The organism is Pseudomonas sp. zfem002 (assembly GCF_032621685.1).
Classification (GTDB): Bacteria; Pseudomonadota; Gammaproteobacteria; order Pseudomonadales; family Pseudomonadaceae; genus Aquipseudomonas; species Aquipseudomonas japonica.
This window is the reverse complement of the sequence record NZ_JAVYJH010000037.1, coordinates 1-46,839: the sequence shown is the minus strand read 5'-3', so window position 1 is coordinate 46,839 and position 46,839 is coordinate 1. Positions and strand designations below refer to the sequence as shown.

The window sequence follows — 46,839 nt, the reverse complement described above, 5'->3', positions numbered from 1 at the left end:
AGGCGCCCGCTGCCTGAAAAAGCACCAGGACTGAAATATTGAGCGGGGTTTTCGCCAGCAACACCGGAGAGCTGTGTTGCTGGCGAAGCTATGTCTGGAGGAATCGTTTTTAAAAAAGTCCTCGAAGACAGTTGCTCCCACAAAGATCACTGCCAGACGCAGCATCCCGGCTCGCCACGATCACCCAGCTCAAAGCCACACCGCATCCCAGTGCGGATAATCCCCAACCCGCGACACCAGTCCGGCCCTCAAGGGATTGGCAACGATATACCGAGCCACGGCCACCACATCCTCATCCCGACGCAACGCCCGGTCATGAAATCCTGCCTGCCACAAAGGTCCGTTTCGGCCATGGCGCTTGTTGATCAGACAAGTGCTCCGACATTTCACCCGCCGCATCAGGGTCGCCAGTGAAACCGCTTTCAGCTCGACCAACCAGTGCACATGATCCGGCATCACCACCCAGGCCAAGGACCTGACCAGCTCGCAATCTTCGGCATAGCGCAACTGCTCGACCATCAACCTGGCCAAGGCAAAATCCGCGAATACCGGGTCGCGCCCCGCCACCGTGGTGGTCAACAGATACAACTGGCCCGGTATCGAAACCCGACCCCGGCGCAGCCGGTGGGAAGCGGGACTGTCCATGTCATGCTCCTGGCGAATGAACCCTCAAGGTAGAAAGCACAACCCGACAACGCCGCATTGCATTGAAACCGGACATGTCCCGACTGCAGGGCTTCGTGGGAGCGGGCGTTGCCCGCGATGAGGCCGAAAGGGGCACAGGATGATTCCGGGTCTAGACTCAACCCTTCCCACCCCGGAGCCCGCCATCATGACCCCGAAGAACACCATCTGCCTCTGGTTCGCCGGCGACGCCCTCGATGCCGCCACCTTCTACGCCGCCACCTTCCCCGACAGCCGGGTCATCGCCGCCCACCCCGCCCCCGGCGATTACCCCTCCGGCAAGCAGGGCGACATCATCACCGTCGAGTTCAACGTAATGGGCCTGCCCTGCCTGGGCCTCAACGGCGGCCCGATGTTCCAGCACAACGAAGCCTTCTCTTTCCAGGTCGCCACCGACGACCAGGCCGAGACCGACCGCTACTGGAACGCGATCATCGACAACGGTGGCGAGGCCAATGTCTGCGGCTGGTGCAAGGACCGCTGGGGCATTTCCTGGCAGATCACCCCGCGCCTGCTCACCGAGGCCATCACCCACCCCGACCCGGCCAAGGCCAGGCGTGCCTTCGAAGCAATGATGCAGATGGGCAAGATCGATATCGCCGGGATCGAGGCGGCGCTTGCGGATTAGGCAGGAACCGGTGGGAGCGCGCGTTGCCCGCGATGAGACCATGGGATCCGATAGAACCCCTGGCCTCGTACGCAGTCCCAAGACCACCCTCCCCGAAGAAAGGTGCCGGTCATGACCCCGATCAAAGGCGGCTGCCTGTGCGGCAACGTGCGTTTCCAGGCCAACGGCGAACCCTACCGGGTCGGTCTCTGCCACTGCATGGACTGCCGCAAGCACGTCGGCTCGGTGTTCAACGGCTCGGCGATTTTCCCGCAGGCTGCGGTGGAACTCAGCGGCCGCACCGCCGACTACAAGGGCCGGGTCTTCTGCCCCACCTGCGGTTCGCCGGTGCTGTCGCGCAGCGGCGACGAGATCGAGATCAACCTCGGCGCCCTGGACGAGCCTGACCGTTTCAAGCCCACCTATGAACTCTGGACGATCCGCCGGGAAAGCTGGCTGCCGGACTTCGGCCTGAAACGCTTCGAGCGTGACCGGCCGGGCAGCAGCCGCACCGAGGATTGATCCGCAACGCCCTAACCGGCAAGGCGCTTGCGCTCCACCGCGAAGCGCCGCACCAGCAGCGCCCCCAGCAACAACAGCCCGGCACACACCGCCATCACCACCAGGAAAGCCCCGTCGAACGCGCCTTTGGCCGCCTGCACCAGCGCTTGCGCCTGCTCGGGTTGCAGGTGCCGGGCCGCCAGCAGCGCTTCGTCCAGGCTGTCCAGCACCGTGGCCTCCACGGCCAGGCGCTGCATCGTCATGGCCGCCGTGTACACCACCGACAGCACGCTGCCGAGCAGCGCCACGCCCACCGCGCCACCGAACTCGTAGCAGACCTCCTCGATGGACGCCGCCATCCCCGCCTGCTCGGCCGGCACGCTGCTCATGATGGTGCTCGACGCCGCGGTAAAGGTGGCACCCAGGCCGACGCCCAGCAGCGCAAGAACCACCATCTGCAGCACGTTGCCGGCATCGTGGACCACCAGGTACAGCCCCATGCCGATCGCCGACAGCAGCATCCCCACCGACAGCACGGTCTTCGCCCCCAGGCGCGGCAGCATATGACCGGCCAGCGGCCCGGCGACGAAGGCGGCCAGGGGCAACGGCAGGATGAACAGCGCGGCCTCGAGCGGCGACAGGCCCAGCACCAGTTGCAGGCGCTGGGTGAACACCAGCTCCATGCCGATCAGCGTGGCGGCGGCGATCACCGCCGCGGCGACCGCGCAGGAGAAGCTGCGGTTGCGGAAGATCGCGAAGTCGATCAGCGGGTCGGCGCGCTTGCGCTGGCGGCGCACGAACAGCACGGCGAACACGCCGCCGATCAGCAGCGCGGCCAGCGCCGCCTCGAACGAGGGCTCGCGCTTGCCCGCTTCCTTGATCGCATAGGCAAAGCCGATCAGGCAGACCATCACCTGCAGCGAGCCGAACAAGTCCCATTGCCGCGCGGAGCGCACCACCGATTCCGGCACATAGCGCAGGGTCAGGAGCAGCGCCAGCAGCACTACCGGCACGTTGATCAGGAACACCGAGCCCCACCAGAAATGCTCCAGCAACACCCCGCCCACCACCGGGCCCAACGCCGCGCCGCCGGAGGCCACCGCCGCCCAGACGCCGATGGCGAAGGCCTGCTCGCGCTCGTCGTCGAAGGTCAGGCGAATGATCGACAGGGTCGCCGGCATCATCATCGCCGCGCCGATGGCCAGCACCGCGCGGGCCGCGATCAGCATCGCCGAGCTGGTGGAACAGGCCGCCGCCAGCGAAGCCAGGCCGAACACCAGCAGGCCCCAGATGAACAGGCGACGATGCCCGACGCGATCGCCCAGGGTGCCCATGCCCAGCAGCAGGCCGGCGCAGACCAGCGAGTAGATATTGATGATCCAGAGTTTTTCCGAGGCGCTCGCCGCCAGGGCTTCGGTCAGCAGCGGCAACGCCGTGTACAGCACGGTCATGTCGATCACGATCAACAGCAGCGCACTGGACACCACCGCCAGCACCAGCCAGCGCCGATAGCCGGCCATTCCCGTCGAGAGATTCATCGCTTCCTGTCCTTTGCCGCCTGAAAAAAGATCGGCACATTTTCCATCGGTGATAAGGTTGAATAAAGATAGGAACCATCGGAGATCCCGATATGAGCTTTTCACCCGATTCCCTCGAAGCCTTCGTCCAGGCCGCCAGCCTCGGCACCTTCAGCGCCGCCGCGCGGCGGCTGGGCAAAAGCCAGTCGACCATCAGCGAAGCCATCGCGCGGCTGGAGATCGACCTGGGCGTGGAGCTGTTCGACCGCAGCGCCAAGCTGCCGGTGCTCACCGACGCCGGGCACTCCTTGCTGCAGCGCGCCGATGACGTGCTGTCGGCCAGCGAACGCCTGCGCCAGGCCGCCGGCCTGCTCACCGCCGGGGTGGAATCGCGGCTGACCCTGGTCATCTCCGATGCCTACGACTCGCCGGATTTCCAGACGCACATGGTCAGCCTCGGCGAGCGCTATCCAGAGCTTGAATTCGAATGCGTGTTCGCCGAGTACAGCGATGCCCTGAACCTGGTCCGCACCGGTCGCGCGGCCCTCGGCATCGTCCCCTCGGAGCCCGACTACCCGCCGGAAATCGGCCATGTGACCTTGAGCGAGCAGGCCGAATTCGCCCTCTTCGTGGCTCACGACCACGCGCTGGCCAAGGCCGGTGCGCTGACCCGGGAAGTGCTCGCCGGCTACCGCGCCCTGCGCCTCAACACCCTCGACGACTCGCCGCAGCGCGGCCTGTTCCAGCTCGCCCGGCAACGCAGCTGGTCGGCGCCGAGCTACCTGATCCTCATGGAACTGGCCACCCAGGGCTTCGGCTGGGCGATCCTGCCGCGCTGGATGGTGCGCACCTACGCCGCGCAGATGCTGGTGGAGCTGGACATGCCGGGCTGGCCGCGGCGTTATCCGCTCGACCTGGTGTGGTCCAAGCAGCGCTCGCTGGGACCGGCGGGGGCGTGGTTGAAGGAGGCGTTGAGGGTGAGGTCGAGTTAACGAGAATTGCTGAGCCCTGGATAATCCGATCGGCTGTTTTTGCGGTTGCGTTTTTCAACAGAAAGATCGAATCTTGCCGAGGATGGCAATGAGCCATTTAGTACTGTGGTTGCGGTTGGCAGATTCATGATGTCGGAGGACATGCCATAACACTGGCGAGCACTGTACCGGTGAAAAATGGACTTTCAGCCTATGGAGGCTCGATGAACAGAATAATCTTGACCTTGATCTTTCTCGGCTCGGCGACAGGATGTTCAACCTATCAAGGGCCCGGTAAAGCACTCGATTGGAACGACCTCAACCCACCTCAAAGCGGAGCCTTGGGGCGAGCCATCATGGATGGAAACGGCGTGCTCGGCGAACAGGTGGTCTCTCTGACATCGAACTCGATCCTGATCAGTGACTCAGCGGTAAAATACGAAACGAAAAACTATTCGCAACTCGGCAGTAGCGCTGAACTACAAATCAAAGCAGTAGCCGCAAACCTCGGTTATGAATATCAGGGCTCGAACTCTTCACTTTCTCGCGAACTGAAAGTCGCCAGCATCCAGACCATAAAGGATGTCGAGGAAGTCAATAAAATCTTCGTTTACCAGTGCCTGGTGGCGGGGAGTTATGAATTCGTCGCCAAGAGTCTCAACACCGCAAACGCATCACTCGATGCGGCGAAGAGCCAATGGGCAAAAGGGTTGGGAATCGCCTCGGCCAATATCAATCTATCGTCGAAGCCGGACGACCACGACTCGATCACTGTCAGTGTCGCCAGTCCCAACGTTTGCCTGAGTTACAAGTCCGCGGAATACAAGGAACAGCGCGGACTGTTCGGCTGGTTCGGCCCCGAGGTACGAAACATTCCTGGCCCGAATCAGGCCTCCAGTTTCACGCTGTCCAATGGATCCTACTCAAACCGTGCCTACCCGGATATCAAAGACCTGCATGGCGGAAATCAACCTGCCCTGCGCTTGAAGTACGCTGTCGCGGAAAATGCTGCTGCGAATCTCTATGTCTGTACTCAACTCGCATCGAGTTCAGGCGCCGAAAAATGTCTACCGCTGCGCAAAGGAGACGATGGCCTCTGGCAAGGCGCGCATTCGGTAGGCCGGTTCTGGACGACCAACAACGACTTGTTCGTCGTCTACTTGAACCTCGACTCCCGCCTCACCGAACAAGGTATCGCCGTGATCAACCCGCGGCTTGAGGTCAGCCAGTACAAGTTGACGATTCGCTGAAAATCGGAAAATCGAAGCGTCCTCGAGTGCATCGCGTGTTGAGGCGAACCCGCGCTACGACTTCTGAGCCCCTCCTGTTCGCGCAGCCGGTCGAGCACCCGCTGCGCGCTCCCCACGCAAAGCAAAGTGCTTGACCTTAAAGTTCACTTTAAGGCTACGGTTGGCCCATCACCAACCGAGGCACCGTCAATGAACCTGTTCGATCCCCTGTCCCTGCCCAATGGCTCGATCATCCCCAACCGTCTGGCCAAGGCCGCCATGGAAGAAAACCTGGCCGACGCCGAACACGCGCCTTCCGCAGCGCTGCTCCGCCTCTACCAGGCCTGGGCCGAAGGCGGCACCGGCCTGCTGATCAGCGGCAACGTGATGATCGATGGCCGCGCCATGACCGGTCCCGGCGGCGTGGTGCTGGAGGATGCGCGGCAGCTGCAGCGCTTTCGCGACTGGGCGCGAACCGGACAGGCCCGGGGCGCGCAGTTCTGGCTGCAGCTCAATCATCCCGGGCGGCAGATGCCGGCCAATCTCGGCCAGCCAACCTGGGCGCCGTCGGCAGTACCGTTGGCGCTGGGCAACCTGTCCAGGCACTTCGCCCTGCCGCGGGCCATGGACGAAGACATGATCGCCGAGGTGATCGAGCGCTTCGCCAACAGTGCCCGCCTGGCCGAACAGGCCGGTTTCGACGGTGTGCAGATCCACGCCGCCCATGGCTACCTGCTCAGCCAGTTCCTCTCGCCGCTGAGCAACCAGCGCAGCGATCGCTGGGGTGGCTCGCTGGACAATCGCGCGCGCCTGCTGCTGGAGGTGGTCAAGGCGGTGCGCGCCGTGGTCTCGCCGCGCTTCGCCGTGGCGGTAAAACTCAACTCCGCGGACTTCCAGCGCGGCGGCTTCAGCGCCGAGGATGCCCGCGCCGTGCTGCAGCGCCTCAATGGCCTGGCGGTGGACCTGGTCGAGCTGTCCGGCGGCAGCTACGAAGCGCCCGCCATGCAGGGCGATGCCCGCGACGGCCGGACCCTGGCCCGCGAGGCCTACTTCATCGAATTCGCCCGGGACCTGAAGGAGGTGGCGACGATGCCGCTGATGGTCACCGGCGGCATCCGCCGCAAGCCGGTCGCGGAACAGGTGATCGCCTCCGGCGTGGCCATGGCCGGCATCGGCACCGCCCTGGCCCTGGAGCCCGAGTTGCCCAGGCACTGGCGCGAAGGCCACGACAGCGCCCCGGTGCTGCGCCCGATCACCTGGAAGAACAAGGTCCTGGCCTCGATGGGCAATATGGCCGCGGTGAAATTCCAGCTGCACCGCCTGAGCCGCGGGCGCAGCGCCAAGGCGGACGTTTCGCCGGCCTGGGCGCTGCTGCTGCAGCAACTGTGCGCGGCACGGCGTGCGCGTCGTTATCGGCGCTGGGTGGCGGACGCCAGGTGATTCACGCCGAGACGGTGAAGGTCTGCTCGAAGAACTGCCGGCTCTGCTCCAGGGGGACCCGTGCACGGCTTGCCAGCATCTCTTCCCAGCGCTGACACATCTGCGCATTGCGCGGATCGTTCAGGGTGCTGCCATCGACGCGCAAGGTGGCCTTGCGGTAAGTGAAGGCGAACGGGAAGATCTCCGCCGACCGGCAGTTGCGGTACAGCATCCTGTCGTGAGTCGGGAAGCCGAGCAGGTAGATATCGGCACTGCTGGACAGTTGCCAGCCACCGGCGGCGTCACGTACCGGGCGGTAGCTGAGCGCAACATGGTAGGTCTCGACGCTGCCCCAGTCTGTGTCGGCCTGGCGATGGATCTGCTCGCCGATCGCCGCGCTGAAGTCGGCGAAGACCGCGCCCGACGGACCGCGCGAGGCCCCCTCGACGAGAATCTCCTGCAGCGCCCGGCTCAGCTCGTAGCCATGCAGGGTCTGTTCGAAGCCGAACGTCTGGAACATCGCCTGCTGGTAGAACGGCGCCGGCAGGTATCGCAGCGGCTCCCACCAGTTCTCGGCCCTCGTCCATTCCCTTGGCTCGCGGGAATAACGGCGTTCGAGCCAGGCGCAGGCCATTTCCACCGCGCCTTCCAGGAACGGGCGCTGACGCTGGTACTGCTCGCGAATCAGCTGCTTCTGCGCGTCGCTGGCCTGATCCGGCAGTTGCCCGACAAAGCGCATCGCCGTACCCACGGTGCCGTCCTGCGGTTCGAAGAACCCGGCGGACTGTGCCTTGCCGGTCAGTTTCACAGTGGGGCCGGGGAAAAACTCCGCCTGCCCGCTCAACAGTTCATCACTAACGCGCTCGTTCATGTGCTCTCTCCCTGAGTCCGGGAAATCGTCGATGGGGCGTTCACTATAGCCGGGGGATTGCAATATGCCATCACTCCGTCCTGACCATCGTCGAGCGCTTCAACGGTCAGCCCTGAAACACCTGCTCGCGGTGATACTTCAACTGCTCCGCCACACCGTCCGGCACCAACCGCAAGGGCTGCGGCAACCCCAGCGCCTGGCGGTGGGCCGGGCTGAGCCAGCGTGACAGGAGCATCCCACCGCGCTCGTCGAAACTGATCAGGCCGCGGTAGAACAGCACATCCAGATTCGCCGCCAGCAACAGGCCATTGCTGCTGTCCAGGCGCTCAGCCGCCGTCGCCTCGGCCCAGGGCTTGATATGCGAGGCGCGCAGCACCTCGGTGCAGGCCAGCCCGGTCACCGCGCAGGCCCCGCCCCAGACCTGCAGCAGGTCCTCGCGGAACTTGCCGCGACCGCGGCGTGCCTGGATGTTGGTCAGCAGGTCGGTGACCGGTTCGCCGCCTTCGAGCAACGCATCGCGATCCGAGGCCGCCAGCGGCTCGGTCGGCGCGCAGTGGATGGCGTCGATCAGCCGCGTCCACTTCTCGCCACGCTGGGCTTCGGGAACGGCGTCCATGATCCGGCCGACCAGGGCCAGGTCGAGTTCGGTATGGCTGGCCGAGGTGCTCAGCAGCTTCTGCGCGCCGTCCAGGGTGCGTGGATCGAGGGTCACCGGCTCGTCGAACCAGCAGAAGTAGTCCTCGGGGCAGATCCAGCTGGGGATGCGGTGCAACTGCTGCTTCCAGTTGCGCATGAAGTAGTGACGATCGTCCTCATGCAGGCGCCGTACCTTGGTGACCGCCCAGGCCTCTTCCCACAGGTCCTGGAGCGACAGCTTGTCGGCAATCTCCTGGCGCTGGGCTTGCAGGCGTTCGTCGAACAGGCCCACGGCATTGCCGGCGATACCCACCAGCTGGACGATGCCATTGTGCGCGGCGGTCATGAACACGAAGGTCTGCCCGGCATGCTCGACCAGCGGCGCGGCGCCCAGCCCTTCGGTATGGAACACCCGGTAGCGCTGGTTGCCGCGACGCAGCAGGAGCCGCGGGGAGTTGTTCCATTCTTCGTGACCGTAGCCGTTTTCCCGGGGATAACCGCTGGTGGCGAAGCCGCCGGAGGGCGCGGTGTAGTGCTTGGTGTTCCAGAAAACCGGTTTTTGTACGAATAACGCCATTAACCTTTTATCCCTGTATCAGCCGCCTGTGGGGGTGCGGGTTCTCGTTGTGGGCGGATGATATCAAAAAGACTGCAGGCAGATAGCAACGCTGCGGGGCATTTGTGCTGGGCACAAATCCTTGCGGGGACTGGCTTGCCGGCAGCGGGCTCATCGCTGGCAAGGCATTCCCACAGGGCAAGCGCAAGGCATCAGAAAATGAACGAAAGTAATTTTACAGAACATAAAAATACACAAATCACATAATTAGCTTAGAACCAAAAAGCCTTTCCCTCGCCCCGTTACCCCGGCATATCGTCTGCTTCAGACCCGACCCCACTCCCGGCGGAGGCTGTCCCCCACGACTGTCTCCAAGGAGAGTGCGCATCCATGATTCCTCTGTTTCACAATGCCCCCGCCCCGCTGCGGCTGCAGGCCGACGTACTGGTGATCGGCGGCGGCCTGGCCGGCACCTGGGCGGCGGTGGCCGCGGCGCGCAAGGGCGCGAAGGTGGTGCTGGCGGAAAAAGGCTTCTGCGGCACCAGCGGCGTGACCGCCACTGCCGGCCCCGGCCACTGGTGGGTACCACCGCAGCAACGCGCCGCCGCCATCGACAAGCGCGTGGCCAGCGCCGCCGGCCTGGGCGATGAACGCTGGATGGCACGAATCCTCGACACCACCTGGCAATCGCTGCCGCAACTCGACCGCCTCTATCACTTCCCTCTCGACGACCAGGGCAGCAAGCAGTATCGCGCCCTGCGCGGCCCGGAATACATGCGCGCCATGCGCCAACTGGCGCTGGAACACCAGGTCACCCTGCTGGACCAGAGCCCGGCCTTGGAACTGCTGCAGAGCGAAGCCGGTGACCTCGCCGGCGCCCGTGGCTGGCAACGCCAGGCCAAACGGGAGTGGCGGGTCGACGCCGCGGCGGTGGTACTCGCCACCGGCGGCTGCGGTTTTCTCTCGCGCCTGCTGGGCAGCCAGACCAACACCGGCGACGGTTACCTGATGGGCGCGGAGCTCGGCGCCGAACTGTCGGGCATGGAGTTCTCCAGCTACTACTGCATCGCCCCGGCCGGCAGCACCATGACCCGCTCGATGGTCTACACCTTCGGCCGCTATTTCGATGCCGCCGGCCGCGAGCTGGATATCGCCCAGGGTCCGACCTTCAATGACGAACTGGCCCGGGCCCTGCTGCAAGGCCCGGTGTTCTGCCGCCTCGACCGGATCCCGCAGCACATCCGCGAGCGCCTGCCCTATGTCCAGCCGAACCTGATGCTGCCGTTCGACCGCCAGGGCATCGATCCCTATCGCGACAAGTTCCAGGTCACTCTGCATGGCGAAGGCACCATCCGCGGCATCGGCGGCCTGCGGGTACTCGACGACGACTGCCAGACCAGCGTGCCCGGGCTGTTCAGCGCCGGCGACGCGGCCAGTCGCGAAGCCGTGACCGGGGCGATCTCCGGCGGTGGCGCGGTGAATTCCTCCTGGGCCCTGTCCAGTGGGCAGTGGGCCGGCGCCGGGGCTGCGCGGCACGCCCTGGCGAAACGGCGCAACCGTACCGTGATACGTACCGTAGCACGGTACGGCGTTCTGCCGGTTGGCCGTGCCGGCCACGATTACCGCGAGACGATCCGCGCCGTGCAGGACGAGCTGCACCCCTACGACAAGAACCTGTTCCGCAACGGCACCCAGCTACAGCGTTCGCTGGCGGTCCTGGATGACCACTGGGACCGTCTGCGCGCTCAACGCAGCGTCGCCGATCCCACCGCGCTGCTGCGCTGGCGCGAGACCGCGGCGCTGCTGGCCAGTGCCCGCTGGTGCTATGCCAGCGCCTTGGCGCGCAAGGAGAGCCGCGGCATCCACCAGCGCGAGGACGCGCCGGTGCAGTCCAGCCGCTTCGACGCCCACCTGCGCAGCGGCGGCTTCGACAGTCCCTGGGTGCGCCACGACCCGGTGCGCGCGGAGGTGCCGGCATGATCGAACTGATCTTCAGCGAGCGCTGCACCGGCTGCACGCGCTGCGTCGCGGTATGCCCGAGCAACGTCCTCGCCCTTGGCGACGACGGCAAGCCGCGCATCGCCGACCAGGCCGCCTGCCAGACCTGCTTCATGTGCGAGCTGTACTGCCACAGCGACGCGCTCTACGTACACCCGGACTGCGAGCAGGCGGTCAGCCTCGACCCGGCACAGATTCTCGCCAGCGGCCTGCCCGGCCAGTACCGCCGCGACTCCGGCTGGGACGAATGGGCCGCCGAGCCGCGCTACAGCAACCAGCACTGGCGCATGGAGAGCATCTTCGCCCTCGCCCGGGAACTCGCGCCCCCTTCCCCTCCCACCGACACAGGAGCTCGCCATGAGTGAATCCCTCAACCACCTGCTGGCCGAACTGCACGCCGAACGCCAGCGCACCTGGGCCCCGCAGGCCCTGCAAGTGAACATCGAGCAGCGCCAGCGCCTGGTGGCCGAAGCCGATCCGCAGCGTTTCATCAAGGCCGGCGATATCGTCGAGCCGTTCGAGCTGCTCAAGGTCGAAGGCGGCAGCCTCGATCTCGATCAGTTGCTGAGCAAGGGCCCGGCGGTGCTGGTGTTCTTCCGCTTCGCCGGCTGCCCCGCCTGCAACATCGCCATCCCTTATTACGAGCGCAATCTGCAACCGGCCCTGCGCCGGCGTGGCGTGCCGCTGGTGGCGATCAGTCCGCAGGTGCCGGAGCGCCTGGTGGAAATCAAGGACAAGCACCAACTGACCCTGCAGGTCGCCAGCGACAAGGACAACGCCCTCGGCCAGCGCTTCGGCGTGCTCTACAGCTTCGACGAAGCCTCGCGCCAGGCCGCGCAGGCCAAAGGCAGCAGCATCGGCGAGATCACCGGCACCGGCACCTGGGAGCTGCCGCAGCCCACGGTGGTGGTGATCGGCCGCGACCGCCGCGTGCAGTTCGCCGAGGTCAGCCCGGACTGGCTGGTGCGCAGCGAGGCGCAGCCGATCATCGACGCGGTGGACGCCGCGCTGGATGCCGACAGCCTGCTGGTGCGTCACGCCTGGGCCTGATTTCCCCTTCTTCTTCTCTCGACAGGACGCGAACCATGAGCACACGACAACTGCACCTCGGCGCCATCCTCACCGGCGTCGGCACCGATCAGCAGGAATGGCTGGACCCGCAGATTCCCGGCAATGCCAGCATCGATATCGACTGGTACAGGCAACAGGCCCGCGCGGCGGAAGCGGCGAAGTTCGACTTCGTCTTCATCGTCGACAGCCCCTACATCACCCCCGATTCGGCGCCGCACTTCCTCAATCGCCTGGAGCCGCTGACCCTGCTCTCGGCACTGGCCGGGGCCACGGAGAAGATCGGCCTGGTGGCGACCCTGACCACCTCCTACACCGAACCCTTCAACGTCGCCCGCCAGTTCGCCTCGCTGGACCAGATCAGCCATGGCCGCGCCGGCTGGAACGTGGTCACCACCGGACTGGAAGGCGCCGCCGGCAACTTCGGGCGCGAGCAGCACATCGACCACGGCGAACGCTACCGCCGCGCCCACGAGCATGTGGCAGTGGTCCAGGGGCTGTGGGATTCCTACGAGGACGATGCCTTCCCGCGGGACCGCGCCAACCGGCGCTTCCTCGACCCGGCCAAGCAGCATCGCCTGGACCATCGCGGCGAATTCTTCTCGGTGACCGGACCGCTGAACATTTCCCGTTCGGCGCAGGGTCAGCCGGTGCTCTTCCAGGCTGGCGTGTCGGAGTCGGGGCGCGGGCTGGCGGCGCAGATCGCCGAGGGTATCTTCGCCGGCGTCGACAATTTCGAGGACGCCCGCGAGTACTACGCCGATATCAAGCGCCGCGCCGCCGAGGCCGGGCGTGATCCGGAGCGGGTCCTGGTGTTTCCGGGGATCTCGCCGATCATTGCCGACACCGACGAAGAAGCGCAGGCGATCCTCGCCCGGCGCAGCGGCGAGCTGGATCTGCACAAGGCCCTGGTGCAACTGGGGCGGCCGTTCAACTACCACGATTTCAGCCAGTACGACCTGGATGCGCCCTTCCCTGAGCTGGGCGACCTGGGCAGCAACGGCTACCGCGGGCATGCCGAGAAGATCAAGCGGGTGGCCAGGGAACAGGGCCTGACCCTGCGCGAGACCGCACTGCGCTTCGCCCGGCCGTTCACCGGCTTCGCCGGTTCGGCGCTGAGCGTGGCCAACGAGATCGAGCGCTGGTTCCGCGACGGCGCGGTGGATGGCTTCAACGTGCACGTCGGCGCGCCGGCGGCGTTTGCCCGGTTCACCGATGAGGTGTTGCCGATCCTGCGCGAGCGGGGGTTGTTCCGTGGGGAGTATGCTGGGGCGACCTTGCGCGATCACCTGGGGCTGGAGGTGCCGGTGAATCGGCATAGTGTGAAGGCGGCTGAGGTGGCCTGAGTTCGATATTTGCTGGGGCCTTTCGGGCCCCATCGCTGCGTGGGTATCAACACATTTTTGAAGGTTTGCCGGGGAGCCGCGTCAAGGCCGCCAGGTGCCTGCCTTGAGTCTTGCAGCGCCCTCCAGATCGAGCGCCGCCCGCGCGGCGCATCGCGGATGAATCCGCTCCCACATTTGTTGCAACGTACCTATGCCTGACAGGCCATAGTTGACCGCCTTTTGGGTTCGACTCGATATCGAGTCGAACCTGACAGCCTCCCCGCGATACATCGCCGAAAAAACAAAGGCTGACAACCCAAATCCCACAGGCCATGGCACGTTGCAACAAATGTGGGAGCGGATTCATCCGCGATGCGCCGCGCGGGCGGCGCTCGATCTGAAGGGCGCTGCAAGGCGAAAGGCAGGCACCCACCACCGAAAATCGCCCACAAAAAATGCAATATTTAAATATCCACAAGATTTTTTATTCTTAAAAATAATAATAAAAATAGATCGAAACGGTATTTCTTCCCGCCCCTCCCCCCTTGCTACAGTCCCTCCAGACCCGACCCCTCGCACGGTGGAGGCGCACTTTTCGACCCACCTGCGAGTACCCGTGATGAGCCATAGCATCGCCAGCCTGCCGAACCACAACAACCGCCTGAAACTGAGCGCCCCACCCGTTCTCGAAGACCTCCACGCCGAACGCCTGCAGCGCAAGCAGCGCCTCGCCGCGTCCTATCGCCTGTTCGCCGAACTGGGTTTCGAAGTGGGTCTGGCCGGGCACTTCACCGCCCGCGATCCAATCGACACCGACCACTACTGGATCAACCCGCTGGGCGTGCCGTTCTCGCGCATCCGCAGCAGCGACCTGCTGCGGGTCAACGGCCAGGGCCAGGTGGTGGAAGGCGACGGCCTGCTCAACACCAGCGCCCTGGAGCTGCACTACGAACTGCAACGGGCCCGCCCGGAGGTGGTCGGCATCGCCCACCTGCACGGCTTCCATGGCCGCGTCTGGTCGTCCCTGGGCCAGCTGTTCCAGCCGATCACCGCCGAGTCCTCCGCCTTCGTCGGCGAGCAGGTGCTGTTCGACCGCCACGCCCTGCGCGACGCCAACGGCAGCCTGCTGCAGGACCGCGACGCGGTGGCCCAGGCATTCGTGGAGACCTTCGCGCAGAACAACCTGCTGGTCTGGCAGAACCATGGCCTGTGGGTCACCGGGCAGACCGTGGAAAGCGCCGCCTGGCGCTTCATCCTCGCGGACGACACCGCCCGCGCTCACCTGCTCGCCTTCGCCGCCGGCCAGCCACGCATCCCCGACCTCGGCGAGGACAGCTTCAGCCCGGCCCAGCGCGAGCTGTTCGGCTGGCTGAACTTCCTGCCCTTATGGGACCGCATCGTCGCGCAACAGCCCGACCTGCTGGATTGAGGGGTGATGGCTATGGGGCTTGCCTTGAGATTTGCAGCGTTCATGAAATCGCGCGCCGTCCGCACGGCGCTTCGCGACGGTTCGGCGCCCCGACAAGCTCGCTCTCACAGTTTGTTGCAACGAACCTATGTCTGATAGACCGCCATTGACCGTCTTGTGCGTTCGACTCGATACCGAGTCGAACCCAACAGCTTACCCCCGATGCATCGCAGTAAGACAAAGGCTGACAACCCCAATCCCACAGGCCATGGCGCGTTGCAACAGACTGTGGGAGCGAGCTTGTCGGGGCGCCGAACCGTCGCGAAGCGCCGCGCGGGCGGCGCTCGATCTCAAGGACACCACAAAACTATCGCCGAGCCCGGCCGCGCCCGCACACGCTGAACACCACCACCAATGAGAGCCCGTTCGACCACACATCCAGGGCCTGACTGCCAATCGCTCACCCAGGAACCGTCATGAAGTCCGTATCTACCCCGCTGTCCATGGCCCCGGCGCTGCTCGCCGGCTTTCTCTTCACCCCGCTGGCGCTGGCCGCCGACGATACCGCGCTGGGCACGGTGATCGTCACCGGTTCGCGCGGCAGCGAAGTGCGTACCGTCACCACCAGCCCGGCACCGATCGACGTGATCGACAGCAAGCAACTGGAACAGACCGGCGCCTCCAGCCTGCGCGGCGCCCTGCAGAAGACCCTGCCGTCGTTCTCCCAGCGTCCCTCCGGCACCTCCAACGACAGCATCGCCCGTCCCTACAGCCTGCGTGGCCTCAACGGCTCCAACGTGCTGGTACTGGTCAACGGCAAGCGCCGGCACAACAGCGCAGTGATCAACCTCGACACCACCGCCGCCTACGGCACCAACCCGGTGGACCTGGACCTGATCCCGATCAGCGCCATCGACCATATCGAGGTGCTGCGCGACGGTGCGTCGGCGCAGTACGGCTCCGACGCCATCGCCGGGGTCATCAACATCATCCTCAAGCAGCACGACAACGGCGGCTCGGTCAGCACCCAGTACGGCGAATACTACGAGGACGGCGACGGCGGCAACCTGCGTCAGACCCTCAACCAGGGCCTGGCCCTGGGCGACAGCGGCGGCTTCTTCAACTATGCGCTGGACGCCAAGTCGGTACAGACCGCCACCCGCGCGCGAGACGCCACCGGCAACCTGTACTTCGCCGGCGATCCACGCAACGCCACGGCCGACCGCCATGTGCAGAAGAACGGCCTGCCGAAGATCAAGGCGCTGAACCTGTCGTACAACGCCGAACTGCCGGTCAGCGACGACCTGACCCTGTATTCCTTCTCCACCTTCAGCAAGCGCGATGCCCGCGGCGGGCAGAACTACCGGCGGCCCAACTCGACCAACATCATTCCCGAGATCTACCCGGACGGCACCGCGCCGTTCTACACCCTCGAAGAAACCGACTACCAGGCGGCCGCCGGCGGCAAGGGCGAAATCGCCGAATGGCACTGGGACCTGAGCTCGACCTTCGGCCGCGACAAGGGCCAGGCCGGTGCCGACGAGACCCTCAACGCCTCCCTCGGCCCGTCCAGCCCGACCCGTTTCGACACCTACACCAACTACTTCGACCAGTGGACCAACAACCTCGACCTGACCCGTGCCTTCGAGGTCGGCCTGAGCAAGCCGCTGCAAGTGTCCTGGGGCCTGGAACACCGCCACGAGCGCTACAAGACCGAGTCGGACGATCCGCTGTCGTGGATCAACGGTGGCTATATCTACCCCCGCGGGCCGCTGGCCGGACAACCCGGTTCGGTGGGCGCCCAGGGCGCGATCACCCTGACCCCGGAAGACGCCGGCCAGGCCAGCCGCAACAGCTACGCCAGCTACCTCGACGTCGGCCTCAACCCCACGGAAAAACTCTACCTGGGCGCCGCCGCGCGCTTCGAAAAATACGACGACAGCAGCGGCAACACGCGCAGCGGCAAGCTCACCGCGCGCTACGACTTCACCCCGGCCTTCGCCTTGCGCGGCACCATCAGCAATGGCTTCCGCGCACCGTCGCTGTCGCAGTCGGTGTATGCCCAGACCGCCAACCAGTACACCACCGTCAACGGCGTCTCGCAGTTCGTCGAAGCCAAGACCGCGCGGGTCGACTCGGCCCTGGCCCGGGCCCTCGGCGCCGAGGACCTGACCCCGGAGAAATCGCGCAACATCAGCCTCGGCCTGACCTGGCAGCCGCTGCCCCAGGCCAGCGTGACCCTCGATGCCTACCAGATCGAGATCCGCGACCGCATCGCCCTCACCGGCTTCCTCTACGGCAACGGCGTCGACCAGGCCCTGGTCGCCAACGGCTACAAGCCCGGCTACCGCATCAAGTACTTCACCAATGCCGCCGACACCACCACCCGCGGCATCGACCTGGTGGCCGACTACCGGGTCGACTACGGCCGCTTCGGCCAGGTCAAGTACGGCATCGGCGCCAACTACAACAAGACCGAGATCGACGACATCAAGGAAACCCCGGCCGCGCTCAAGGCCGCCGGCAACAGGCTGGAACTGTTCGACCGCGTCGCCCAGAGCTACCTCACCGTCGCCAACCCGAAGACCAAGCTGATCCTCAGCGCCAACTGGCAGATCGAGCGCTTCACCATCAATGCCGCGCTGACCCGCTACGACAAGGTCACCTGGGTCGACGCCAACCCCAACTACGACGTGACCTTCGGCGCCAAGTGGCTGACCGACCTGGAAGTGGCCTATGCCCTGACCGACAACTTCGACATCGCCGTGGGCGCCAACAACCTGTTCGACGTGCGTGCCGACAACGCCGGCTACCCGGCCGGCGACGTCAACGGCTTCCCGAAATTCGGCTCGATCTCGCCGTTCGACCCCTATGGCGGCTTCTGGTACACGCGCATCGCCTACAACTTCTGACCCCACCGACCACCGCGCCCGCCGTCAGCGGCGGGCGCCAGGAGCAGCATCATGAGTCAAGGCCAGCTCATTCTCGGCGCCTTCATCCCCGGGACCCTCAGCGGCAGCGCCTGGCGCCTGCCGGAAGCCCCGCTGGACACCTTCAGGAGCCTGGAGCACTACCAGTACATCGCGCGCAAGCTGGAAGCCGGGCGCTTCCACTCGCTGTTCTTCAACGACACCCTCGACGTCAAGCTCGACCTGGCCCTGCAGCGCGGCCCCAACAGCGTGCGCTGGGACCCGCTGATCCTGGCCCCGGCGCTGGCCACCAGCACCCGCCATATCGGCCTGATCGCCACCGCCAGCACCACCTACAACGAGCCCTACAACGTGGCGCGCAAGTACGCCTCGCTGGACCAGCTCACCGGGGGCCGCGCCGGCTGGAACCTGGTCACCTCCCTGGGCGGCGGCGAGAACTTCAACCGCCAGGACCACGTCGAGCACGATGACCGCTACGCCCGCGCCGAGGAGTTCTACGACGTGGTCAGCGGCCTGTGGGACAGCTGGGCCGACGACGCCTTCGTCCAGGACAAGGCCAGCGGCACCTGGCTGGATATCGACAAGCTGCATGTGCTCGCGCACCAGGGCGAGCACTTCCAGGTACGCGGCCCGCTCAACGTGGCGCGCTCGCCCCAGGGCCATCCGGTAGTGGCCCAGGCCGGGGCCTCGGTGGCCGGCAAGCGCCTGGCGGCGCGGGTCGGCGAGCTGATCTTCACCGCCCAGCACACCCTCGCGCAGGGCCTGGCCTTCTATGAGGAAACCAAGCAGGCCGCCGCCGGTTTCGGCCGCGGGGCCAACGAGCTGAAGATCCTCCCCGGCGTATCCCCGGTGGTGGGCAAGACCCTCGCCGAAGCCCAGGCCAAGTACGACCGCCAGCAGGAGCTGCTGGAACCCAAGGCCTTCCTCAGCTCGATCTCGAAGTTCGTCAGCCTCGGCTACGACCTCTCCGAACTGCCCTTCGACGACGTGGTGCCGCTGCCCCCGGACACCTTCACCACCAACACCCACCAGAGCCGGCAGCAACTGGTGTTCGACCTGATCCGCCGCGAGCGCCCGACGGTGCGCCAGTTGTTCAACCAGCTCACCTCCGGCGGCCACCGCATCCTCATCGGTACGCCGCAGAGCATCGCCGACGACCTCCAGGCCTGGTTCGAGGCCGGTGCCGCCGATGGCTTCAACATCATGTTCAGCGGCCTGCATTCGGCCATCGACGACTTCGTCGACGGGGTGGTCCCGGAGCTGCAGCGCCGCGGCCTGTTCCAGCGCGAGTACGCCGGTACCACGCTGCGGGAAAACCTCGGCCTGCCCTACCGCGCCAACCGGTTTTTCTAGGCTCTGTACGAAATGTATTCGAGCGAAGGCCAGGCAAGGCGAAAACGGGCGAGGAAGCGGAGTTTACTGGAGTAAATGAGCATTCCGAGCCCGTTTTCAACGCAGCATGGGCGAGCTCGGATGCATTTCGTACAGAGCCTAAGGAGTATTCATGATTCGACCCCTTGCAATCCTGGCCCTGAGCGTGGCGCTCGCTGGCTGCGACGGCACCCCCGAGCAGCAGAACACCGCCGGCACCCCGGCCCAGCCACGGCACGGCGGCGTGCTGCGGGTGGCCTTCGACGGCGACCCGAACTGCATCGACCCGCAACAGGCCGGCAACAACACCGCACTGAACGTCGGCCGGCAACTGGTGGACTCACTCACCGACCAGGACCCGCAGAGCGCCGAAATCGTGCCCTGGCTGGCCGAACGCTGGGAAATCAGCGACGACTCGCGGCAGTTCACCTTCCACCTGCGCGAAGGCGTGACCTTCAGCGATGGCAGCGTGCTGGACGCGGCGGCGGTCAAGGCCAACTTCGAGGCCATCGTCGCCCTCGGCGCCCTGGCCCAACTGGCCGGCACCTACCTGGCCGGCCTGGAATCGGTGCAGGTGACCGGCCCGCTCAGCGTGCGCATCACCTTCAAACAGGCCAACGCCCAGTTTCTCCAGGCCAGTTCGACCATGAGCCTGGGCCTGCTGGCACCGGCCACCCTCGCGCGCTCCGCGGAAGAACGCTGCCAGGGTGCGCTGGTCGGCTCCGGACCGTTCACCGTGGACAGCTTCACCCACAACAAGCAGGTCAGGCTGCAGGCGCGCAGCGACTACGCCTGGCCGTCGTCCCTCGCCGGACACCAGGGCCGCGCCTGGCTGGATGCGATCGAATTCCACATCCTGCCGGAGTCGGGCGTGCGCCTGGGCAGCCTGCTGTCCGGGCAGATCGAGGTGAACACCAGCGTGCCGGTGCAGGACGAAGCCGTGCTCGACGCCCAGGGTGTGCCGGCGATCAACCGGCCCAATCCCGGGATCGTCTTCAACCTCACGCCGAATGTCTCGCGGCCGCCGCTGGACGAACTGGCGGTGCGTCAGGCACTGAACAAGGCCATCGATCGCCAGCAACTCCAGGGGGTGATCTCGCGCTACCAGAAACCCGCCTCCTCGGTGCTGGCCAGCAGCACGCCGTATTACCAGGACCTGAGCGCGCGCCTGGCCTACGACCCGCAAGGCGCCGCGCGCCTGCTCGACCAGGCCGGCTGGCACAGCGGCGCCGATGGCTGGCGCCAGCGCGACGGCAAGCGCCTGAGCTTCACCCTCGACTACTGGCAGGCCACCACCCCGGTGCTGGAGCTGGTGCAGCAGCAGTTGCGCCAGGTCGGCATCGAACTGCGCCTGAACAAATCCACCATCGGCCAGGTCATCCTGCAGCAGACCTCGCTGGACTACGGCCTGTGGTTCTTCAACCTGACCCGCGCCGACCCGGATGTACTGCGCACGGTGTTCCTCTCCACGGGACGCAACGTCAACGTGCGCGGCCCGGCGGCGCTGGACCAGGTGCTGGTGGATTCCGCGGCGAGTCTCGACGGGCAGAAACGCGGCGCGCTGATCGCCCAGGCCAGCGCCGAACTGCTCGATCAGGGCTACGTGATCCCGCTGGTGGAGGCCGCCACGGTCACCGCCATGCGCGATGTGGTGCGCGGCCTGCACTACGAAGCCTCGACCCGCCTGCAGTTCTACGACACCTGGCTGGCGCAGCCCGGGAGCCTTTGAGCCATGACCACTTTCTCCCGTACCTTGCTCTGGCGCCCGGCCCAGGCCGCGCTGGTCCTGTGGGCGGCGTTCAGCCTGTCGTTCGCCATTCTCTACGCGCTGCCGGGCGATCCGGTGGCGATCCTCCTGGCCCAGAGCGGCGAACCCGGCGCGGTCGACCCGGCCAAGGTCGCCGAGCTGCGTGCTCGCTATCACCTCGACGGCAGCCTCTGGCAGCAGTACGGCGGTGCCTTGTGGCGGGCGCTGCAGCTCGACCTCGGCATCTCGCTGCAGACCGGCAAGCCGGTGACCCAGGCCCTGGCCGCTGCCCTGCCGGCGACCCTGGCCCTGGCCCTGGCTGCGCTGCTGGTCGCCCTGCCGCTGGGCATCGCGGTGGCGCTGCTGGCTCATCACTGGCGCTCGCCGCTGCTGCACAACGCCCCGGCCGTGGTGGTGTCGCTGCCGACCTTCTGGGTTGGGCTGCTCCTGCTGCAGTTGTTCAGCTTTCGCCTGCACTGGCTGCCGGCGATGGGCGAGCACGGCCTGGCCAGCCTGGTCCTGCCGGCGCTGACCCTGGCCCTGCCCTGCGCGGCGATGATCGCCCAGGTGCTCGGCCGATCGATCGCCAGCGTCAGCCAGCAGCCGTTCGTCCAGGCCCTGCGCAGCAAGGGTGTGGGGCCCTGGCGCCTGCTGTGCCGGCATATCCTGCACAACGCAGCGATCCCGGTCCTGAGCCTGACCGGCAGCCTGCTCGGCAACCTGCTGGCCGGTGCGGTGGTCACCGAGACCGTGTTCTCCCGCGACGGCGTCGGCCGCCTGGCCCAGGCCGCCGTGGCCAGCCAGGACATCGCCGTGGTCCAGGGCGTGGTGCTGCTGGCCGCGGCGCTGTATGTGCTGAGTAACCTGCTGGTGGATCTGATCTATCCACGCCTCGATCCACGCATGCGCCAGGGAGGTCAGGCATGACCCTGCAGTCGATTACCGCGCTGGCCCGTCCCGCGCGGCTCTGGCCCGGGTTTCCCGTGGCGCTGAGCCTGACCCTGTTCCTCGTTCTGCTGGGCTGGGCCTTGTGGCCCGGGCTGTTCAGCCACGTCGATCCGCTGCTGGCCGACCCGACCCAGACCTTGCAGGCGCCGTCGGCGCGGCACTGGTTCGGCACCGATCACCTCGGTCGCGACCTGTACAGCCGCTGCGTGCATGGCGCGGCGCTGTCGTTGCAGGCCACCGGGCTTGCCGTGCTCATCGCCCTGGTGGTCGGCAGCCTGCTCGGCGGTATCGCCGGCTGGTTCGGCGGCGTCGCCGACCGCGTGCTGGCGGTGCTGGTGGAAGTGCTGATGGCGATCCCCGCGCTGCTGCTGGCCATGGCCATCGTCACCGCCCTGGGCTTCGGCACCGTGGAGATTGCCCTGGCGGTGGGCCTGTCGTCGGTGGCGATATTCGCCCGCCTGGCCCGTGGCGAGGTGCTGCGCTGGCGCAGCCGGGTCTTCGTCGAAGCGGCGCGGGTGGTGGGGGTCGGCTCGTGGAGCAACCTCTGCCGGCATGTCCTGCCCCACGCCAGCGGGCCGCTGCTGGCCCTGGCCGCGCTGGAATTCGCCAGCGCCGTGCTGGCGGTGTCGGCGCTGAGCTTTCTCGGCTTCGGCGCACCGCCGCCGCAACCGGAATGGGGCCTGCTGATCGCCGAAGGGCGCAATTACCTGGTGGTCGCCTGGTGGTACACCACCCTGCCGGGCCTGGTGGTGGCCGGCCTGGTCCTCGCCACCCAGCAACTGGCCCGTGGCCTGCAACGCCTTCAGGGAGAACAGCCATGAGTGAGCCTCTGGTACGCATCCGCCAGTTCGGCGTGCACTACCCGGGTGCGGCGCAGCCTGCCGTGCAGGCGCTGGACCTGGACATCGCTGCCGGCGAAATCGTCTGCCTGGTCGGCGAGTCCGGCTCGGGCAAGTCCACCACCGCCGCCGCCCTGGCCGGGCTACTGCCCGCCAGCGCGCGCCAGCAAGGCCAGCTGTGGCTCGACGGCCAGGCCCTGGAGCAGCTCGACGAGCGCCAGTGGCGCCAGCGCCGGGGTCGCCTGGTGGGCTTCGTGCCGCAGGATCCGGGCACCTCGCTGGACCCGGTGAAGACCATCGGCGAGCAGGTCGTCGAAGCCATGCGCGTGCATGGCATCGCCCTGGCCGACGCCCGTGCGCGGACCCTGGCGCTGCTGCGCGAGGTGGGGCTGAAGGCGCCGGAGCAGTTGCTCGGGCGCTATCCCCATCAATTGTCCGGGGGCATGTGCCAGCGCGTGCTGATCGCCATCGCCCTGGCCAACGACCCGCCGCTGCTGATCGCCGACGAACCCACCAGCGCCCTCGACGTCAGCGTGCAGCGGCAGATTCTCGATCGCCTGCAACAGCTGGTGCGCGAGCGCGGCAGCAGCCTGCTGCTGATCACCCATGACCTGGCAGTGGCTCTGGACCGTGCCGATCGCATCCTGGTCATGCGCCATGGCCGCCTGCTGGAAAGCGGCACCCCGGCGCAGTTGTGGCATGCGCCGCGGCATCCCTATACCCGGCAACTGTTGCAGGCCTCGCCGCTGGCGCGTTTGCAGCAGCGCCGCGGCACACCGCCGCCAAACCGGGATGCCCCTTTGCTGCAAGTGACCAGCCTGAACCGGCGTTTCGCGCGCAAGGGGCCGGCGGCGGTCGAGGACGTCAGCTTCAGCCTGCAACGGGGCACCACCACCAGCCTGGTGGGTGAGTCGGGTTCGGGCAAGTCGACCACGGCGCGGATCATCCTCGCCCTGGAGCAGGCCAGTGCCGGCAGCGTGCGTTTCGACGGCATGGAGGTCCTCGGCGCGGGGCGCCGCGCCTTGCACGGTTATCGGCGGCGGGTGCAGCTGGTCTATCAGAATCCCTATGCCGCCCTCGATCCGCGGCATGACGTGCTGAGCATCGTCAGCGAACCGCTGCGGGCCTTCGCCGTTGGCGAGCGGCGCGATGATCGCCGGCGGGTGCTGGCGTTGCTCGAGCGGGTCGGCTTGCCTGCCGACCTGCTGGAGCGGCGCCCGGCGCAGCTGTCCGGCGGCCAGCGCCAGCGCGTCGCGATTGCCCGTGCGCTGGCGCTGGAGCCGGAGCTGCTGGTGCTGGATGAGCCGCTGTCGGCGCTGGATGCACCGGTGCAGGCGCAGGTGCTGGATCTGTTGCAGCAGTTGCAGAAGGACCTGGGGCTGACCTACCTGTTCATCTCCCATGACCTGGCCACGGTGCGCGGGATCAGTGACCAGGTGCTGGTGATGAGCCAGGGCCGGCTGGTGGAGGCCGGGCCGACCGAACAGGTGTTCGAGCGGCCGGCGAGCGCGTATACGCGGCGGTTGCTGGAGGATATGCCGGGGCGGTTGGTAGCGGAGGATGAGGGGGGGCGGGTGGTTAGTTTGTAGGTTTTGGGGGTTTTGGTTTTTTGTTGGGGGGCTGGCGGGATGGTGGGTCATGGCGGCCAGGCGCATGCCGGAAGGTTATCTGTGTCCTCAAGATCGAGCGCCGCGCGGGCGGCGCTCGATCTCAAGGGCGCCAGAAGGGTGTCGTCATGCACCACCCGGGCACCACAAACCTCAAGACAAGCCCTCCTCGCAACATTCCAAAAACTGATAACAAACAACAAAAAACATGCACAAAAACATCATTAGCTTAGACCGGAAAAATCTTTCACAGCCGCCCCACGCCCCCCTATCGTCAGCCCACCCGTCCCCGCACGGACCGCTTTCGACCGCACAGGATTGCTCCGGATGTCCGCTTCCCGCCCCAACCCCTGGCTGGCCCTGACCGGGGTCGCCATCGCCAGTTTTCTCGGCTGCATCGACTTCACCATCGTCAACACCGCCCTGCCCGCCCTCAGCGGCGAGCTGGGCATCGCCCTGGACCAGGCGCAGTGGCTGATCACGGTCTTCGTCATGGCCCTGTCCGCGTTCATGGTCAGCGCCGGGCGCCTGGCCGATCTGTTCGGCCGGCGGCGGGTGATGCTGATCGCCATGGCGCTGTTCGGCCTCGCCTCGCTGGCCGCCGGCTTGAGCCACAGCCTCGCGGCGCTGGTGTTCTGGCGGGTGATCCAGGGACTGTCCTGCGCGGTGCTGTACACCGCCTCCACGGCCATCGTCGGCAACGCCTTCGACGAGGCCCGGCGCGGCCGCGCCATCGGCCTGCTGTTCAGCGCCAACGGCCTGGGCCTGGCCATCGGCCCGGTGGCCGGCGGCCTGCTGGTGGCGAGTCTGGGCTGGCGCTGGGTGTTCCTGCTCAATGTGCCGCTGATCGCCCTCGGCCTGCTGCTGTGCTGGCGACATGTGCGCGAATCCGCCGCCGAATGCCCCGTCCAGCGCCTCGACCTGCCCGGCCTGGCCCTGCTCGGCCTGACTCTGCCGCTGTGGGTCCTGCTGCTGGTGCAAGGCGGCAGCTGGGGCTGGGCGTCGCCGCTGGCCCTGGCTGTGCTGGCTCTGGCGCTGGTGCTTTCGGGCCTTCTGCTGTGGGTCGAGCGCCGGGTCGCGGCGCCCTTGCTGCGTTTCGACTTTCTGGCCAGGCCGGCCTTCACCGGCGCCTGCCTGGCGACAGGCGGGCTGGCCTTTTTCTACTGCCCGGCGTTTCTCCTGATGCCACTGTATCTGCAGGAGGTGCGCGGGCTCGGCAGCGCCAGCGTCGGTCTGTTGCTGCTGCCGACCACCGCGGTGCTGGCCCTGCTCTCGCCCTGGGCCGGACGCTGGGCGGACCGCCACGGCACCCGCCCGGTGCTGCTGGCAGGCTTCGCCCTGTTGACGGCCTCGGCCCTGTTGCAGGCCAATTTCCAGGGTTTCAGTTCATGGACGCTGGTGATCGCCGCCTTCGCCCTGATGGGCGCCGGCTGGGCCTGCATCCTCGGACCGTCCACCGTGGCGGCGATCGGCGCGGTGTCGACCGCGGACGCCGGCGTGGCCATGGGCATGTCGTGGACCCTGCACAATCTCGCCGGTGCCCTGGGCCTGGCGCTGACGGCGGCGCTGTTCCAGCAGGTTGGCGGTGCGTTGTTGCCGGGGTATCACGGGACCATGGTGCTGCTGGCGGGCGTCAGCGCGGTGGTGTTGCTGTTGTTGCTGCTGTTGCCTCGCGATAACCGGGTCGTCACCAGCGTGGCGTGAACGCGATCAGATGCTGCCAGGTGCCTGGCTTGAGCCTTGCAGTGCCCTCAAGATCGAGCGCCGCCCGCGCGGCGCATCGCGGATGAATCCGCTCCCACATTTGTTGCAACGTACCTATGTCTGTCAGGCCATGGTTGACCGCCTTGTTGGTTCGACTCGATACCGAGTCGTGCCCAACAGCCTCCCCGCGATACATCGCCGAAAAAACAAAGGCTGACAACCCAAATCCAACAGGCCATGGCACGTTGCAACAAATGTGGGAGCGGATTCATCCGCGATGCGCCGCGCGGGCGGCGCTCGATCTGGAGGGCGCTGCAAGACTCAAGACGGGCACCTGGCGGCCTTCATGCGCTTCCCCGCCAGACCGTCAAAGTTGTGTAGATACCCATGCTCATCGCAGGCAAGCCCGCGATGAGGCCCTTGAGGCCCAGCAAGCCCCCCCTTACTGCCCGACCGCATCGATATTCCCCTGATTGCCCGGCGCCTGGGCCAACTGCAGCACCTCGCTGGTATAGGCCCACTCCCGCTCGACCGCCGCCGGGTCGTCGTTGAGGCGGGTGCCGTAGCTTGGAATGATCTGCTTGACCTTCTCCTGCCAGGCCGAGGACGCCAGGCGGTCCTTGAATACCTTGCCCATCAGGTCGAGCATGATCGGCGGCGCGGTCGAGGCGCCCGGCGAGGCGCCGAGCAAGCCGGCGATGCTGCCATCCCTGGACGTCACCACTTCGGTACCAAGCTTGAGCACACCGCCCAGTTGCTCGTCCTTCTTGATGATCTGCACCCGCTGGCCAGCCTGCCACAGGCGCCAGTCTTCCTTCTTCGCATGCGGGAAGTAGGTCTGCAGCGCGGCGAAACGGTCGTCGTCGCTCTGCATCAACTGGCCGATCAGGTATTTCACCAGGTCGAACTCACGTACCCCGACCCGGGTCATCGGCCAGACGTTGTGCACCGACATGCTGGCGAACAGGTCGAGCAGCGAGCCTTCCTTGAGGAACTTGGTGGAGAAGGTGGCGAACGGCCCGAACAGGATCACCCGCTTGCCGTCCAGCACCCGGGTGTCCAGGTGCGGCACCGACATCGGCGGCGCACCGGTGGAGGCGATGCCGTAGGCCTTGGCCATGTGCTTGAGGGCGATGTCCTGGTTGTCGGTGACCAGGAACGAGCCGCCCACCGGGAAGCCCGCGTAGTCCTTGGCTTCAGGAATGCCGGACTTCTGCAGCAACGGCAGCGCCGCGCCACCGGCACCGATGAACAGGAACTTGGTATCGGTGGTGTTCTTGCTGCCGTCCTTGAGGTTCTTGTATTCGACACGCCAGGAGCCGTCGGCGTTGCGGGTGATGTCCTCGACTTCGCTGTTGAGCTTGAGGCTGAAGTTCTGCTGCTGTTGCAGGTAGCCCACGTACTGCCGGGTGATCTCGCCGAAGTTGACGTCGGTGCCGATCGGGGTCCAGGTCACCGCCAGTTTCTGCTGCGGATCGCGGCCTTCCATCATCAGCGGCACCCACTTGCGGATCTGCTCGTGGTCCTCGGAGTACTGCATCGGCCGGAACAGCGGGCTGGCCTGCAGCGCCTCGTAGCGTTTCTTCAGGAAGCGGATATTGTCGTCGCCCCAGACGAAGCTCATGTGCGGCGTGCTGTTGATGAACGAACGCGGGTTCTTCAGCACCCCGCTCTTGACCTGCCAGGCGAGGAACTGCCGGGTGATCTGGAACGACTCGTTGATCTCCACCGCCTTGGTGATATCGATCTTGCCGTCCTTCTCCGGGGTGTAGTTCAGCTCGGCCAGGGCCGAATGGCCGGTGCCGGCGTTGTTCCAGCCGTTGGAGCTTTCCTCGGCGACCTTGTCCAGGCGCTCGACCATCTCCATCGACCAGCCGGGCTCCAGTTCGTTGAGCCAGATGGCCAGGGTCGAACTCATGATCCCGCCGCCCACCAGCAGCACATCGACCTTCTTCGGCTCGGCGGCCTGGACACTGGCGAAGCTGCAGGCCAGCGCGAGGCCGGTCAGCGCGCCTCTCCATTTGATCCCGATATTCATCTCTTCTCCCACGAGGCGAGCCCCGACGTGATTGGCGTGAGTTTCCTGGCCGATGGACCGACTGCCTGCCCCTGGTTGCACGCAAGGCCGCAGGCTCGATGACGGCCCCGCAGGTTCGAGGCCCGCCATCGACGAACAGTTCCAAGGTTAGCTGAGACTTGCGCGCCTGCCGGCCGCCATCCCGGGCTAGAACAGGCCCATCTGCCGATCGACCAGGCCGCGGAAGTCATCCCCCACGAACGGCAGGATGGCATCCGCCACCGGCTGCAACTGCTTGCTCAGGTAATGCTCGTAGTCGATCGGGCTGCGCCGGTTCTCCAGCGGTTCCGGCCCGCTGGTGGTGATCACGTAGCTGATCCAGCCACCGCGCTGGTACTGCCGCGGCCGCCCCAGGCTGTCGTTGTACTCGTCCGCCAGGCGGGCGGCGCGGACATGCGGCGGGACGTTGCGCTGGTAGTCGCCAAGCGGCCGGCGCAGGCGCTTGCGGTACACCAGCAGTTCGTCCAGTTCGCCGCCCAGGGTGCGCTGCACATAGTCGCGGACGAACTCGCGGTACGGCTCGCGCAGGAAGATCCGCCGGTACAGCGCCTGCTGGAACTCCCGGGCCAGCGGCGACCAGTCGGTGCGCACGCTTTCCAGGCCCTTGTAGACCATCTCCTCGCTGCCGTCGGCGCGCCGGACCAGGCCGGCATAACGTTTCTTGCTGCCCTCCTCGGCGCCGCGAATGGTCGGCATCAGAAAGCGCAGGTAGTGGGTCTCGTACTGCAGCTCCAGGGCACTGTCCAGGCCGTGGACATCGTGCAGGTGCTCGCGCCACCACTGGTTGACCCCGTCCACCAGCTCGCGGCCGATGCGGTCGGCGTCCTCCGGCCGGTGCGCCTGCTTGAGCCAGACGAAGGTGGAGTCGGTGTCGCCATAGATCACCGTGTAGCCACGCGCTTCGATCAACTGCCGGGTCTGCTGCATGATCTGGTGCCCGCGCAGGGTGATGGACGAGGCCAGGCGCGGGTCGAAGAAGCGACAGCCACTGGAACCGAGGACACCGTAGAAGGCGTTCATGATGATTTTCAGGGCCTGGGACAGCGGCGCGTTGCCCTCGCGCTTGGCCGCCTCGCGGTTCTGCCAGACCCGCTCGACGATGGCCGGCAAGCAGTGCCGGGTGCGCGAGAAGCGCGCCTGGCGAAAGCCCGCCACCGAATGCGCGTCGTCCGGCTCGCGCAGGCCCTCGACCAGGCCCACCGGGTCGATCAGGAACGAGCGGATGATCGACGGGTACAGGCTCTTGTAGTCCAGGACCAGCACCGATTCGTACAGCCCCGGCCGCGAATCCATGACGAAGCCGCCGGGACTGGCCTCGCCCTCGCGCCCGCCGAGGTTCGGCGCGACGAAGCCGAGGCGGTGCATCGCCGGGATATACAGGTGACAGAACGCCGCCACCGAACCGCCGCTGCGGTCGGCCGGCAGGCCGGTGACCGTGGCCCGTTCCAGGAGAAAGTCCATCAGCCGGGTCTGCGCGAAGATCCGTGTGACCAGCTCGCAGTCCTTGAGGTTGTAGCGCGCCAGTGCCGGGCGGTCCTCGGCGAACATGCGGTTGATCTCGTCCATGCGCTGGTACGGCGTGTCGATCGCCTTGCCCTCGCCGAGCAGGGTCTGCGCCACGTATTCCAGGCTGAACGAGGGGAAACTCCAGGTGGCCGAGCGCAACGCCTCGATGCCATCGATGATCAGGCGCCCGGCGGCGCCGGCGAAGAAGTGCGTGCGGCTGCCGTGCTCGCGCCACTCCATGGGTTGCGCGTCACGCCCCAGCAGCAGCGGCACCTTCAGGCGCTGGCTGTGTTCATGCAGCACGCGCAGGTCGAACTGCACCAGGTTCCAGCCGATGATCGCGTCCGGGTCGTGTGCTGCCAGCCAGGCGTTGAGGCACTGCAGCAGTTCGCCGCGACTGGCGCACCAGACCAGGCCGAAATCGATCCCGCTGGCGTCGCCATTGGCCGGGCCGAGCATGAACACCTGGCGCTGGCCGCAGCCTTCCAGGGCGATGGAATACAGCTCGCCGTGCTCGCTGGTCTCGATGTCCAGCGACACCAGTTTCAGTCGCGGCCGGTAGTCGCCGGCCGCTTTCAGCTGGGCCTCGGTGCACACGCCGTGCTCGTCCGTGTGCCCGCTGAAGGCCACCGGCGCGGTGATGAAGCGCTCCATCAGGTAGCGCTCCGGCGGACGGATATCGGCTTCCAGCACTTCGATACCGGCGCCACGCAGGCGCTTGTCCAACTGGATCAACTGGCGCTGCTGCCGGCAGTACAGGCCGAGCACCGGCGCCTGGTTGAAATCGCGCAGGGCCAGCGGGCGCAGCTCCACATCGCGCTCGCCGCGCAGCAGGTCGCGGGCACGCGCCTCGTACTGCGCGGGAACGAAGGCCACCGAGGTCTGCGGCGGCAGGCGCACCCGGCGCGGGCCGCTGTCGGTCGCCAGCCAGAACTCCACCTCGGTGCCCTGTGGCGTGTCCCGCCAGTGGCGGGTCAGGACGAAGCCCTGTTGTGGCTGCACCGCGGTTTCCTCGTCATGGCTGGCAAAGGGGGCGGATTCTACCCGAGCGTCCACCCCGGTGCGCACCTTATCGGCAGGACGGCGCGACGGGTTTCGGCGCGCCGGGCATCTCGCTAGAATGCGCGGTCTATGGATTCCTCGCTATGGACAGTGCCAAACCTCATGAATTGCGCTCCAGCCCTGATTTCCCCGCCTTCGCTCGGGTACAAGGATCACCAACGTGCGTGCTGACCGTTCCCTTTTCTGCCTGCTGTGGTGGCTGCCGTTGACGGCGCTGGCCGTTGAGCCGGTCATCGATCCCCATGCCGACCTGCTGTACCGACAGGCCCTGCCCCTGCTGGAGAAGGCCGAGGCACAGAGCAATGCCCTGCCGCTGGACGCCTCACCCAACGACCAGGAACTGATCCGCAAGGTCCAGGCCCTCGACCAGACCCTGCAACCGGCGGTGGCCCTGCTCCAGCGCGCCTCGCTGCTGCGCCATCCGGTGGCCGAATACCGCCTGGCCCTGCACTACATCACCTACCTGCCCGCCGACCAGATCGCCGCCGAAGCCTGTCCGCTGCTGCGTTCCAGCATCGCCCAGGGCTTCGCCCCGGCGGCGCTGGAGGTAGTCAACTGGTGTCCGGACCTGCGCAGCACCGCCGAGTACCGCCAGGCCCTGGAGCAGGTGCCGGCGCGCAATGCGCTGTACGCCGGTTACTACCCGCAGCCGGCGGTGCGCCTGCTGTGCCTGCGTGAACGGCCGCAGGGCCTGGCCATGCAGTGGGGCCGCCAGCGCGACTACCAGGCCGAGGTCTACCGCCTGCTTGCCGGGCTCGACCCGGTGCAGCGCGCCAGCTACGTGCAGAAGGCAGTCGAGATCAACGGCTGCCAGGCGGCGCAGCGGCAAGTGGTGAGCAACCACCCATAGGGCAAGATTGTTCAAGGCGGTCACGCGGCGCTCTGGCATGCTGTGTGACCGTCCACCATCACGCTGTCGCCCATGTCCGCATCGCTCGCCCGTACCGCCTATATCCAGGGCTCCATCGCCTGCATCCCGCTGTCCCTGGCCGTCGCCCCCTGGGGCCTGCTGGCCGGCTCCATGGCCATCGAGGCCAACCTCACCCCGCTCGAAGGCCAGGGTCTGTCGGCGATCGTCTTCGCCGGCGCCGCGCAGTTGGTGGCCATCGGCATGCTCAAGGGTGGCGCCAACCTGTTCTCGATCCTCCTCACCACCCTGCTGCTGACCTCCCAGCACCTGCTCTACGGCCTGTCGATGCGCCCAGTGCTGTCCGAGCTGCCGACCCGCTGGCGCCTGACCCTGGGCTTTCTGATGACCGACGAATTCTTCGCCCTGGTCAGCCAGTACGACCGCGAGCAGTTCAACCGCTGGTACGCCTTCGGCGTCGGCTTCACCTTCTACCTTGCGTGGAACCTGTTCACCCTGGCGGGCATCGTCCTCGGCCAGAACATCCCGCACCTGGACCGGCTGGGCCTGGACTTCTCCATCGCCGCCACCTTCGTCGCCCTGATCGCGCCCACCGTGCGCAACCTGGCGACCGTGGTCTGCGTGGCCGTGGCGCTGTTCTGCTCGGTGCTGTTCAGCTACTGGCACTGGGAAACCGCACTGGTCGCCGCCGGCCTGCTGGGCATGGGCGCCGGCTTCATCTGTCAGAAATTCTTCGGAGCACGCTGATGGTCTTCGTCCTGATCTTCGCCATGGGCCTGCTGGTCTTCCTCAACCGCTACGCCTTCCTCGAACCGCGCCTGCCGCTGCGCCTGAGTTCCAATGCCCGGCAGTTCCTCGGTTTCGCCGTGCCGGGCATGCTCACGGCGATCTGCGGGCCGATCGTGTTCCTCCCCGAACACCAGCTGAACCTGAGCCCGGCCAATCCCTACCTGCTGGGTTCGCTGCTGGCCGTGGGGCTGGTACTCTGGACCCGCAACACCCTGCTCAGCATGCTCCTGAGCATGGGTTTCTTCTTCGTCTATCGCTGGTGGCTGAACGGTTCGCCATGACACACGCTCCGCGGGAACAGACCCACTTCTGGCAGGCGCCGGCACTGGACAACCTCGAACTGCTGCAGGCCCGCTATTTCCAGCAGCGCTTCGCCCCCCATGTGCACGAAGGCTATTCCATCGTCGCCATCGAGACCGGCGCGCAGTGCTTCTGGCATCGCGGTGCCGATCACCTGGCGCCGGTGGGCAGCGTGGTGCTGATCAATCCGGAAGAGCTGCACACCGGCTCGCGCGCCCACGAAAGCGGCTGGAGCTACCGGGGCTGCTACCCGGACGTGGCGCACATGACCACGGTGCTCGACGAACTGGAACTCAACCGCGGCGGCACCCCGGGCTTCGCCAGCAGCGTGCTGCAGGACCCCGTGGTGTTCCGCGCCCTGCTCGCCCTGCACCACAGCGCCCAGCACGGCGCCAGCGCCCTGGAGCAGCAGTCGGCCTGGCGCGAGGCGGCCCTGCTGCTGATGCAGCGCCATGCGCGGGTACGCGATGCCCGCGAACCGGGCAACGAGCCGCTGGCGGTAGCCCGCGCCCGCGAACTGCTGGACGCGCGCCTGGACTGCCCGCCGTCCCTGGAAGAACTGGCGGCGGCGGTGCACCTGTCGCCGTTCTACTTCGCCCGGGTGTTCCGCCAGGCCACCGGCCTGCCGCCCCACGCCTGGCTCAAGCAGCGCCGCCTGGCCCGGGCGCGGACCCTGCTGCGCCACGGCTACCTGCCGTTCAACGTCGCGGTGGACCTCGGCTTCGCCGATCAGAGCCACCTCAACCGCCAGTTCAAGCAGGCCTTTGGCGTCACTCCCGGGGAATACCGGCGCGCCTGCGCCGAGCCGGCGCCGACAATCTCCGTTCGATAATCGAACACAACCCCGTTTCACCCCCTCAAGCGCACGCAGCAAGCCTCCGATAGCAGTCGCAACCCGCCCGATTCGACAAGTGGCGGGACTGACCCTCGAGGAGCTCTGCGCGCATGCTTGCCGATCTGAAAATCCGCACCGGAATGTTCTGGGTGCTTTCGCTGTTCAGCCTGACCCTGCTGTTTTCCACCGTCAGCGCCTGGCGCGGTGCCGTCGGCAGCGACGCGCAGATCCGCGAACTGGATGCCACCGCGCACCAGTCCGACCGGCTGAACAACGCCCTGCTGATGGCGATCCGCGCCAGTGCCAACGTGTCCTCCGGCTTCATCGAGCAGCAAGGCGGCCATCTGGACAGCGCCAAGGGCCGGCTGACGCGCTCGCAAGAGCTGATCGGCGCCAGTGCGCTGCTGGTCGACGAATTTGTCGCGGCACTCGACGACCCGGCGCTCAAGCCCACCGCGAATGAACTGCAGCGGACCTTCCAGGCCTATTCCACGGCCATTGCCGGGCAGCGCCAGGCCACCCTGGACAACTCGCTGGACCGCTACTTCGCGGTCAACGTCGATGCCGGCAACGCCATGGCGCGCCTGCAGGCCCTGCGCCAGGAACTGGTCAAGGTCCTCAGCGAACGCGGCCAGCAGATCATGGCCGAGTCGCAACGGCGCCTGCAGACTGCGCAGTGGCTGAGCCTCGGCCTGCTCGCCACCACCCTGCTGCTGGCGGCGCTGTGCTGGGGCTTCGTCCAGCAGCGCGTGCTGCGGCCGCTGCAGGAGGTCAGTCGGCATTTCCAGCGTATCGCCGGCGGCGACCTGAGCGTGTCGATCGAGGTACGCGGCAACAATGAGATCGGCCAGTTGCTCGGCGAGCTGCGGCGCACCCAGCACAGCCAGCGTGACACCCTCGGCCAGATCAATGCCTGCGCCGGGCAGTTGGCCGAGGCCGCCAACGCGCTGAACGCAGTCACCGAACAAAGCGCCGACAGCCTGCGCCGCCAGGACGAGGAACTGGAACAGGCCGCCACCGCCGTCACCGAAATGACCACCGCGGTCGAGGAAGTGGCGCGCAACGCGGTCTCCACCTCCCAGGCCGCCAACGACTCCAACCGCCTCGCCGAGCAGAGCCGCCGCCAGGTCAGCGAGACCCTTGACGGCACCCAGGCCATGGCCGGCGAAGTGCAGGCCGGCAGCACGCGCCTGCAGCAACTGGCCGGGGAAATCCGCGATATCGGCAAGGTTCTCGAGGTGATCCGCGCGGTGTCCGAGCAGACCAACCTGCTGGCCCTCAACGCCGCCATCGAAGCGGCCCGCGCCGGCGAGGCCGGGCGTGGTTTCGCCGTGGTTGCCGACGAAGTGCGCACCCTGGCCTACCGCACCCAGCAGTCGACCCAGGAAATCGAACAGATGATCGGCAGCGTGCAGCACGGGACCGAAGTGGCGGTCAGTTCGATGCACGCCAGCGCCGAGCGGGCGCGCGCGGCGCTGGACACCACCCAGGCCTCGGAGCAGGTGCTGCAGGGCATCTATGCCGCCATCGGCCAGATCAACGAGCGCAACCTGGTGATCGCCAGCGCCGCCGAGGAGCAGGCCCAGGTGGCGCGGGAGGTGGATCGCAATCTGTTGAACATCCGCGGACTGTCGGCGGATTCGGCGCGCGGGGCGGAACAGACCCGGGCGCAGAGCCGGACCCTGTCGGGCCTGGCCACGGAGCTGGCGGCGCTGGTCGGACGCTTCCGCCTCTGACCGTTGAAGCCGAGCGCCGTGCACGCGGCGCATCGGCGTCACCCGGCGCTCACGGCGAAAGACTGAGCTCCATGGAGCGTGCGCCATCCACCTCGGTCTTGGCCATGTAGTAGATCTCGACCGAGACATTGCCATGCAGCGCCTGCAGGGCCAGCGCATCGTTGGGGTTGCCCGCGGCGAACGCGGCGGCCGCTGCCGGCGTCAGGGCGCGCAGGCCGAGCCCCGGGGCGGCAGGCCGTTCCAGCGACTCGCCCCAGCCGCAGACACGCAGGTAGCGCTCCCGGTCCGGTTGCCCGACGACGTTGCTGATCATCAGGTAGAAGTGCGGCGGGAGTTGCGAACGGTCGCCGATGTTGGCGCCGTTCAAGGCGTTGCGCAACGCAGTGCGCGGCGTGATCCCCCAGCCGATGTTGGCGTGCTGGGTCACGCCCTTGATCGCGGCCAGGGGCGGGCTTTGCGCTGCGAACAGATCCATCAGGGCGATGTTGCGGAGGATGAAGTGACCTGCCATCTACTACTCCTTGCTGGTGGGGACTCTCCGATCGAGTCGGCACAGTCTGCCCGAGCTGGAGTGAAATAGCCCCCCCTTCGATCTTGGTCAACGTCAACCGGAAACAAGGCGTATGGACGTTCTCAATATTCGCTTTGTTGGCCTGGGCTGCGTGACGGCCGGCTATTTCCTGTGCGTACTCTTGTCTGTGTGGATAGTTGACAAAGGATCAGGCTCCCTGCTCGTCTGGTGCGGTTTGGCCGGCCTGTTTGATGCAGTGTCCGGGTATCTCGTGATTGCGCTGCGAAAAGGGGGTGACAGCAAGTTCCCACCCTTCATAAAAACGGCCATGTTTCCTGTTTTCCTCGACCTCTGCTTTTATCTGGAGTTTGCGACAGCCAATGATTTTGGCGTCAATCTGGCGATTGCAAATTGCGGCGCCATGGTTCTCGCAGCTATTTACGTATGGGTGAAAATTGAAGGATGGGGACGACCCGTGATTACGCCCGCGTCATAGTGAAGGTGGTGTATGAAGACGGAGTAGTGGCAGGGCGTGAACGAGATGCTCGCAGTCACTCCACAGATGCTGTCAACTCCGCCGCAAAAACCCTGGTCTGTATACGTATACTTTGCACGCTGATCACGGAAGCCCCGCATGAAGGACAGGACGCTATGAAATACAAGGCCTTGCTGATCGATATCGACGGCACCTTGCTCCACCAGGGCCAACCCATCGAGGGTGCCATCGAGAGTATTGCCTGGCTGGTAGAAGAGAATGTGCCATTCAAGTTACTGACCAACATTTCGGCCAGGCCGACTACGGACATCCATCAGCAACTCGTCAGGTTGGGCTTTGCCGTCTCGCACCATCAGATCCAGACGGCCAGCACTGCCTGTATCCAGTTCTTGAAGGGCGAAGGGGCGATTCGTTGCCACTTCATGCTGCCGCCAGCCATACAGTCCTTGTTCGAGGATATTCCTGTCGATGACCTGAACCCCGACTATGTCGTGATCGGGGATATGCAAGAGGGCTTCAGTTATGCGTCGTTGAACCGGGCGTTCCTGTGCCTGCGCAATGGCGCAAGGCTGCTTGCAATGCACAGGAACCCCTACTGGTTCGACACCGAAGGAGCAAAGCTCGACAGCGGATCATTCGTCGCGGCGCTGGAGTTCGCGACCCGGCAGTCGGCGATTGTCACCGGCAAGCCTTCCGGGATCTTTTTCAGGATGGCGCTCAATGATCTTGGTTGCACTGCCGGCGAAGTACTGGTGATCGGTGACGATCCGCTGACCGATCTGGCTGGGGCCGCCGAGATAGGTGCCGATTCATTGTTGGTCGCTACCGGCAAATCCCTCGGCCTGACCGAGACCCTTCAGCCGGGCAACGTTGTACTGCCCTCGATTGCAGCATTGCCGGCTTACTTGCAGCCGCTCCTGACAGCGGATGCTTTCAAGCGAATCTGAGCGGGCTGGGCTGTTTGATCGACTGATTTGCGGCTGATGGGTCCATTTCGCCGCATGCGACTTGTCACGTCCGGGCAAACATCCCAAGCTTGCAGCTTTCGATCCCGAGCCAGACCCGCGATGCCCGTCCTCACCCTGCCGCACACCGCCCCCGCCGAACCGTTGCACAGCCAGTTGATGCAACTGGTGGTCGACAGCTTCGGCGACCTCAGCGCCACCGCCCTGCCGCCGAGCAATCCGCTGTACAGCCTCTACCAGTACGCCCTCGGTTTCGAAGTGCACCTGTATCTCCAGGCTCTGGGCACGGAGCGCCTGCCGGTGGCGCTGGTGCTGGCCTGCGAGGACGACGATCCGCAGCGCCTGGCCGGGTTCGCCCTGTACCTGCCGATCGCGGGTGAAGCGCAGTCCTGCAGCATCGCCTACCTGGCCGTGCGCGAGGACCTGCGCCGCCGCGGCATCGCCCGGGCGCTGCTGGATGCTGTGCGCCAGCGTCACCCGCGCATCGAACTGGCCTGCGGCAAGTCGCGCGTGGCCTGTTTCGAGGCCCTCGGCCTGCGGGTCGTCGGCGCGCGCGGCACCCAGGTGCTGATGGCCAGCGATGCACCGGCCGGCAGTGGCGAGTTGGCGGTGCTGGATGTGGCGCCGATCTTTCGTACCGTGGAGATCCAGCAGATCCACAGCTACCTGCTCAAACAGCACGGGCGCAAGGCGATGATCGAGGCGGAACGCAAGCGCGATCGGCACCTGGATGAACTGACCCGGCATGCGGCGGCCTTTGCCCATGAGCGGGTTGGTGCCTGGCAGGTGCGGGGGGTGCGGGTGGTTTGAGCCGGGTTTGCTGTTGTTGCAACGGGGACAGGACGCTTGTGGGAAGGGGTATCTAGAGATCTTTGAAGGGTTGCCGGGGAATCGCGTCAAGGCCGGCAGGTGGCTGTCTTGAATCTTGCAGCGCCCTCCAGATCGAGCGCCGCCCGCGCGGCGCATCGCGGATGAATCCGCTCCCACATTTGTTGCAACGTACCTATGTCTGTCAGGCCATGGTTGACCGCCTTGTTGGTTCGACTCGATACCGAGTCGAGCCCAACAGCCTCCCCGCGATGCATCGTCGAAAAAACAAAGGCTGACAACTCAAATCCCACAGGCCATGGCACGTTGCAACAAATGTGGGAGCGGATTCATCCGCGATGCGCCGCGCGGGCGGCGCTCGATCTGGAGGGCGCTGCAAGCCTCAAGACAGGCACCTGGCGGCCCAGACACGATTCCCTGGCAGACACCATCAAGCGAAACCCTACCGTCCGGCGGCAACCCCGGAATTATTGAACCTTCCCCCCGGTCCACCGATCAGGTAGCACCGGCAGTCCGTGCCGGGCACCTTCGCCGGATGGGTTCGACCATGGCCAGCCTGTGCAAAGCGATCTGCCTGAGCATCACCCTCGCGCTCCTCGCGCCGTCCCTGGCCAGCGCCGCCGACAATCCGGTCGCCGCCCAGGCCGAGGACAAGGCCGAAGTCCTCGAACACGCGGTGGCCACCCAGAGCAGCCCCGCCCCCGAGGCCAAACTCACCCCCAGCGAGGCCAAGGCTGTCGACCCCGACGGCGCCGCCGCCCTGGACGACACCCTGACCTGCCTGGCCCGCACCATCTACTGGGAAGCCAAGGGCGCCAGCGCCAACGACATGCAGGCGGTGGCCAATGTGGTGCTCAACCGCCTCGGCCACGACGGCTTTCCCGACACCCTCTGCGCCGTGGTCAAGCAGGGCTCGGAACGCCACGCCTGCCAGTTCTCCTGGTGGTGCGACGGCCGCGCCGACCAGACCAAGGAAGACGAACCCTACCTCGCGGCCAAGGAGATCGCGCGCAAGACCCTCAACCGCCAACTCCCCGACAACACCCGCGGGGCCCTCTACTTCCACGACCGCCAGGTGTCGCCCGCCTGGGCGAAAACCTTCGTGAGAACCGCGCAGACCAGCAAATTCGTCTTCTACAAGCCGCACAATGGCGCCTCGCACTGAACGCCAAGGGGAACCCTGAAGGCGTAATGCCAGACAAACACGACAGGCGCGGGCCAATCTGGCTACCATGCACGCAGCACAGCTGCCTTTACCCCAAGCCATCGGGGATACCGGCCGGGCCATGAGCGCGGACCCGCCGGTTTCATCGCAATGAAGACCACGCAGGCCCTTTTTTCGCCCGTGGCGCCAGATCCAGGGAGATTCAAATGCGCGTCCGTTCCTCCATGCTGTCCCTTGCCCTGCTTTGCCTCGCGCCGCTGCTTGCCAGCCAGGCCCGGGCCAGTGAAGAAAGCCAACTGATCGAGTCGATCAACGCCTACCGCAACCAGTCCCAGGCCTGCGCCAACCAAGCGTCGCTGGAGCTGCCGCCGCTGGCCAGCGAGCCGCGCCTGGTGCTGTCGGCCACCAGCATGGGCGACCTGCAGCAGCAACTGGCGCGGGTCGCCTACCCCATGGTCAATGTCCAGGCCATCAGCCTGTCCGGCCCACGCGACGCGGCGGCGGCCATGCAGGCGATCCGCGAAAGCTTCTGCCAGGTGGTGCTCGATCCGCAGTTCGTCGATATCGGCGTCAGCCGCGAAGGCCGCGAGTGGCGCATCGTGGTGGCGCGACCACTGCTCAGCGCGCGCCTGGGCGACTGGCAGAGCGAAGGCCGCAGTCTGCTCGAGGCGGTCAACGCCGCCCGGGCCCAGGCGCACCAGTGCGGCTCCCAGGCCATGAGCCCGACCACCCCGCTGAGCTGGAACGACACCCTCGCCGGCGCCGCGCAGAGTCACAGCCGGGCCATGGCCAACCAGAACTTCTTCGACCATGTCGATCGCGACGGCCGCACCCCCGGCGATCGCGCCGAACTGGCCGGCTACAGCGGCTCGCGCATCGCCGAGAACATCTCCGCCGGTCTCGACAGCCCGCGCAAGGTGATCGACGGCTGGCTGGCCAGCCCGGGGCACTGCGCCAACCTGATGAGCCCGCAACTGCGCGAGCTGGGTGCGGCCTATGCCGCCGACCCGAAAAGCGATGCCGGCATCTACTGGACCGCGCTGTTCGGCAGCCCCTGACACCCGACGCGAACTCAGTTGCCGTGGCGCGGCGCCGGCGGCACGAGCAGGTCGACGTCGCCCACCAGCAAGCGGTCCAGGCTCGAGGGAAAACTCAGACGGACCTGCAGGGTCACGGCAGGGTTCGCCGGCAGCCAGCCGGTACTGACCGGCACCCTGCTCGGTGAATGCCCGCGCAGGAAAGGCGCGGTCGGGCCCTCGCCGAGCCGCACGTAACCGCGCCAGGTGCCCAGGTCGGAGAAGGTCCGGTCGTCGCGGCGCGACAGTTCCAGCTCGGCCTTTACCCGCTCGCCGACGCGGGCGAAGTCCACCAGCCGGACCTGGACGAACTCGTACACCTTGACATTGACGCAGGCCCCCAGCCCCGGCAGGACCAGGGCATGGGACTGGCCCGGGCGGGCCTGGCGGGTATCGACGCTGACGCGGATGTCGCCGTTGCCGTCGCTGGGCCCGGCGCAGCGATAGACCACGCCGCCGGCCAGGGTCTGCGCGGGGAGCAGCGGCAGGCCGACGATGGCGCCGCGGCCATCGCTGATATTCAGGGTGAAATGGTAGGTACCGCCGTGATCGACACAGTAGGTCGAGCCGTCGTCGATCAGGCCCGCGTCGGCCTCGGCCCGCACCCTCAGCCGCGCCAGCTGCGGCGGCGGCACGCCGGTGGTGTGCGGATCGACGCCGCTGTCGGGGCCGTCCGGACGCTCCAGGTCGGCATTCCACAGCGGCTGGTTGCTGCCAGGCGCCGTACAGCGCCGCAACAGGGCCAGGACGCCGGGCAACCACTGTCCGACGGCCAGGGATGGACTGGCGGCGTACACCAGAGACGTGCTGGAAGATGCTGCCTTGCCCCGGACCATGACGGTTCTCCATCCTGTGAGGCGGCTCTGGCTGGCCGCCGGTCCGCTGAAGCTAATCAGCCCGGGCGCGTCGCGCTACTGACAAAAATATCAGGTAATGGCAAAAAGCCCGTGCTTGCCGACTTCCAGCCCTGCCCACAGCACGTTACGCTGCTCGCCCCCCAGTCAATTCGAGGAGATACCATGACAACCGCTCTGCTGGTCATCGATGTACAGGCTTCGCTTTGCACCGGAGAATTCGCCGCATTCGACATCGAACGGGTGCTCTCGACGATCAATGCCAGCATCGCCAGGGCACGCGCCGCGGGCATACCCGTGGTCTTCGTGCAGCACGAGCAGGACAGCGACGCGCTGTTCCGCTTCGGCAGCCCTGGCTGGCAACTGGCGGCCAGCCTGACGGCCGAGGCCGAGGATGAGCGCGTGCGCAAGACCACCCCGGACTCTTTCAACCAGACCCACCTGCATGCCTGGCTGCAGGCGCGTGACATCAAGCGCCTGCTGGTCTGCGGCCTGCAGAGCGAGTTCTGCGTCGACACCAGCGTGCGCCGCGCCCTGAGCCTGGGCTACGAGGTGGTACTGCTCGCCGATGGCCACTCCACCCTGGACAACGACGTGCTGTCGGCGGCGCAGATCAGCGCCCACCACAATGCGGTGTTCAGCAACATGACCAGCTATGGCCCGCGGATCCACGTGCAGGCCGCCGCCGATGTCGTGTTCTGAGGCGGTACCTGACATTTCTGCCAGTTAACGAAATCCCTCCCGCAAGGCACTCTTGCTCCATTGCACCGCAGCCATGGAGCACGAGTCATGCAGGATCAGCCATCGGCAATCGCGCAACCCTCGCTGCCCAAGGGCGGTGGCGCCATCCAGAGCATCGGCGGCAGCTGGGGCGACATCGGCACCTCGGGTGCGGCGTCGCTGGAAATCCCCCTGCCGCTGTCGCCCGGGCGCGGCTACGCGCCGGCGCTGACCCTGAGCTACCACAGCACGGTGAGCAACGGCCTGTTCGGCATGGGCTGGAGCCTCGGCCACGGCTGCGTCGCGCGGCGTACCAGCAAGGGCGTGCCGCGCTACGACGATGACGATGTGATCGTCGGCCCCGACGGCACGGTCTGGCTGCCCGAGCGCGACGCCGCCGGCGCCCCGCAGTTCACCCTGGTGGACAAGTACCGTGGCCTGCTGCTGGATCGTGTGTACCAGGTGATCCGGCATTTCCCGCGGATCGAGGGCGATTTCGCGCGGATCGAGCACTGGCGCGCCGATGCGGACGACCCCGGCTTCTGGCTGATTCACGGCAGCGACGGCAGCCTGCACCTGTACGGACGCAACCCGGCCTCGCGCAGCAGCGACCCGGACGACCCGCGGCGGGTCGGCGAATGGCTGCTGGAAGAAAGCATGAACGCCCATGGCGAGCACATCCTCTACCAGTACAAGGGCGAGGACCTGGCCGGGCTGGAGCCGGACGAGCCGCGCGACTTCCGCGCCCAGTGCTACCTCAACCGGGTCTGCTACGGCAATGTCGAGGCCCGCCCCTGGCTGTACCTGTGGCAGCCGGACAGTGTCGACGCGGTGCAGTGGCACTTCGAGCTGCTGCTCGACTACGGCGAGCGCGACAGCGACCTGGAGGCGCAGCCCGGCTACGCCGAACGCGATGTCTGGCCGCTGCGCAGCGATCCGCACAGCTCCTTCGCCTACGGCTTCGAACTGGGCAACCTGCGCCTGTGCCGACAGGTCCTGATGTTCCACCGCTTCGTCGAGGACCTGGGCGAGGCCCCGGTGCTGGTGCGCCGCCTGCTGCTGGAGTACCGGACCAGCGCGCTGTCCTACAGCCTGCTGGTTGCCGCCCACAGCCAGGCCTGGGGCCTGGACGGGCGGCGGGTCAGCCTGCCGCCGCTGAGTTTCGCCTACACGCCGTTCGACAGCGCCGCGCATGCCCGCTTCAGCGAGTTTCCGCCCCTGCCCGGCCTCGACACCGCGCCGTACCAGCTGGTCGACCTGTATGGCGAAGGCCTGCCCGGCGTGCTCTACCGCGGCGACCAGGGCTGGTACTACGGCGAGCCGCTGCGCGACAGCGTCGAGGGCGCGGAAGACGCGCCCAACGACCGCGTCCGCTACGGCGCCTGGAGCGCCCTGCCGCGCATCCCCCTGGCCGACAGCCAACGGCCGCTGCAGCAGTCGCTGCAGGACCTCAACGGCGACGGCCGCCTGGAATGGTGCATCAACGCCCCGGGGCTGAACGGCTTCTTCACCCTCGATCCGGCGCGCCAGTGGTCGAGCTTCGTGCCCTACACCGCCATCGCCGCCGAGGCCCTGCACCCGCTGGCGCAACTGGCCGACCTCAGTGGCGACGGCCTGCTCGACCTGGCCCTGATCGGGCCACGCAGCGTGCGCCTCTACGTCAACCGCCGCGAACAGGGGCACGCCACCCCGGTGGAGGTCGCGCACGAGCACGACAGCCTGCCGGTGATCGGCGACAGCCGCGCCGAACTGGTGGCCTTCAGCGATATCCTCGGCAGTGGCCAGCAGCACCTGGTGCGCATCCGCCATGACGAAGTGCGCTGCTGGCCGAACCTCGGCCACGGCCGTTTCGGCAAGGGTTTCGTGTTCGCCAGCCTGCCCTTCCAGCACAGCGAGTTCGACGCCAGCCGAGTGCGCCTGGCCGACCTCGACGGCTCCGGCGCCAGCGACCTGCTGTACCTGGAAAGCAGCGGTGTACGCATCTTCATGAACCGCTGCGGCTTCGACCTGGAACCCGCGGTGCTGCAGAGCTGGCCGCCGGGCGTGCGCTACGACCGCCTGTGCCAGGTCAGTGCCGCCGACCTGCAGGGGCTGGGCTGCAGCAGCCTGGTGCTGAGCGTGCCGCACATGCGCCCGCGCCACTGGCGCCTGGACTTCACCGCGCAGAAGCCCTACCTGCTCGATCAGTGCGACAACAACATGGGCTCGCTCGGCACGGTCGAATACCGCAGCTCCGGTCAGGAATGGCTGGACGAGAAGGACGAACTGCGCCAGGCCGGCCAGCCCGCGGTCAGCCACCTGCCGCTGACCCTGCATCTGGTCGTGCGGCAGACCCGCCTCGACGAAGTCACCGGCAACCTGCTGGTCCAGCGCCTGCGCTATCGCCGCGGCCACTACGACCGTCACGAGCGGGAAATGCGCGGTTTCGGCCTGCTCCTGCGCACCGACAGCGAAAGCGCCAGGGGCGACGAGGACAGCCACTTCACTGCACCGCTGCTGAGCAAGACCTGGTTTCACACCGGCCAGTACCCGGCGCCGCCGCGGGACGATTTCTACCCGGACAGCGAAGCCGCCGTACCCGGCCCCGACCTGCTCGCCGTGTTCGATGCCGAGCATGGCCTGGACCAGATCGTCGAGGCCCCCGACGAGCAGCGCCAGCGCGCCATGGCCCATGCCCTGGCCGGTTCGCCGATCCGCAGCGAGCGCTACGGCCTCGACGACAGCCCGCAGCAGGCGGTGCCCTATGCCATCGAGCAGCACCGCTACCTGCTGCGCGAACTGGCACCGGCCAGCGCCCACCAGGCTTACGCGCGCATGCTGCCACTGGCCCTGGAAAGCCTCAGCCTGGACTACGAGCGCCAGGCCGATGACCCGCGCGGCCAGCACAGCGTCAACCTCGCCTACGATGCCTACGGCCACTCGACCCACAGCGTGATCGTGCATTGCGCCCGGCGGCGCCAGGCCAGCGACCCGCCACCGTTCGACAGCGAGCACGAACAGACCTGGTGGCGCGACGCCCACGATGAAGCGCAATACGATCACTACCTCAACGAAACCCGCGCCCAGGCCATCCATCTCGACCACCCGCAAGGCTGGCGTCTCGGCCTGCCCTGGCGCCAGCGCGGCAATGCCCTGGTGCTGCCACGCGCCGCGTTGCCGGCGCAGCAGATCGGCTTCGAGCACCTGAGCGGCGCGCAAAGCCCGCTGCACGACGAGGCCGAGCGGGTGCTCACCGGGCAGAGCGTGCAACGCTACCAGGCCGCCGACAGCGCCAGCCGCGAAGACCTGCCGGACGGCCAGGCCAGTTTCGAGGCCCTGTCCGGCTACCTGGAAAGCGCCGAACTCAACGAACAGGCGCTGCAAGCCTACGACCGGGTGATGAGCCGCGAAGCCCTGCGCGACAAGCTGCTGAGCCTGAACTACGAGCCGATGCAAGCCTTTCTCCCGCAACAGCCGGAGCTGGAGCTGTGGGCCATCCGCCAGGGCTTCACCACCTACGCCCCGGCCAGTGCCTTCCACCGCCCGGTTGCCGTGCGCGAAACCCGCAGCCATGGCGCGACCCTGATCGAGGACGACCGCTATCACTGCCAGGTCGCGCGCATCACCCTCGCCGACGGCTGCCAGACCTTCAGCGAATTCGACTATCACTGCCTGCAGCCGCGGCGTATCACCGACCCCAACCAGAACATCCAGGAAGCCCTCTACGACGGTTTCGGCCGCCTGCTGGCGAGCAGTTTTCACGGCAGCGAGAACGGCGAGCCGGCCGGCTTCGCGCCGCTGAGCGAATACCTGCGCGACAGCGAGGACCTGGCCAGCGCCCTGGCCGATCCCGGCACGGCGCTGCAACACGCCGCCAGCGCCTGCTACTACGACAGTTTCAGCTGGATGCAGGCGCCGGAGCTGCGCCAGCCGGTGCAGAGCGCTGTGCTGCAGGCCGACCGCTACCCTGGCGATCCCGAGCTGCAGATCCGCATCGGCCTGAGCAGCAGCGACGGCTTTGGCCGCGTCCTGCAGAGCAAGCAGAAAGTCGAGCCGGGCCAGGCCTACGCGGTGGAGGAAAACGGCGAACTGCGTCTGGAAGACGGTAAACCGGTCATGGTCGAGGCCGAGCAGCGCTGGCGGGTCAGCGAGCGCGTCGAATACAACAACAAGGGCTTGCCGGTGCGGGTCTACCGGCCCTACTTCGCCGAGCGCTGGCGCTATGTCAACGATACCTCGATGCGCCTGTTCGGCTACAGCGACCAGCAGTTCTACGACCCGCTGGGACGCCTGGTCCGCGTGCTGACCGCCAAGGGCTACCTGCGCCGCCAGCGCTACCTGGCCTGGTACAGCATCAGCGAGGACGAGAACGACACCTGGGAAGAGGTCGAAAGTGGCCGCCAGTAGCGCCCTGCATCGGCACACCCCGACGCTCGAGGTGCGCGACGCCCGTGGCCTGACCCTGCGCCAGGTGGCCTGGTACCGGGCGCAGGCCGAACAGGCGGCGCAGCGGCGGGTGGTCCTGGCGCGCTGCGCTGCCAGCGGACGAACGTGGCAGCACTGGGACCCGCGCCTGTTCGAGCGCCTGGACCAGGGCGAAACCGTCACACCGAGCCAGAGCACGCTGGCGTCGCTGTCCGGCCGTGGCCTGCTCAGCGAAAGCGCCGACGCCGGCTGGCAACTGATGCTGCGTGGCGAGGCGGGACAGGAACTGGAGCACTGGGACAGCCGCGACAGTCACTGGCAGAGCGTCTACGACGAGTTGCTGCGGCCACTGCGGGTTCGCGAACAGGTCAGCGGACAGGCCGCGCGGGTCGCCGAGCGCTTCACCTACGCCCGGGAAGACGGCCTGAACCGCCGCGGGCGCCTGGTCCGTCATGACGACGATGCCGGCAGCCGACTGATCACTGGCTACAGCCTCACCGGCGAGGAACGCGGCGAAACCCGCCATTTCCTCGCCAGCCTCGACCTGCCCGACTGGCCCGACACCCCGGATGCCCTACTCGAACCCGGTGAAGGCGCCACCACCACCTTCGTCCACGGCCCACTGGACCAGGTGCTGGAGCAGACCGATGCGCTCGGCCACCGTCAGGCGTTTCACTTCACTCCAGGCGGCGAGTTGGCCGGGGTGCAACT

The 46,839-nt window shown here is 66.8% G+C and carries 37 protein-coding genes and 1 pseudogene; 30 read left to right on the top strand and 8 right to left on the bottom strand.

The genetic code is table 11. From position 1 onward, the window contains the following. Positions 1-189: 189 nt before the first annotated feature. Complete coding sequence (locus RTI28_RS28395; RefSeq protein ID WP_316923568.1) at positions 190-645, bottom strand: REP-associated tyrosine transposase; 456 nt, start codon at positions 643-645, stop codon at positions 190-192. A gap of 187 nt (positions 646-832) precedes the next feature. Between RTI28_RS28395 and RTI28_RS28390 the strand changes: the two genes are divergently transcribed. Together RTI28_RS28390 and RTI28_RS28385 are read left to right on the top strand one after the other, a co-directional pair. Further along, positions 833-1,312: a VOC family protein gene (locus RTI28_RS28390; protein ID WP_316923567.1), complete on the top strand. Its 480-nt coding sequence runs from the start codon at positions 833-835 to the stop codon at positions 1,310-1,312. Positions 1,313-1,423: 111 nt separating this feature from the next. Then, positions 1,424-1,813: a GFA family protein gene (locus tag RTI28_RS28385; RefSeq protein ID WP_316923566.1), complete on the top strand. Its 390-nt coding sequence runs from the start codon at positions 1,424-1,426 to the stop codon at positions 1,811-1,813. 11 nt (positions 1,814-1,824) lie between these two features. On the opposite strand, the gene RTI28_RS28380 is transcribed toward RTI28_RS28385, so the two are convergent. Continuing rightward, complete coding sequence (locus RTI28_RS28380; protein WP_316923571.1) at positions 1,825-3,312, bottom strand: MFS transporter; 1,488 nt, start codon at positions 3,310-3,312, stop codon at positions 1,825-1,827. A 110-nt stretch (positions 3,313-3,422) separates the two neighbouring features. On the opposite strand from RTI28_RS28380, the gene RTI28_RS28375 reads away from it, so the two are divergent. The 3 genes from RTI28_RS28375 (at position 3,423) to RTI28_RS28365 (ending at position 6,949) form a co-directional block, all read left to right on the top strand. Next, complete coding sequence (locus tag RTI28_RS28375) at positions 3,423-4,301, top strand: LysR family transcriptional regulator (RefSeq protein ID WP_316923565.1); 879 nt, start codon at positions 3,423-3,425, stop codon at positions 4,299-4,301. A 203-nt stretch (positions 4,302-4,504) separates the two neighbouring features. Next, positions 4,505-5,530 carry a hypothetical protein gene (locus RTI28_RS28370; protein ID WP_316923564.1) on the top strand — a complete coding sequence of 342 codons (1,026 nt, stop codon included), beginning with the start codon at positions 4,505-4,507 and terminating at the stop codon, positions 5,528-5,530. Positions 5,531-5,719: 189 nt separating this feature from the next. Beyond that, a complete protein-coding gene (locus RTI28_RS28365; RefSeq protein WP_316923563.1) occupies positions 5,720-6,949 on the top strand; it encodes an NADH:flavin oxidoreductase/NADH oxidase family protein in 1,230 nt (409 codons plus the stop codon). A 1-nt stretch (position 6,950) separates the two neighbouring features. Here RTI28_RS28365 and RTI28_RS28360 read toward each other — a convergent pair whose 3' ends face one another. Then, on the bottom strand, positions 6,951-7,799 hold the full coding sequence (locus RTI28_RS28360) for a hypothetical protein (protein ID WP_316923562.1): 849 nt from the start codon (positions 7,797-7,799) through the stop codon (positions 6,951-6,953). 106 nt (positions 7,800-7,905) lie between these two features. Next, positions 7,906-9,012 carry an HNH endonuclease gene (locus RTI28_RS28355; protein WP_316923561.1) on the bottom strand — a complete coding sequence of 369 codons (1,107 nt, stop codon included), beginning with the start codon at positions 9,010-9,012 and terminating at the stop codon, positions 7,906-7,908. 369 nt (positions 9,013-9,381) lie between these two features. On the opposite strand from RTI28_RS28355, the gene RTI28_RS28350 reads away from it, so the two are divergent. The 12 genes from RTI28_RS28350 (at position 9,382) to RTI28_RS28295 (ending at position 25,936) form a co-directional block, all read left to right on the top strand. Then, positions 9,382-10,971 carry an FAD-binding protein gene (locus RTI28_RS28350; RefSeq protein ID WP_316923560.1) on the top strand — a complete coding sequence of 530 codons (1,590 nt, stop codon included), beginning with the start codon at positions 9,382-9,384 and terminating at the stop codon, positions 10,969-10,971. After that, positions 10,968-11,354 (top strand): ferredoxin family protein, encoded by a 387-nt coding sequence (locus RTI28_RS28345; protein ID WP_316923559.1) that lies wholly within the window; start codon positions 10,968-10,970, stop codon positions 11,352-11,354. The genes RTI28_RS28350 and RTI28_RS28345 overlap by 4 nt, the downstream gene beginning before the upstream one ends. Beyond that, positions 11,347-12,039 carry a peroxiredoxin-like family protein gene (locus RTI28_RS28340; protein WP_316923558.1) on the top strand — a complete coding sequence of 231 codons (693 nt, stop codon included), beginning with the start codon at positions 11,347-11,349 and terminating at the stop codon, positions 12,037-12,039. The genes RTI28_RS28345 and RTI28_RS28340 overlap by 8 nt, the downstream gene beginning before the upstream one ends. A 35-nt stretch (positions 12,040-12,074) precedes the next feature. Beyond that, positions 12,075-13,403 (top strand): LLM class flavin-dependent oxidoreductase, encoded by a 1,329-nt coding sequence (locus RTI28_RS28335; protein WP_316923557.1) that lies wholly within the window; start codon positions 12,075-12,077, stop codon positions 13,401-13,403. Positions 13,404-14,001: 598 nt separating this feature from the next. Then, a complete protein-coding gene (locus RTI28_RS28330) occupies positions 14,002-14,811 on the top strand; it encodes a class II aldolase/adducin family protein (protein WP_316923556.1) in 810 nt (269 codons plus the stop codon). A gap of 455 nt (positions 14,812-15,266) precedes the next feature. Further along, positions 15,267-17,702, top strand: a complete 2,436-nt coding sequence (locus RTI28_RS28325) for a TonB-dependent receptor (RefSeq protein ID WP_316923555.1) — start codon at positions 15,267-15,269, stop codon at positions 17,700-17,702. Positions 17,703-17,753: 51 nt separating this feature from the next. Then, positions 17,754-19,073: an LLM class flavin-dependent oxidoreductase gene (locus RTI28_RS28320; protein ID WP_316923554.1), complete on the top strand. Its 1,320-nt coding sequence runs from the start codon at positions 17,754-17,756 to the stop codon at positions 19,071-19,073. Positions 19,074-19,224: 151 nt separating this feature from the next. Further along, positions 19,225-20,820 carry an ABC transporter substrate-binding protein gene (locus tag RTI28_RS28315; protein WP_316923553.1) on the top strand — a complete coding sequence of 532 codons (1,596 nt, stop codon included), beginning with the start codon at positions 19,225-19,227 and terminating at the stop codon, positions 20,818-20,820. 3 nt (positions 20,821-20,823) lie between these two features. Beyond that, complete coding sequence (locus RTI28_RS28310; RefSeq protein WP_316923552.1) at positions 20,824-21,765, top strand: ABC transporter permease; 942 nt, start codon at positions 20,824-20,826, stop codon at positions 21,763-21,765. After that, on the top strand, positions 21,762-22,607 hold the full coding sequence (locus RTI28_RS28305; protein ID WP_316923551.1) for an ABC transporter permease: 846 nt from the start codon (positions 21,762-21,764) through the stop codon (positions 22,605-22,607). Before RTI28_RS28310 ends, RTI28_RS28305 begins: the two co-directional genes overlap by 4 nt. After that, entirely contained in the window at positions 22,604-24,214 is a 1,611-nt protein-coding gene (locus tag RTI28_RS28300) for an ABC transporter ATP-binding protein (protein ID WP_316923550.1), read from the top strand. Before RTI28_RS28305 ends, RTI28_RS28300 begins: the two co-directional genes overlap by 4 nt. Before the next feature lie 345 nt (positions 24,215-24,559). Further along, positions 24,560-25,936 (top strand): MFS transporter, encoded by a 1,377-nt coding sequence (locus tag RTI28_RS28295; RefSeq protein ID WP_316923549.1) that lies wholly within the window; start codon positions 24,560-24,562, stop codon positions 25,934-25,936. A gap of 442 nt (positions 25,937-26,378) precedes the next feature. On the opposite strand, the gene mqo is transcribed toward RTI28_RS28295, so the two are convergent. Together mqo and RTI28_RS28285 are read right to left on the bottom strand one after the other, a co-directional pair. Beyond that, on the bottom strand, positions 26,379-27,974 hold the full coding sequence (gene mqo, locus RTI28_RS28290; RefSeq protein WP_316923548.1) for a malate dehydrogenase (quinone): 1,596 nt from the start codon (positions 27,972-27,974) through the stop codon (positions 26,379-26,381). A gap of 186 nt (positions 27,975-28,160) precedes the next feature. Then, positions 28,161-30,521: a DNA polymerase II gene (locus RTI28_RS28285; RefSeq protein WP_316923570.1), complete on the bottom strand. Its 2,361-nt coding sequence runs from the start codon at positions 30,519-30,521 to the stop codon at positions 28,161-28,163. A gap of 220 nt (positions 30,522-30,741) precedes the next feature. Between RTI28_RS28285 and RTI28_RS28280 the strand changes: the two genes are divergently transcribed. The 5 genes from RTI28_RS28280 to RTI28_RS28260 all read left to right on the top strand — a co-directional run bounded on the left by RTI28_RS28280 (position 30,742) and on the right by RTI28_RS28260 (position 35,109). Continuing rightward, positions 30,742-31,431, top strand: coding sequence for a sel1 repeat family protein (locus tag RTI28_RS28280; RefSeq protein WP_316923547.1), 690 nt, complete (start codon positions 30,742-30,744; stop codon positions 31,429-31,431). Between the two features lie 72 nt (positions 31,432-31,503). Beyond that, positions 31,504-32,196: an AzlC family ABC transporter permease gene (locus RTI28_RS28275; RefSeq protein ID WP_316923546.1), complete on the top strand. Its 693-nt coding sequence runs from the start codon at positions 31,504-31,506 to the stop codon at positions 32,194-32,196. Next, positions 32,193-32,519, top strand: coding sequence for an AzlD domain-containing protein (locus RTI28_RS28270; protein WP_316923569.1), 327 nt, complete (start codon positions 32,193-32,195; stop codon positions 32,517-32,519). The genes RTI28_RS28275 and RTI28_RS28270 overlap by 4 nt, the downstream gene beginning before the upstream one ends. Further along, entirely contained in the window at positions 32,516-33,370 is an 855-nt protein-coding gene (locus RTI28_RS28265) for a helix-turn-helix transcriptional regulator (protein WP_042130256.1), read from the top strand. The genes RTI28_RS28270 and RTI28_RS28265 overlap by 4 nt, the downstream gene beginning before the upstream one ends. Before the next feature lie 113 nt (positions 33,371-33,483). Next, the gene (locus RTI28_RS28260) at positions 33,484-35,109 is read left to right on the top strand and encodes a methyl-accepting chemotaxis protein (RefSeq protein WP_316923545.1); all 1,626 of its coding nucleotides are present in this window, start codon (positions 33,484-33,486) and stop codon (positions 35,107-35,109) included. A gap of 49 nt (positions 35,110-35,158) precedes the next feature. On the opposite strand, the gene RTI28_RS28255 is transcribed toward RTI28_RS28260, so the two are convergent. Beyond that, complete coding sequence (locus RTI28_RS28255) at positions 35,159-35,620, bottom strand: hypothetical protein (protein WP_316923544.1); 462 nt, start codon at positions 35,618-35,620, stop codon at positions 35,159-35,161. Positions 35,621-35,732: 112 nt separating this feature from the next. Here RTI28_RS28255 and RTI28_RS28250 point away from each other — a divergent pair, with 112 nt between their 5' ends. From RTI28_RS28250 to RTI28_RS28230, 5 genes are all read left to right on the top strand, one after another. Then, on the top strand, positions 35,733-36,116 hold the full coding sequence (locus RTI28_RS28250) for a hypothetical protein (RefSeq protein WP_316923543.1): 384 nt from the start codon (positions 35,733-35,735) through the stop codon (positions 36,114-36,116). 155 nt (positions 36,117-36,271) lie between these two features. After that, positions 36,272-37,063: an HAD-IIA family hydrolase gene (locus tag RTI28_RS28245; RefSeq protein ID WP_316923542.1), complete on the top strand. Its 792-nt coding sequence runs from the start codon at positions 36,272-36,274 to the stop codon at positions 37,061-37,063. A gap of 120 nt (positions 37,064-37,183) precedes the next feature. After that, the gene (locus RTI28_RS28240; protein ID WP_316923541.1) at positions 37,184-37,891 is read left to right on the top strand and encodes a GNAT family N-acetyltransferase; all 708 of its coding nucleotides are present in this window, start codon (positions 37,184-37,186) and stop codon (positions 37,889-37,891) included. 565 nt (positions 37,892-38,456) lie between these two features. Continuing rightward, positions 38,457-39,074, top strand: coding sequence for a cell wall hydrolase (locus RTI28_RS28235; RefSeq protein ID WP_316923540.1), 618 nt, complete (start codon positions 38,457-38,459; stop codon positions 39,072-39,074). A 206-nt stretch (positions 39,075-39,280) separates the two neighbouring features. Continuing rightward, positions 39,281-40,132 carry a CAP domain-containing protein gene (locus RTI28_RS28230; RefSeq protein ID WP_316923539.1) on the top strand — a complete coding sequence of 284 codons (852 nt, stop codon included), beginning with the start codon at positions 39,281-39,283 and terminating at the stop codon, positions 40,130-40,132. A gap of 14 nt (positions 40,133-40,146) precedes the next feature. Here RTI28_RS28230 and RTI28_RS28225 read toward each other — a convergent pair whose 3' ends face one another. Then, positions 40,147-40,986, bottom strand: coding sequence for a hypothetical protein (locus RTI28_RS28225; RefSeq protein WP_316923538.1), 840 nt, complete (start codon positions 40,984-40,986; stop codon positions 40,147-40,149). Positions 40,987-41,169: 183 nt separating this feature from the next. Here RTI28_RS28225 and RTI28_RS28220 point away from each other — a divergent pair, with 183 nt between their 5' ends. The 3 genes and pseudogenes from RTI28_RS28220 to RTI28_RS28210 all read left to right on the top strand — a co-directional run. After that, entirely contained in the window at positions 41,170-41,706 is a 537-nt protein-coding gene (locus RTI28_RS28220; protein ID WP_316923537.1) for a cysteine hydrolase family protein, read from the top strand. Between the two features lie 87 nt (positions 41,707-41,793). Further along, entirely contained in the window at positions 41,794-46,110 is a 4,317-nt protein-coding gene (locus RTI28_RS28215; protein WP_316923536.1) for a SpvB/TcaC N-terminal domain-containing protein, read from the top strand. Continuing rightward, positions 46,097-46,839: pseudogene (locus RTI28_RS28210) on the top strand (RHS repeat protein); the annotation flags it as partial. The gene RTI28_RS28215 and the pseudogene RTI28_RS28210, both read left to right, overlap by 14 nt.

Bases quoted from the DNA above. Each gene is read 5' to 3' on its own strand.
- RTI28_RS28395 (WP_316923568.1), bottom strand. From the start codon at position 645: ATGGACAGTCCCGCTTCCCACCGGCTGCGCCGGGGTCGGGTTTCGATA.
- RTI28_RS28390 (WP_316923567.1), top strand. From the start codon at position 833: ATGACCCCGAAGAACACCATCTGCCTCTGGTTCGCCGGCGACGCCCTC.
- RTI28_RS28385 (WP_316923566.1), top strand. From the start codon at position 1,424: ATGACCCCGATCAAAGGCGGCTGCCTGTGCGGCAACGTGCGTTTCCAG.
- RTI28_RS28380 (WP_316923571.1), bottom strand. From the start codon at position 3,312: ATGGCCGGCTATCGGCGCTGGCTGGTGCTGGCGGTGGTGTCCAGTGCG.
- RTI28_RS28375 (WP_316923565.1), top strand. From the start codon at position 3,423: ATGAGCTTTTCACCCGATTCCCTCGAAGCCTTCGTCCAGGCCGCCAGC.
- RTI28_RS28370 (WP_316923564.1), top strand. From the start codon at position 4,505: ATGAACAGAATAATCTTGACCTTGATCTTTCTCGGCTCGGCGACAGGA.
- RTI28_RS28365 (WP_316923563.1), top strand. From the start codon at position 5,720: ATGAACCTGTTCGATCCCCTGTCCCTGCCCAATGGCTCGATCATCCCC.
- RTI28_RS28360 (WP_316923562.1), bottom strand. From the start codon at position 7,799: ATGAACGAGCGCGTTAGTGATGAACTGTTGAGCGGGCAGGCGGAGTTT.
- RTI28_RS28355 (WP_316923561.1), bottom strand. From the start codon at position 9,012: ATGGCGTTATTCGTACAAAAACCGGTTTTCTGGAACACCAAGCACTAC.
- RTI28_RS28350 (WP_316923560.1), top strand. From the start codon at position 9,382: ATGATTCCTCTGTTTCACAATGCCCCCGCCCCGCTGCGGCTGCAGGCC.
- RTI28_RS28345 (WP_316923559.1), top strand. From the start codon at position 10,968: ATGATCGAACTGATCTTCAGCGAGCGCTGCACCGGCTGCACGCGCTGC.
- RTI28_RS28340 (WP_316923558.1), top strand. From the start codon at position 11,347: ATGAGTGAATCCCTCAACCACCTGCTGGCCGAACTGCACGCCGAACGC.
- RTI28_RS28335 (WP_316923557.1), top strand. From the start codon at position 12,075: ATGAGCACACGACAACTGCACCTCGGCGCCATCCTCACCGGCGTCGGC.
- RTI28_RS28330 (WP_316923556.1), top strand. From the start codon at position 14,002: ATGAGCCATAGCATCGCCAGCCTGCCGAACCACAACAACCGCCTGAAA.
- RTI28_RS28325 (WP_316923555.1), top strand. From the start codon at position 15,267: ATGAAGTCCGTATCTACCCCGCTGTCCATGGCCCCGGCGCTGCTCGCC.
- RTI28_RS28320 (WP_316923554.1), top strand. From the start codon at position 17,754: ATGAGTCAAGGCCAGCTCATTCTCGGCGCCTTCATCCCCGGGACCCTC.
- RTI28_RS28315 (WP_316923553.1), top strand. From the start codon at position 19,225: ATGATTCGACCCCTTGCAATCCTGGCCCTGAGCGTGGCGCTCGCTGGC.
- RTI28_RS28310 (WP_316923552.1), top strand. From the start codon at position 20,824: ATGACCACTTTCTCCCGTACCTTGCTCTGGCGCCCGGCCCAGGCCGCG.
- RTI28_RS28305 (WP_316923551.1), top strand. From the start codon at position 21,762: ATGACCCTGCAGTCGATTACCGCGCTGGCCCGTCCCGCGCGGCTCTGG.
- RTI28_RS28300 (WP_316923550.1), top strand. From the start codon at position 22,604: ATGAGTGAGCCTCTGGTACGCATCCGCCAGTTCGGCGTGCACTACCCG.
- RTI28_RS28295 (WP_316923549.1), top strand. From the start codon at position 24,560: ATGTCCGCTTCCCGCCCCAACCCCTGGCTGGCCCTGACCGGGGTCGCC.
- mqo (WP_316923548.1), bottom strand. From the start codon at position 27,974: ATGAATATCGGGATCAAATGGAGAGGCGCGCTGACCGGCCTCGCGCTG.
- RTI28_RS28275 (WP_316923546.1), top strand. From the start codon at position 31,504: ATGTCCGCATCGCTCGCCCGTACCGCCTATATCCAGGGCTCCATCGCC.
- RTI28_RS28265 (WP_042130256.1), top strand. From the start codon at position 32,516: ATGACACACGCTCCGCGGGAACAGACCCACTTCTGGCAGGCGCCGGCA.
- RTI28_RS28260 (WP_316923545.1), top strand. From the start codon at position 33,484: ATGCTTGCCGATCTGAAAATCCGCACCGGAATGTTCTGGGTGCTTTCG.
- RTI28_RS28255 (WP_316923544.1), bottom strand. From the start codon at position 35,620: ATGGCAGGTCACTTCATCCTCCGCAACATCGCCCTGATGGATCTGTTC.
- RTI28_RS28250 (WP_316923543.1), top strand. From the start codon at position 35,733: ATGGACGTTCTCAATATTCGCTTTGTTGGCCTGGGCTGCGTGACGGCC.
- RTI28_RS28245 (WP_316923542.1), top strand. From the start codon at position 36,272: ATGAAATACAAGGCCTTGCTGATCGATATCGACGGCACCTTGCTCCAC.
- RTI28_RS28240 (WP_316923541.1), top strand. From the start codon at position 37,184: ATGCCCGTCCTCACCCTGCCGCACACCGCCCCCGCCGAACCGTTGCAC.
- RTI28_RS28235 (WP_316923540.1), top strand. From the start codon at position 38,457: ATGGCCAGCCTGTGCAAAGCGATCTGCCTGAGCATCACCCTCGCGCTC.
- RTI28_RS28230 (WP_316923539.1), top strand. From the start codon at position 39,281: ATGCGCGTCCGTTCCTCCATGCTGTCCCTTGCCCTGCTTTGCCTCGCG.
- RTI28_RS28225 (WP_316923538.1), bottom strand. From the start codon at position 40,986: ATGGTCCGGGGCAAGGCAGCATCTTCCAGCACGTCTCTGGTGTACGCC.
- RTI28_RS28220 (WP_316923537.1), top strand. From the start codon at position 41,170: ATGACAACCGCTCTGCTGGTCATCGATGTACAGGCTTCGCTTTGCACC.
- RTI28_RS28215 (WP_316923536.1), top strand. From the start codon at position 41,794: ATGCAGGATCAGCCATCGGCAATCGCGCAACCCTCGCTGCCCAAGGGC.